Below are 45,097 nucleotides of genomic sequence, written 5' to 3' on the forward strand. Positions count from 1 at the left end.
CTATCGCTGTCCTTGGCGGGCGCGGACGCAGGCGTGCCGGCGTCGGCCGTCTCCACACCCGTCACATCGAGCACCTGCGCAAACAGGGGCAAGGCGGAAGGGGCGGCGCCATTGCTGCCATAGCCGGGCGTGCCGGGCAAGGCGGCGGCCTGTGGCTGCGCTGGCGCCGCTGCTGGTGCAGGTGCGGCCGAAGCCGCCCGTGCCGGAGCGGCCGGCGCCGTGTTGAAGTTCATGATCATGCTTGATTCCCGTCCGAGTCGTATTCGCCGAGCGCGGCGTAGGCGACCCAACCTTCCTTATTTGCCTGTAATGCACCCAGGTGTTGACCCAGGCGTTCTTTTTCCTCAGAGCAAATTTTAACCGCTTGCGCGTGAATTTTGCGCAAATGCAACAATTCTGTTTGTTCCTGCGCATTCCATGCGCCCCGTTCGGCCAGCAACGGGATGTTTTTCGCCATGCTGGCCGAGAGTTGTTCCATCGCCGCCCAGTCCGGCTGCGCGAGCGCCGCGTTCAATTGCCGGCTCAACTGCTGCAGCGCGGCGCGCCTAGGCATTGTTGGCCTGGACGCCCACCCAGCCGCGCTTGATGGTCGTCATCAAGGTCGTCACTTCGTCGATCAGGGTAGGGTCGAGCTTGATGCCGGCCGTGTACAGGCGCGCCACGCAATAGTCGTACAGGCGCGCCAGGTTGACGACCACTTCGCCGCCATTGTCGAAATCGAGCGAGCTCGACAAGCCGTTGATGATTTGCGTGCACTTGTCCAGGCTGATCGCCTTTTGCTCGTAGCGCTTGCCCACGATGTGCCCGCGCGCGCGCGCCAGTTCTTCCAGCAGGCCGTCCGTCAGCACCAGTACCAGTTCGACCGGTGTGGCGCGGGCGGTCTGGGAGTCCAGGTTGACGGCGTGGTAACTGCCGTAAGCTTCATTGTTCAACATTATTATCTTCTCGCTATGTTAACGTGGCGCGGTGCGGCAGGCACGCTCGCCTTAGGATTTGTCGTTGCCGAACATGGCATCGAACATGTCGGAATTGCGCGTCATTTGCTCCTGCAATACCTGCAGGCGGGAAAACTGGTCCAGGAAACGGTTGTACGCCGTGTTGTACTGATTGGTCAGGCGCTCGCTGCTCTGGGCCAGGCTTTTCTGCAACTTGTCCGTCGCTGCCAGGCGTTGGGTGATCTGGCCTTTGGTGACATTGCTCCACTGGCCCAGCACCTTGTCCAGGCCGCCGAGCACGCCGGCTGGCGCCGACAGGCTGTTATTGCCGAACAGCTTGTCCAGGCCGCCAGGATTGTCCGCCAGCTTGGCCGTCAGTTTTGCCGTATTCAGGCTGATCGTGCCGTCGCGCTGGGCGGTAATGCCATACGCGACCAGCGATACGCCGTCGACGTTCAGGCGCAGGGCGTCGCCCATGCTCGAGCGCAGGGCGTTCAGGCCGGAGTCGTGGGCAAAGAGGCCGGCGGCGATGTTCTTTTCCGGATTGCCGGGGCTGGCCAGGCCATCCATCACGCTTTTCAGCTTGTTGTAGGCGTCGACGAAGGCTTGCACATTGGCGATGGTGCCCGTGTTGTCGGTGCCGACGGTCACGGTGATCGGGCTCTCGCCAGCGCTCATGGCCTTGGTGAACGTCATTTTCACGTCGGGCACGTTGGTGAAGGTATTCGATGCCTGGGTAATTTTGGTGCCCGTGCCCTGGGCGCCCAGCCAGACGATGGCATCCTTGGGCGCCGCGATGGCTTTGATGTCGCTCTTCAGCGCCGTCTGCAGTCCCGGATCCGTCACGCTGTTGGTGTCGATCGAGACGGCATTGGCGACGCCCGTCAGATTCGACGTCAGCACCAGTTGCGCCTGGTTGCCGATATTGATGACGGAAGCGGTGACTCTCGCATTGTTCTTGCTGTTGCCATTGATGGCGGCGGCGATTTCCTGCGGCGTCAGGTAGGCGTCGCCATCCTTGTTGGCGGCGGCCAGGTCGATGTCGAAGGCGTTGTCGGCGGTGACAGCGGCCAGCGGATCGCCGAGGCGGATGGTCATGTTGCCGCCGTTGGCCGGTGTGGTGCTGCTCAAGCCGCCATACGACGTCTGGCTGGCCGTGGCCAGTTGTTCGACAAAGAATGCATAGCTGCCCGGCGCCGCCTTGATGCCGGCCGTGCCCGTGCCATACGCGGTATTGCTGAAGGTGGCGGACTGGCTCAGCACGGATTTGCTGGACGTCATGGACGACATCGCCAGCTGGAATGCCGAGATGGCCGATTTCAGGTTGCCCAGCGCGCTAGAGGTATTGCTGGCCAGCGCAGTCTGCGCAGCCAGGGCGGCCTGTTGCGCCGCTACCGACTTGGTCGCCAGATTTTTTGCGGTGACGATCGGATCGTATTGCGGTGCAGTAATTACATTTGCCATGCCAGACTCCTGAATAAAGGGATATACCGGTACAAGGCGACCCCCATTCCCGTTTCGTGAAGTTTTCCTGAAAGAAACTTACACAAACCTCATTTTACCTGCCCGCGGAACCAGAATTGCGTCGCCAGCTCGTCTTGCCGCTTGGCGTCGACTCGGTGTTGCTCATTTGCAACATGCTTTTGTTTTTGCGTCAGCACCTGGTCCAGCACCTCGCGCTTGGCCCAGGCCGTATTCAGGGCGCGCTGCGAAACGGCCATGTTGGCTTCGTGCAAATGCAAATCGGTACGGTGCTGGTCGGCCATCTGCATGACGGCCTGCTTGAAGTTGCCGCAGTTGACGGACAGGGCCAGGGGCAGGGCGCCGCTGGGGCCGCTATCCGTGTACAGGCCCGTCAGGCGCTCCAGGTTTTTCTGGTAGCGCTCGCGCACGGCCGTCTGCGCCGCCATTTCACCTTGCAGGCGTTCCACTTCGGTGCTGCGCAGGCCGACCAGGGTGGTCAGGTTGCGGATGGTATGCGCGTCGCTCACGTATGCTCCTAGGCCATGATCTGTTCAAGTTGTTCGATGCACGGCCCCATCGGCGCTTCTTCCTTGGTGCCCTGGCACAGGAAGGCTTCGATGGGCGCGTGCAGCTGCACGGCGCGGTCGGTGATCGGGTCGGCGCCGGGCACATAGGCGCCCAGCGGGATCAGGTCGCGCACGCGCGCATGGCGCGCCATCGACGCTTTCAGCGCGCGCGACGCCTGCATGTGCGTGGGCGTGATCACCTGCGCCATGCAGCGGCTGATCGAGGCGGCGATGTCGATGGCGGGGTAGTGGCCCCGCTCGGCCAGTTCGCGCGTGAGCACGATGTGGCCGTCGAGAATCGCGCGCGCCGTGTCGACCACCGGGTCTTGCTGGTCATCGCCTTCGGCCAGCACCGTGTAGATGGCGCTCATGCTGCCTTCCGGGTGGGCGCCGTTGCCGGCGCTTTCCACCAGCTGCGGCAAGTTCGAGAAGACCGACGGCGGATAGCCGCGCGTGGCGGGCGGCTCGCCCAGGGCCAGCGCCACTTCACGCAAGGCCATTGCATAGCGCGTCAGCGAATCGACCAGCAGCAGCACGTGCTTGCCCTGGTCGCGGTAATGCGCGGCGATCGAATGGCACAGTTCGGTAGCCATGATGCGCATCAGGGGCGACTCGTCGGCTGGCGCGATCACCAGCACGGCCTTCTTGAGACCTTCGGCGCCGAGCGACTTTTCCACGAATTCGCGCACTTCGCGGCCCCGTTCGCCGATCAGGCCGACGACGACGACATCGGCCACCGTCTGGCGCGTGATCAGACCGAGCAGCACGCTCTTGCCCACGCCGGAACCGGCCATCAGGCCCACGCGCTGGCCCTTGCCCAGGGTCAGCATGCTGTTGATGGCGCGCACGCCCACGTCGAGCGGCTCGACCACCGGTTGTTTCTTCAGGGGATTGATCTTCGGTGGCGTCACTTCCAGGACGTGCTCGCCGCCGAGGCGGCCCAGATCGTCGATCGGCTCGCCGAGGCCATTCACCATGCGGCCCAGCCACGACGGGCCGATCTGCAGGCTGGCCTTGTCGGGCAGGGGCAGGACGCGCGCGCCGGTGGTCAGTCCCGTGGCCTTCTTGAACGGCATCAGGTAAGAGAGTTTTTCGCGGAAGCCGACGACTTGCGCGTCGAGCCACTCGCCGCTCACAGTTTCAATTTGACAACGCTGGCCCGTGTGCAAACGGCAGCCGGCGCTTTCCAGCAGCAGGCCGGAAGCGCCGACCAGGCGGCCGGTCGGGGTCGCGACCGGGATGTCGCCGATCTCGAAACTGCGCAGCGTGTCGGCGATCATGCAGGCGCGCCCTGATCCGCGTGTTCGGCGGCCAGCGCCAGGTGGCTGCTGACTTGTTCCATGCAGGCCGACAGGCGCTGATGGCAGCCCGCGTCGACTTCATTGTCGCCTGCCTTGATGCGGCATTCGCCCGCGTCGAGGCGCGCGTCGGCGATCAGGTTCCAGCGCTTGGCGCGCTTTGGATCGAGTTCGCTGATGCGTTTCAATTCTTCCGGATTGAGGAAGACGTCGATTTCCTCGCGCGTGGGCGGCATCGAGGCCAGGGTCTCGTCGACCAGGGCCAGCAATTGCACCGGCTGCAGTGCCAGTTCCGCGCGGATCACCTGGCGCGCCACCTTGGCCACCAGGTCGACCACTTCCTTGCGCTGCGCTTCGCGGTAATCGGCGCGCACTTTTTTCAGGTCGCGCAAGATGGCGTCGACGGGGCGGGCCAGGCGGTCCAGCGCCACCAGGGTTTCATTGCGGCCTTCTTCGCGGCCCTGCGCCATGCCATCGTTGCGTCCGGTGTCGTAGCCATCCTGCTGGCCTTGCACCAGGCCCACTTCGTAGCCGTCGCGCTGGCCCTGCTCGAAGCCTTCCGAGACGGACGCCTGCCACTGGCCATCCGTGTCCTCGTTGGAGGCACGCTGGCCGGCGGCGATGAATTGCGACAGGGGCGGGAAACGATACGAGCGGAAGTGTTTCATTCGATCACCGCTTCAGCAAACAGTTGCACTTCGATCTCGCCCGCATCGGCGAGGCCCTTGACGGTGGCCATGATTTCCTGGCGCGTCTGTTCGATGCGCGACAGCGGCACGGGGCCGGAGCGGCGCATCATGTCTTCGAAGCTCTGCGCCTGGCGGCGCGGCATGGTTTTCAGCACGGCGTCGCGGATAGCCGGTTCCGCGCCCTTGAGGGCGATGGCCCACTGTTCCATCGGCACGTCTTCCAGGATGCGCGTGAGCGTGACATCGCTCTGCGTGGCCAGGATCAGGAAGTCGTACATGCTCAGTTCGATTTCCGAGACGACGTCCGGGTCGTGCGCGCGCAGCAGTTCGACCAGCGCGGCGCGGTTGCCCGGCATGCGGTTGAGAATTTCGGCGGCCTGGCGGATGCCTTCCACGCTGGTGCTTTGCGTGTCGAGCGTGCCCAGGCAGCGGCCCACCAGCTCGTCGAGCTCGACCAGCAGGTCGCGGTCGATCTCGTCCAGGCGCGCCAGGTTCAGCAAGACCAGGTCGCGGCCTTCGGCGGGCAGGGCGTCGAGGATCTGGCCGGCCAGCGCGGGCGGCAGGAAGGCCAGGAACACGGCTTGCATCTGCACGTGCTCGTTGACGATGTATTCGGCCAGCCATTTTGGCGAGGCCCACTGCAGGCGCGCCATTTTTGGACGGATCGCGTCGCCGTAAATATTGTTCAGCACGCTGTTCGCGATATCGCTGCCCAGCGCCATGTCCAGCGAGCGCTTCAGGTAGCTGCGCGAGGCGCCGTGCACGCCGCTTTGCTGGCGGTAGTCGTCGAAGAAGGTCTGCATGGCCGTTTTCACGGATTCGACCTTGATGCCGCTCATGCGCGACATCACTTGCGTGACTTCCAGCAATTCTTCACGCGACAGACAGCGCAGCACGTTGGCCGCCTGTTCTTCGCCGATGCTCAGCAGCACGATGGCGGCCTGTTCCACGGGATTCAGGCTGACGCTTTCGTACTCGGCGCCGTCGGAGGGATTATTGTTGTTGAGTTCGGCCATTTTTCTGCATCCATTGTTTGACGACTTCGGCGACACGCTCGGGTTCTTTTTCCGCCAGTACTTTCAGGTGGTCGACCATCACGTCGACCGCCGAGCCTGGCGGCGGCAAATCATAGTTTTCCAGCAGCGGCACGACCGGCATGTTGCCAGGCGCGGCCGCTTCGCCTTCGAGCGCCAGCGGGCTGCCGTTCACGCCCAAGGCCGGCGCGCCGGCAGCGGCTGCGCCATTGGCGCCGGCGGCGGCGTTGCTGCCGCCCAGTGCCAGGGCTGGATCGAGCTGTTTCAGTGGCGGCGGCGCCAGACGCGAGGTCAGCAGGCGCAGCATCGGACGCAGGATCAGGAAGTAGCCGAGCACGGCGCCCAGGGCGTACAGCAGCCAGCCGCTGAAGTCGACGACGGTATCGCGCTCTTCCCACCACTGCGCCACAGGCGGCTTGGCGGGGAAGGCCAGCGCCGTCAGGCTCAGGCTGTCGCCGCGCTGGGCGTTGATGCCCAGGCCGCTGCGCAGCATTTTTTCGATATTGCCCAGTTCGGCAGGGGTCCAGCCCGTTTTCGGATTCGGTGCGGCGGCGCTGTTGAGGACGACGGCCACGCTGAGTTTTTCCAGGCGGCCACGGCTGCGCTTGATCTGCGTGATGCTGCGGTCGTAGGCGTACTGGCGCGTGGTGGCGTTCTTGCGGGCCGTGCCATCGTCGGACGGCTTCGGCGCGCCATCGGCAGGGGCTGCGCTGGCGGCATCGGCCGGTGCCGGCACGGCGGCCGCTGGCGGACGGTTCGACAGGCTGCCGGGGATGCCGGCCACGGTGCGGTTGCGTTCCTGCTCTTCGCGCATCGCCTCGCTCGTCACTTTCGGGGCTTCGCCGTATTTTTCCAGCGTTTCGTCGACGCGGTCGTTGTTCACGGCGGCCGTCACGCTGAGCTTGAAGTTGTCTTCGCCGATGACGGGACCCAGCAAGCCCATGACGTTGTGGCGGATTTCATCCTGGAAGCGTTTCGCGCCTTCATTGCCGGCGGCCGAAGCGTCGAAGCCGTCCGTCAGGTCGACGTGCGCGGACAGCAGGTTGCCGCCCTGGTCGACCAGGCTCACGCGCGTGGGCGCCAGGCTGGCGACGCTGCCGGCCACCATGTTGATGACGGCGGCGATCTGTTCCGGCGCCAGGGTGCGGCCCGGTTTCAGCGCCACGACGACGGAAGCCGACGACTTGTCGCCGTCGCTGGCGACAAACGACGTCGACTTGGCAATCGACAGATGGACGCGCGCCGAAGCGATCGCGTCCATCGTCATGATGCTTTGCGCCAGTTCGCCTTCCAGGCCGCGGCGGAAGCGCACGTCCTGCACGAATTGGGAGACGCCCAGCGGGTCATTCTTGTCCATCAGTTCCAGGCCGGCCGGCAGCTGCGCCGTCACGCCTTTCGAGGCGAGCAGCATGCGCACCTTGCCCAGCACGGCGTCGGGCACCAGCACCTGGCCGCTGTCCGGATGCAAACGGTAGGGGATGTGCTCGGCGTCGAGTGTCGCCATCATGTCCGTCACGGCCACTTTTTCGCGCGCGCCAAACACCGGCTTGTAGTTGGCCTGGTCGCGCCAGGCATACATGGTCACCATGGCGGTGATGCCGATGGCCAGCACGACGATGGGAACCAGGTTTTTCAGCAGGGCGGGCGGGATGGCGGGCTGGGCGCCAGGGCGCCAGCGCGCAAATGCGGACTTCATGGTGGTAATCACTTGGGGTAACTTTCGCTGGGAGGCTGGGCGTGGATCAGGGCGTGAAGATTACAGAGGCAGTTTGATGAGTTCGTCGACGGCGCCCATGACTTTGTTGCGCACTTGCATCAACATGGAGAAGGACAGGCTCGCTTCCTGGCTGGCCAGCATGGCGCCGACCATGTCGTCGCTCTTGCCGCTGTCGACATCGCTCATTTTTTGCGCGGCCATGCGGTCATCGCCGTTGACCTTGCCGATGGCGTCTTTCATGCTTTGCGCAAAAGAGAAGCCCGATTGCTCCGGTGCGCCGAACTGGGCGGCCGGCATGATGCTGGCGCCCAGGGCGCGCGCGTCATTGCTCAGTGCTGCCAGATCGGCCTTGATCAGACCTGCGAGTTCGTTGCTCATCTTGCCCTCTACTTTCAATATGCGGTGACGTATCAATCAGAAATTACTGGTGTTGCCATTCCGGCAGAATTGCATGTCATGCGATTTGCCCGGCCCGATCCGCAGGGCCCATCAGTTTTATCAGTTGCCACACCATCCGCTCAAGCAGACTCAAACAAACTCAGCAAACCCGCGCCGGCAGGATTTACATGGCCATGACAACTAATATTTATCTGATAAAAGTTTCTGCTGGTGGCAATAAGAAGAACTGAAAACTGCCATAAAAAACCGGAATCAGGTAAGCGGAATGGCACACTGCAAATCACTATTTTGTCCCTATAAGCTTACCTCGGGGCAACTATAAAGTAAAGAGAGGATTGCCTCAAGGAATATTGATACATGGCAATATTTAGCGTTTTCATGTATTGTTCAGCACCGTAGTCATCCAGCATGCGATACGATGCGCAATCGTTTGCTTGCAAGCCTGTCGGCAAGAGCAAGATGATGCTGTATTTAATTTCGGGCGATCCGTATAATTTGTTCTGCCACCGCAATACGACATGACCCTCATGATAACCACTAAGACAGATCAAACTGTGCGCCATCAAGTCCTCGATTCCTGTCTGCTTGGACGTCCTGTCCATTTGCTGCATGTATTCGGCGCGCAGCTGCGCGACGACCTGGCCGTGGCCCTGCGCCAGCCCATGAGCCGTCGCTACTGGGGTAATTTCCAGATCGATGCCGTGACCTTGTCGCGCGTCGAGAACGAGGACAGCGCGAACCGCTGGCTGAGTTTTTCCACGCAGGCCGGCCAGCCGGGCTTTGCGCTCGAGCGGCAGATACTCTTGAGCGTGCTGAACTATCGCTATGGTAGTGCCGGCGCCAAGGGGCCGCTGCCCGATCCGGCGCAAGTGCGCGTGACGGCCACGGAAGAACGCCTCGCTGTGGTGCTCGGACAACAGTTGGTGGGCAGCTTGTTTGCCCGCATCCACAAAAACCTGCAAACCCTGGGCAAGAGCAGCGACATCGACACCAATGCCGAGGTCGCCGTGCAGTCCGGCGTGCACCCGGCACGCGGCAGCTGGATCATCACCGTGGCCCTGAGCGACGTCGAGGCGGGGCAGAGCGGCCAGTTCTGGTTCTCGCTGGACAAGCGCCTGATGGCCGACGTGCTGCGCGGCCTGCTGCCCGAGCGCGCGCAAGCGAAGAAGGCCTTGCGCGGCAGCGTGCGTCCGCTCGCTTCGCGCCTGCAGGTAACCCTGGAAGGCCGCCTTGTCAGCAAGCAGGTGCAGCTGGGCGCCCTGTTTGACTTGCGCGTGGGCGACGTGATTCCCGTCAGCCTGAGCCGTACCGACGTCATGCTCGACGATTCCCGTTTATTTACAGCGGCTGTTTCCGAACACAAGGGCAAGCTCTGTTTAACCTCATTTGAAGATGTCGAATAATATGAATATGACCGATACCAACCAGAGCGAGACCCTGCTGGAAGACCTGGGCGATGACATGATCATCGACCAGGGCGACGTCTCCGACGTGGCCAGCACCCGCGCGCGCCGCGACATTCCGCAGATGATGCGCAAGATTCCCGTCACCCTGACCCTGGAAGTGGGCTCGGCCCGCATCTCGCTGGAAGAATTGATGGCCATCGGCCCGGAAAGCGTGATCGAACTCGACATGCTGGCCGGCGAACCGCTGGTGATCAAGGTCAACGGCACGCCGATCGGCCGTGCCGAAGTGGTGGTGGCCGGCGAGAACTATGGCCTGAAAGTCATCGACCTCGACGGCCTCAATCTCGACCTGATGACAGCATGAAGCTGGCGGTACCCGGTTTGAGCCGGCGCCGCGGCGCGCTGGCTGCCGCGCTGGCTGTCCCTGTTCTGATGCTGTGCTGCAGCGCCGCCGGCGCGCAGGACCTGCTATCCGGCGTGGTGCCGGGCGCGAAGACCGACTTGTCGGTGAAGATGCAGATCCTCGTCGTCATGACCCTGCTCGGGCTGCTGCCCGTGATGGTCATGATGATGACCAGCTTTACCCGCTTCGTCATCGTGCTGTCGCTGCTGCGCCAGGCCCTCGGCCTGCAGCAGGGCTTGCCCAACCGTATCGTCACCGGCATCGCCCTGATTCTCACCTTGCTCGTCATGCGTCCCATCGGCGACCAGGTGTGGAAGGAAGCGTTCGTGCCTTACGACCGCGACCAGATCGGCATGCAGGAAGCCCTGAAGATTGCCGAAGTGCCCATTTCGCGCTTCATGCTGGCGCAGACGAGCAAGGCCGCGCTGGCGCAGATCGCGCACCTGGCCGGCGAACCGTCGAGCATGCGTCCGCAAGACCACAGTTTCACGGTCAAGCTGGCCGCGTTTGTGTTGTCTGAACTCAAGACGGCGTTCCAGATCGGCTGCATGCTGTTCATCCCCTTCCTCATCATCGACCTGGTGGTGGCGTCCGTGCTGATGGCCATGGGCATGATGATGCTGTCGCCGCTCGTCATCTCGCTGCCGTTCAAGCTGCTGCTGTTCGTGCTCGTCGATGGCTGGACCCTGACCGTCAACACCTTGGTTACCAGCATACAGGGCTATTGACCGATGTTTACCCCTGAAGTCGCCGTCGATCTGATCATTGAAGCATTGCATGTCGTCATGCTGCTGGTGGTGATCCTGGTCGTGCCGGGTTTGCTCATGGGCTTGCTGGTCGCGCTGGTGCAGGCGGCCACCTCGATCAATGAGCAGACCATGAGTTTCCTGCCGCGCCTGCTGGTCACCCTGCTGGCCCTGATCCTGGCCGGACGCTGGATGGCCGGTTACCTGATGGATTATTGCGTGTCCATTTTTCAGCGCGCCGCCACCCTGGTCGGATAGCGCCGCGCGCCATGGATCAGATTTTCAATCAGGTGCTGCCGTTTCTGCTGGCCGTGTGGTGGCCGTTCTGCCGCATCCTGGCCATGCTCAGCGCCTCGCCCGTGATCGGCGACGCCATGGTGCCCGTCCCCGTGCGGGTGCTGCTGTCGCTGGTGCTGGCGATCCTGATGCTGCCCGTGATGCAGGCGTCGGGCGTGTCGCAGGACTTGATGAAGATCGATCCGTTTTCCCTGCACGCCCTCGTCGCCACGCTGGAGCAGGCCATCGTCGGCTTCGTGCTGGGCCTGGCTTTCCACTTCGCCATGTCCGTCATGTCGGTGCTCGGCTACCTCGTGTCGAGCCAGGTGGGCTTTTCCATGGCCGTCATGAACGACCCGCTGAACGGCACTTCGTCGGACGTGATTTCCGGCCTGCTCACCATCCTGTGCATGATCGTGTTTTTCGCCATCGACGGCCACCTCGTGCTGACGGGCGTGATCGGCGCCAGTTTCACGGCCTGGCCCGTGGGGCAGGGCTACGGGCCGCTGCTGCTGCAGACGGTGGCGTATAACGTGGCGTGGATTTTCGCCGCCGCCATGCTGCTGGCCTTGCCCATCGTCTTTTCCACCATGGTGGTGCAGCTGGGCTTTGGCTTCCTGAACCGGGTGGCGCCGTCGCTGAACCTGTTTTCGCTGGGTTTTTCCATGATCACCATGTTCGGCCTGCTGATGCTGATACAGATCGTGCGCTTTATTCCGGAGCACTATGTCGCCATGACCAACCGTGTGCTCGACATGATCGCCGAACAGATGCGGGTGGCCCATGGCGGATAGCAGCACGGGCGACAAAACAGAAAAGGCGTCAGCGCAGAAGCTGAAGAAATCGCGCCAGGAAGGGCAGGTGGTGCGTTCGCGCGACCTGTCGACGGCGCTGGGCATCCTGATCAGCATGAAGGTCTTCATTTACCTGCTGCCCGGTTATCTGGTCAGCTTTCGCGAGCTGTTCGCGATGTCCTTCATGCCGCTCGACAGCAAGGGTGCGCTGGAAAATGCCATGTCGATGGCGTTTACCACGTCGGTGGGCTTGCTGATCAAGATGATCGTGCCGCTGTTTTGCGTGCCCTTGTTCGTCGTGCTCGGTTCCTTGATCCCCGGCGGCTGGGTCATCAGCACGAAGAACTGGGCGCCGAAGATGGAGCGCCTGAGTCCGGCCAAGAACCTGGGCCGTTTGATTGCGCCCAAGCATGCTTTTGAATTCGGCTTGTCGATCGCCAAGGCCGTCGTGCTGGGCATGGTGCTCGTGCACGTGAGCCGCTCCAGCCTGACGCAGTACGTGGACTTGCAACACAGGCCCCTGCAGCAAGCCATGCTCGATGGCTCGGCGCTGATGCTCGACGGCCTGATGGCGCTCATTTCCGTCTTCGTCCTGTTTGCCATCATCGACGTGCCGGCGCAGGCATTTTTCTTTGCCCGCAACCAGCGCATGAGCAAGCAGGACGTCAAGGAAGAACATAAAAGCAGCGAAGGACGGCCCGAAGTGCGCCAGCGCATCCGTCAGCTGCAGCAGCAGATCGGCCGGCGCAGCGTGCGCAAGACGGTGCCCGACGCCGACGTGGTGATCGTCAACCCCGAGCATTACGCCGTCGCATTGAAGTATGACCAGGACCGCGCCGAGGCGCCGTTCGTCGTTGCCAAGGGCGTCGACGAGATGGCGCTGTACATCCGGCAAGTGGCGAAGGAACACAATATCGAAACGCTGGAGTTGCCGCCGCTGGCGCGCGCCATCTACAACACCAGCCAGGTGCAGCAGCAGATTCCCGTGCAGCTGTACCAGGCCGTGTCGCAGGTGCTCAACTACATACTGCAGCTGAAAGCATTCCGTACTGGGCAGCGCGCCGCCCAGCCCCCATTTCCCACCGAGGTGGTCGTGCCATCTCATTTGAGCGAGGTAGTACCTTCATGAATTTCCTGAACCGGTTGGTTGCCGAAATGCGCCGCCACAAGTTCGCCACGCCGCTGTTCCTGCTGGTGATCCTGGCGATGATCATCCTGCCGCTGCCGCCCGTGCTGCTCGATATCTTGTTCACTTTCAATATCGTGCTGGCACTGATCGTCATCCTCGTCAGCGTGTCGGCCAAGCGGCCGCTCGATTTCTCCGTCTTCCCGACGGTGATCCTGGCCACCACCATGCTCAGGCTGACCCTGAACGTGGCGTCCACGCGCGTGGTGCTGCTGCACGGTCATACGGGCGCGGACGCGGCCGGTAAGGTGATCGAGGCGTTTGGTAACGTGGTCATTGGCGGTAACTTCGTCGTCGGTATCGTCGTCTTCGTGATCTTGATGATCATCAATTTCGCCGTCGTTACCAAGGGCGCCGAGCGCATCTCGGAAGTGTCCGCGCGCTTTACCCTCGATGCCTTGCCGGGCAAGCAGATGGCGATCGACGCCGACCTGAACGCCGGTCTGATCAACCAGGAAAAAGCCCAGATCCGCCGCAAGGACGTGGCCGCCGAAGCGGATTTCTACGGCGCCATGGACGGCGCGTCGAAGTTCGTGCGCGGCGACGCCGTCGCCAGTATCTTGATCTTGATCATCAACATGGTCGGCGGCGTGGCCATCGGCTCGCTGATGCACGACCTGTCGTTCGGCGACGCCTTCCGCCAGTACGCACTGCTGACCATTGGTGATGGCCTGGTGGCGCAGATCCCGGCGCTGCTGCTGTCGGCCGCGGCCGCCATCCTGGTGACCCGTATCAGCGATTCGGGCGATTTCGAACAGCAAGTGGCAGGCCAGGTGCTGACGTCGCCAACGGTGATCTACAGCGCGGCCGGCATGATGGTGGCGCTGGCATTGATCCCGGGCATGCCGTGGTTCATGTTCATGACCTTTGCCGCCGTGCTGGCCTTCGTGGCCTGGCGTCTGACCAAGCGCGTGAAAGGGCCCGACGCGGCCGGCATGGCGGCCATCGAGGCGGCCTTGCGCGATGACAAGCCGGCCGAACTGGAATGGCAGCAATTGCCCGCCGTACAGCCGCTGATGGTGATGCTCGGCTATAAATTGGTCGGCATGGTGGATAAAACCCAGGGCGAACCGTTGAACAAGCGCGTCAAGGGCGTGCGCCAGAGCCTGTCCGAATCGATGGGCTTGCTGTTGCCGAATATCGGCGTGCGCGACGATCTGGCCCTGAAGCCGTCGCAGTACGCGATCGTGCTGTCTGGCACTGTGGTGGCGCAGGCGGAAGTGCAGGCCGACCGCCTGATGGCGATCCCCTCGCCGAACGTGTATGGCCAGCTCGACGGCATTCCCGGCATCGAGCCGGCCTACGGCATGCCCGTCACGTGGATCGAACCGGGCGAAAAAGCACATGCGCTGGGCCTCGGCTACCAGGTCATCGAGGCGCCCAGCGTGATCGCCACGCACTTGTCGAAGATGGTGCGCGAGTACTTGCCGGAACTGTTCCGCCACGAAGACGTGTCGAACATGATGGAGCGTCTGACGGCCCTGTCGCCGAAACTGGCCGGCGCGCTGGACAAGGCGCTGACGCACACGCAGCTGCTGCGCGTGTTCCGCGTCCTGCTGGCGGAAAATGTGTCGCTGAAGGATATCGTGCCCATCGCCACCACCTTGCTCGACAGCTCGGAAACGACCAAGGATCCGATCCTGCTGGCGGCCGAAGTGCGCTGCGCGCTGCGGCGCCAGATCGTCAGCGGCCTGTTCGGCCAGAAAATGGAAATGCAGGCATTTAACCTGGGTGGCGAGCTGGAAAACATGCTGCTCGGCTCTCTGAATCAGGCGCGCCAGTCGGGCAAGGTGACCCTCGATAACTACCCGATCGACCCGCATCTGCTGTCTCAGCTGCAAGTAAACATGCCGGTGGCGCGCGAGCAGATGAAGCAGCAGGCCACGCCGCCGCTGCTGCTGGTACTGCCGCAGATCCGTCCGCTGCTGGCCCGCTATGCGCGCCTGTTCGCGCCGGGACTGCACGTGCTGTCGTACAACGAAATCCCGGAAAACCGTGAAGTGAGCATCATCGGCACGGTGGGGTAAAATGAAAAAACGGCGCTTCGAGCGCCGTTTTTTTATGCTGCATCAATCCTGCTCGTCGATGGGCGGCAGCAAATCCTGCGTCGGCTCCGCCGGCCCGGCCAGCATGAATACATCCTCTTCCTGTGCGTCCGCCGACGCGTCGCCATAATCGTAACCGAACGGCGCCGCCACTTCCTTCGAGACAATGATTTCTTCCTCCGGCTCGGACGCGGGCGCCTCTGCCGGCGCATCGGGATCGGCCGCCACTTCCGCTTCCGGCTGTGTCAGCAGCAGGGCCACTTCGGCCATGGCGCGGAACAGGGGCAGCGACAGCGAAGCGGCGCCCGCCTGCATCGGGTAGTTGCCGTGCACGCGCTGCGCATGCAGCTGGCGGTTCAGGCGACAGCGCACCAGGCGCAGGCCGGCGCGCCGTACGGCGTCGGCGATTTCGGGCAGGGCCAGGCGCAAATGGCGCAATGCCGCTTCCTCTTCGGCGGCCAGTTCCAGCAGCACGCCGTCGCCGGACGGTTCCATCTGGATCACGACCCGGCCGATGCCGATGATGATCAGTTCGACGCGCAGCGCCACCTTGCCGCGCCGTTTCGGTGCTGCATCTTCGTCTTCGTCGCTGGCCAGCACGCGCAGCAGCAGGCGCTGGCCGCCCCAGCCATACACGGCAAAGCGCCACGCTTCGCTGTCGACCGTCAAGGGCGGGCGGGCGCCTTCGCGCAGCAGGGCCGGCTGCTGCTCGGCCATGAACAAATTGCCCGGCACGTGCTGGCCGCGCGCCTGTTCCTGCAGTGCCGCATATTGTTCGCCATACGTGCGCACCATCACGCGCCACGAGGCGGCCAGCTGCGCCGCGTCGGGCGGCTGCCATATCAGCTGTCGCGTGAAGAAGAGCTGGTTGACCTGCATGGCGCTGCTGTCGCGCGGCAAGGCGCCGCCCGTACCCTCGGCATTCGGCTTGATGAGGGATGCCAGGCTGTCCTGTCCCTTCTGCTGCAGCTGGGCGGGCAGGGTGCCGGCGTCGGGCGCGGGCGCCATGTAGGGGCCGATAGGCACCAGCGGCTGCACCACGCCAGGCACCATCGGCGTAGCGGGGCTGACGTCGAAGCGCTGGGTAATCAGGGGCACCGGGTTGCCCGATGCAATGCGGTCTATCGCCATGCCATTGCTTCCTGCTGATACATATTCATCCGATCCGCCATCGTGTCCTGCCGGTAATTATTGTAGTAAAGAAAGAATCAGCTTGCTCATGCTCTGGCTTTGCTTGAGCATGGCCGTACTCGCTTGCATCAGCATTTGCGCCGACGTCATGTTGGCGCTTTCGGCCGCGTAATCGACGTCCATGATGCGGCCGATGGCGGCCTTGGTGTTGGTGACCATATTGGACAAGTTATTGTAGACGTGGCCGAGCCGGTTCGCGGTGGCGCCCAGCGCCGAGCGCACGCTGCCGACCTTGTCGACGGCTGCCGCCAGCATGTCGATCATGCCGTTGGCGCTGCTGTTGCTGGCAAATTCGCTGCCGGCTGTGGCGCCCGGCGCAAAATTGACGGAAATCGCCTGCAGCGCAGTGTTGAGCGCACCCATGTCGCCCGCCACGCTGAACTGCATGGTCTCGCTGCCGGTGGCGCCGATCTGGAACGTCATGGCTTGCGACAAGGTGCCCATGCCGGCGCTGCCGTTGCCCAGCAATAAAGTGCCGCCGTAGCGGGTGTTCGTCATGACGTTGTACAGCTCGGCGCCCAGCGCATCGTATTCGCCCTGCATGGCCTCGCGGTCCTTCTGGTTCGACGAGGCGTCCGCCGCCTGGGTGGCCAGGTCCTTCATGCGCACGAGCATGCTGGTCACTTCGCCAAACGCGCCTTCGGCCGTTTGCAGCAGGGAGGTACTGTTTTGCGTATTGCGCATGGCCACCGCCATGCCGCTGGTCTGGGCGCTCAGCCGGGTGGCGATCTGCAAGCCGGCCGCGTCGTCCATGGCCGAGTTGATGCGAAAGCCCGTGGAGAGGCGCGTCATCGACGTCGACAGCATTTGCTGCGCCCAGCCCATGGCCCGCTGGGCAGATAGTGCGGCAGTATTGGTATGAATGCTCAGCACGCGGCGGCTCCAGTGGACGATTGTTCGGCGTTTACCTTGTATAGGCGACTATGCCGGCAACATCGTTAAACATGATGGCAATTTAGTTCAATATGCTGGAAATTCCCGGCACTGCAGGCAAAAAAAAGCCAGACCGGAGTCTGGCTTCGAGAGACTGGCCGCGAGCGAGCGGCCGGGTCAATATTATTGCAGCAGGGACATGACCATCGAGGACATGCTGTTGCTTTGTTTCAGCATTGCGGTACCAGCTTGCAGCAGCATTTGCGACGACGTCATGTTCGAGCTTTCGGTAGCGAAGTCGGTGTCCATGATGCGGCCGGTAGCAGCTTTGGTGTTGGTGGCGATGTTCGACAAGTTGGTGTTGACGTGGTCCAGACGGTTAGCCGTCGCGCCCAGTGCCGAACGCAATGTGCTGACGCTGTCGATGGCGGTAGCCAGCAGGCCGATATTGGCGTTGGCGTTGGACGTCAGTTCCGTGGCGCCTGCCGCGGCGGCGCTCGAGAAGTTGGCGCTCAGGCCGGTCAGGGCTGCGTTCAGCGAGCTCAGGTTGCCCGAAACGTCGAACGTCATTTTTTCCGTCGAGCTTGCGCCGATCTGGAACGTCATCGACGTCGACAGCGTGCCGTCAGCTGCGGCGCTACCTTTGCCCAGCAGCTTGGTGCCGCCGAACGTGGTGTTGGTCATGACGTTGTACAGTTCCTGGCCCAATGCGTTGTACTCGGCTTGCATGGCGGTCTTGTCGGCGGCGGTCGACGAAGCATCGGAAGCTTGGGTAGCCAAGTCTTTCATGCGCACCAGCATGTTGGTTACTTCAGCGAACGCGCCTTCAGCCGTTTGCAGCATCGAGGTGCTGTTTTGCGTGTTGTTCATCGCAACGGTCATGCCGCTCGTTTGTGCTTTCAGACGGGTGGCGATTTGCAGGCCGGCAGCATCGTCCATTGCCGAGTTGATACGGAAGCCGGTGCTCAGGCGCGTCATGGAAGTCGACAGTTTGGATTGGGTATTCGAGATCGAATTTTGTGCCGACAGGGAGGCAGCGTTGGTGTGAAGGCTCAGCATGGTGTCATTCCTAATTAGGTGGTTACGGTGAGGAGCGACGATTTATCTGCTCCTATCAGTACAAGACGACCGTGCCGCCATCTTAATTAAATGCTTTAAGGAAATTTTTTAAAATAAATGCGGTTTGTCGGTTCACCGGCTCGTCCTGATGCTGTTGCGGCAGGCTGGCGCCAGGCGCGCACGAAAAAAAAGCCAGACCGGAGTCTGGCTTCGAGAGACTGGCCGCGAGCGGCCGGGTCAATATTATTGCAGCAGGGACATGACCATCGAGGACATGCTGTTGCTTTGTTTCAGCATCGCGGTGCCAGCTTGCAGCAGCATTTGCGACGATGTCATGTTCGAGCTTTCGGTAGCGAAGTCGGTGTCCATGATGCGGCCGGTAGCGGCTTTGGTGTTGGTGGCGATGTTCGACAGGTTGGTGTTGACGTGGTCCAGGCGGTTAGCCGTCGCGCCCAGTGCCGAACGCACGGTGCTGACGCTGTCGATGGCGGTGGCCAGCAGGCCGATGGTGGCGTTGGCAGTGCTGGTCAGTTCGTTGGCGCCGGTCGAAGCACCCGACGAGAAGTTTTTGCTCAGGCCGCTCAGGGCCGTGTTCAGCGATGCCAGGTTGGTCGACACGTCGAAGCTCATTTTCTCGGTCGAGCTCGCGCCGATCTGGAAGGTCATCGAAGTCGACAAGGTGCCCTTGGCTGCGCCGCTGCCGTCGCCCAGCAGTGCCGTGCCGCCGAACGTGGTGTTGGTCATGACGTTGTACAGTTCCTGGCCCAATGCATTGTATTCAGCTTGCATGGCGGTCTTGTCGGCGGCGGTCGACGAAGCATCGGAAGCTTGGGTCGCCAAGTCTTTCATGCGCACCAGCATGTTGGTTACTTCAGCGAACGCGCCTTCAGCCGTTTGCAACAGCGAGGTGCTGTTTTGCGTGTTGTTCATCGCAACGGTCATGCCGCTGGTTTGTGCTTTCAGGCGGGTGGCGATCTGCAGGCCGGCAGCGTCGTCCATGGCCGAATTGATGCGGAAGCCGGTGCTCAGGCGCGTCATCGAAGTCGACAGTTTGGATTGGGTATTCGAGATCGAATTTTGTGCCGACAGGGAGGCAGCGTTGGTGTGAAGGCTCAGCATGGTGTCATTCCTAATTGGGTGGTTACGGGTAGGAGCGACTGTTTATCTGCTCCTACCCGTACAAGGCGACCCTGCATTCCACTTTATTAAATGCCGTATGGAAATTTATTTTTCATTGCCATAATGATAGGCTGTGCAAGTTCAATCGGCCACGCCGCCGTGTTCCGACTCCCATAGCTTGCGGCTGCTTTTCAGGATGTCGATGACCAGCAAGGCCTTCGCTTCGTCGGCGCACAGGTCTTCCATGAACATGGCGTTATTGTTGCGTACCCATTCCAGTGGCATTTCCCACCAGGCCAGCTCCAGCAGCGCGGCACGGACTTTTTCCGTGAAGCGGTAGCGGATCAGGCGCGCTGGCGAACCCGCATAAATTCCATAGGGTTCCGAACGGAAATTCGGTGGCAGCAGCGAGCGGGCGCCGATGACGCAGCCGTTTTCGATCACGCTGCCGCCCAGCACCATTGCTTCGTCGCCGATCCACACATCGTTCTTGATCACCGTGTCGGCATACTGTGGCGGCGGCGTATTTTTCAAGCCATCGCCGAGGATCGACAGCATGAACGTCGAGACCGTGCGCATTTCATGCTGGCCATTGAGGATGAAACTCAGGCGCGAGCCACCGGCCACATAGCGTCCGACGCACAGGCTTTGCTGTCCGCTGTCATATTTCACCAGTGAACCGACGCCGAAACAGGAGCCGCGCCCAATATAAAAGTGGCCGCTCTGCGGTTCCTGGTCCAGCCAGTTGCGGAAAAATTGATGGGGCAGGGTGCTGATGGCGCCATCCGCGTAGCCCAGTACCGTGAATTGCGCCGACCATGGGTGGTTCTCCGCTACGCCGGAAAAATTGGTTTCGGTGGAAATTTGCATCAGGCGATCTTCCGTATCACTTCTTGTTGCAGTGCGGGTGCGGCGATCATGGCGATAATGGCGTCCACGGTCGCCATCTCCAGATCGGGATAGATGGGCAGGCAGATCACTTGCGACGACGCCAGCCGCGCCACGGGCAGGTTCGCGTGCGCCGCGGACGGCATGCCTCGGTACATGGGGAAGTCGCTGATGAGCGGGTAAAAATAGCGGCGCGCGTAGATTTCCTGGTCGCGCAGCAACTGGAACAGGGCGTCGCGCGACAGCGGGTAGCCGGGGCCGACCAGGATGGGGAAATACGCGTTGTTGGCGGCCTCGGCATCGCCTTGCTGCACGCAGGTGATGCCACCGATGCCGGCCAGCTGCTGGCGGTAATGCGCATCGATCGCCTTGCGCTTCTGGCGCGCGCCGTCAATGCCCTTGAGCTGCAGCAAGCCGAAGGCGGCATTGATCTCGCTCATCTTGCCGTTGATGCCGGCGGCCACGACCGTGACTTCATCGACGAAGCCGAAGTTTTTCAGGTGGTCGATGCGTTGCTTGGTCTTGGCGTCGGGGCAGACGATGGCGCCGCCTTCGAAGGTGTTGAAGATCTTGGTGGCGTGAAAGCTGATCACGGAAAGGTCGCCGTGATTGAGCACGCTGCCACCGCGGTGGCGTACGCCAAACGCATGCGCCGCATCGTAGATCACCTTCAGGTTGTAGTTGTCGGCAATTTTCTCGATGGCTTCGATGTCGCATGGCCGGCCGTAGCAGTGCACGGGCATGATGGCGGTGGTCTGCGGCGTGATGGCCGCCTCGATTTTGGTTGGGTCGAGGTTCAGGCTGTGCGGCTCGATGTCGGCAAAGACCGGCTTGATGTTGTTCCACAGCAGGGAATGAGCGGTGGCGACAAACGAGTACGGCGTCGTGATCACTTCACCATTGATGCGCAGCGCCTGCAAGGCCGTCATCAATGCCAGCGTGCCATTGGCGAACAGGCAGATATGCTTGACGCCCAGGTAGTCGCACAGCGCCTGCTCGAGCTGCTGGTGGAACGGGCCGCCATTGGTCAGGATCTTGTTGTCCCAGATCGTTTCCAGATACGGCAGGAAATCCTCCAGCGGCGGCAGCAGGGGCTGGGTGACATAGACGGGTTTGTTTTTTTGACTGCTCATCATAATCCGATCGGCGGGTTGGGCACGGCCACGGGCGCTTCGAACGAAACTGGCGGCAAGCCTTCGCACCAGCGTTGCCAGGCCATGCGCAGGCCATTTTCCAGCCCTTCCGTGATCAGCTTGGGCTTGCCCAGGATCGAGCGCTCCAGGCGGTGCCGCATGCTGAAACGGTAGGCGCCCAGCAACATGGGGTTGGCCGCCATGGACACGCTCTTGCGCACGAAATCCTCTTCGTCAGTGGCGATGAAGTCATCGAGTTCGACCTGGCGCATGATCATGTTGCCGGCGCGGCTAGGCATGGTGGGACCTGCCGTCGTGAGCGTGGGCACGCCCATCCACAGCGCATGCAGGGTCGTCGTGCTGCCGCAATACGGGAAGGCGTCGAGGCAGATATCGATGCGGTGATGGATGGCCATGAATTGGGCCATGCTCGTGCGTCCTTCGAAGGTCAGGCGCTCCGGCGCAATGCCTTCTTCCGCGAACCAGGTAGCCAGTTGTGGCGGCGCTTCCGATTTCGGCATGGCCGCCACGATCATTTTGGAATCGGGGACGGCGCGCAGCACCCTGGCCCAGCGCGCGATGACCTGGCGATTGATTTTGTTGGTGCGGTTGAAACTGCCAAACGTGATATAGCCATTTGCCAATACGGGCGCCGGCTCAATGCTGGGCGCAAGCTCGGATGGCAGGAATGGCACGCAGGCGGGGAGCAGCATCAGTTTTTCGGAGAACTGGCTGCCCAATTCGTCCGGCGGCGTGAAGTACTGATCGCTCAGATAGTAATCGATCGCCTGCAGTCCCGTCGTGAGCGGGTAGCCGATCCAGCTGGCCTGGACTGGGGCGGGCTTGGCGGCAAACATGAGCAGCCGGTTCTTGCCCGTGTGGCCGGACAAATCGATCAGGATGTCGATGCCATCGTCGCGGATCAGCTGGCCCAGGTCCGGATCGGACAGGTGCTCGACCTGGCGCCAGTGGGGAATGACTTCCCGCAAGCGCTCCGTGATATCGTCGTTTTGCGGATTGTTATGGTAGGCATACAGTGACAACCGGGCGCCATCGGCGATATTCTCCAGGATCGGGATGAGGAAGTGCGGTACCGGATGGTTGAGCAGATCGCCTGACACGAAGCCTACCTTCAGGGTGCGCAGCGGGTCGCGGGTATTGTCGTGCCCGCGTGGGATTTTGGCGACGCGCTTTTCGAAGGTGTCGCTAAAGCGCTGATGTTCGGCAAACAGTGTCTCGGCGTCAATGTTTGCGCTATGCGACAGCAAGAACAGGTAGTTGCTGAACAGGGTTTCCCACAGCGGGCAAACGGCCAGCCCCTTGCGGCACGTTTCAATGGCTTCGTCTATTCGGCCGATATTGCTGAAAGTGGCACTGATATTGACGTAGGCATCGCGATAGTCTGGGTTGATTGCCAGCGTCTTGTGATAGCACTCGAGGGCCAGCAGGGGTTCGTTCATGATCACATGGCAATTGCCGAGCGCAAAGTGAGCGCGATCGAATTTGGGGTCGATAGCGAGAGCGGCAAGATAACTCTGCTTGGCCAGTTCGATTTGATTCTGCGCCTGCTGTGTCGATCCCCGATTAATGAGCGCCGAGGTGTTTTTTGGATTCAATTCCAGCGCGCGCGCGTAGGCAGCGATCGCTTCGTCGTACGCCTTCAATTCCTGTAGAACGACCCCGAGGTTGTTATGCGTCTCGCTATTGTCTGGTTCGTATTTAATTGCCTGGCGATATGGCGCGACAGCTTGCTCGAAGCGCTTGATGTTGTTGTAGTAGTCGCCCAGATGCTTGTGCATCGCAGCGTTCTCAGGTGCCATATCGACGGCCTGCTGAAAGTACTTCAGCGCATTGTCCCTGTCCTCGGCGGCTCCGTAGGCGATGGCGAGCTGGGCGCTCGCTGGCCCATCGTCTGGTTGCAGGTGATACGCACGCGTGCAGTACTCGATGGCTGCCGCGTAGTTTTTCTGTTTGCATTGAAGCAAGCCCAGATTGCTTAGCGCCTGAGGGAAATCGCCATCGAGCGCGATCGCCTGTTCATACGCGGCGATGGCTTCCTCAGCCTTCCCCATCCACTGAAACGCGCGTCCCAGATTATTGTGCAGCTTGGCGTCGTCCGCATGCAAAATGATGCCAGACTGGCAAATTTTCACCGCACTCTCGTATTCTCCGGCCTCATGCAGCGCCGCCGCCAAGTTGGCATGTGCCGCTTTGGTGCGTGGCGCCAGTTGCAGTACGGCCCGATAGCTGACGATGGCCGCTTGCCATTGTTTCAGGTCTAGCTGCGCATTGCCCAGATTCAGATAAATTTCCGCGTCGCCCGGCAGCAGGGCCAGCGCGCGTTGATAGCACGCGATGGCTTCGGCGCTGCGCTGCATGAGCTGTAATGTATTGCCGAGATTGAAGTGGCCCTTGGCATAATCGGGACGCAACGCCAGCGCTTGACGGTAGGCCTGTTCGGCCTGTTCCAGCTTGCCTTGCGCCTGCAGCGCTGCCGCCAGGTTGCCATGCGCCTCGACAAAGTCCGGATTCAGTTCCAGCGCCCGGGTATAGCTGGCCACGGCTTGCGCATACATACCCCGTTCCTGCCATGCGGTACCGAGGTTGCCATGCGCTTCGGCATCGTTGGGCGCCAGCTGCACGGTTTTTTGCAGGGCCTCGAAGGCATCCTTGCCCTGTAATTGCAGGGCGGTGCCCAGCACGCTCCAGGCAAAGTCGGAGTCGGGATAGCGCTGTGTCAGGGCGTGGCTGGCCACTTCCAGTTCGGCATGGTGGCCGGCTTGATACAACTCAATGACGTGCTGCGTTTCCTGCGCTGTGGGCGTGCTGGCGATCGCCGTTTCGATGCGGCTGCGCAAGCCTTGCGACTGTTCGTTGTCGAGACCGCGCGCGATGGCCGATGTGACGATCTCCAGCGCCTGTTCGCGTTCGCCCGCCTTGAGCAAGCCATCCGCATACGACAGCCAGAACTGGCCTTCGTCGGGGTTCACCGACAGCGCCTTGTGCAGATACGGCAAGCCGGCCTCGTATTGCCCGACCTGTCCCGCCAATAAGCCCATATTGTGGTTGGCGATGGCGTGATAGGGATGCGCCTGCAAAATCGCCAGGTAAAGCTCTTCCGCCTCGGCAAAACGGCCAGCCTGGTGTTCGGTAATTGCCTGCTGCAATTCGGCGTCGAGGGGCACTGCGGGAAGGGCGTTTGCGTTCATGGGCGGGCGGAAGGTGAAATAGTTAGCAGAGGGAATTGTAACTGGTGAAAGTGCTTCTGAGAAACTTTCCAGGTGGAATTTATCCAGGAATGCTGTCGCAATGCAAACTTGGTGTTGCTGGCTGGTCAAAGCGCGGGGAAAAGTGGCTGTTTTAAAAACCTTGCAGGCGGATGGGCGGCATGCCTTGCGCCGGGCTGCTGGTATGATGCCCGTGAATTGGCGTCGTCCTTGCCGGACGGCCGCTGTCCGATATCGTTCACTTTTCAGCTGGGATATGCAAAACATTTTGATCATTGGCTCGTCGGGCCATGCGAAGGTCGTCATTGACGTGGTCGAACGGCAGGGGGTCTTTCGCATTGCCGGCTTGATCGACCCATTCCGGACGGTCGGCGAGGAAACCTCGGGCTATCGCGTCCTGGGCGCCGAGTCCGATTTGCCGGTCCTGGTGGAACAGCTCGCCGTGCAAGGAGTGCTGGTGGCCATCGGCGATAACTTCGTGCGGTCAAGCGTGACCGCCCGCGTGGCGGCATTGTGCCCGCAATTGCCCTTCGTCAGCGCCGTGCATCCGCAGGCAAGCGTCGCCAGGGCCGTGCGTATCGGCGCGGGCAGCGTGGTGATGGCGGGGGCGGTGATCAATCCCGGCTGTGACGTCGGGCACGGTTGTCTCGTCAACACGCGCGCCTCGCTCGATCACGATTCCGTGATGGAGGCCTTTTCCAGCCTGGCGCCTGCCGCTGCGACGGGCGGCGGCTGCTTCATAGGCACGTGCAGCGCCCTGGGCATGGGCGCCTTGCTGCTGCAGCGCATGCGCATCGGCAGCCATTGCGTGATTGGCGCCGGCGCCGTGGTGACGCGGCCCGTGGCCGATCTGTGCGTCAGTTATGGCACGCCGGCAAAAACGATACGCAGCCGCCTGGCCGGCGACAAGTATCTGTAAGCCCACGGCAGCCGCAGCGGGGCAGCGCTACCGGCTGCGGTAGCGCTGCTGCTGCATGCCGGGCGACCGGCTTACATGTTCGGATAGTTCGGCCCGCCGCCGCCTTCCGGTGTCACCCACACGATGTTTTGCGTCGGGTCCTTGATGTCGCAGGTTTTGCAGTGCACGCAGTTCTGCGCATTGATCTGCAGGCGTTCGGCGCCGTCGTCGTTCTTCACGAACTCGTACACGCCGGCGGGACAGTAACGCGCTTCCGGACCCGCATACGTGGCCAGGTTGACGTCGACGGGCACGCTGGCGTTCTTCAACGTCAGGTGGATCGGCTGGTCTTCCGCGTGATTCGTGTTCGAGATGAACACGGACGACATCTTGTCGAAGGTCAACTTGCCATCAGGTTTCGGATACACGATCTTTTTCGATTGGGCGGCCGGTTTCAGGCATTCGTGGTCGCCATGCGAATGGTGCAGGGTCCACGGCGCCTTGCCGCGGAAGATCAGCTGGTCGATGCCCGTCATCAGGCTGCCCAGGTACAAGCCTTTCGACAGCCATGGCTTTACGTTGCGCGCCACGTGCAGCTCTTCATGCAGCCACGATTTTTCAAAGGCGACAGGGTAGCTCGTCAGTTCATCGTGCTGGCGCTGTTCGCCCAGCGCGCCGAAGGCCGCGTCCGCCGCCAGCATGCCGCTCTTGATGGCGGCGTGGCTGCCCTTGATGCGGCTCATGTTCAGGAAACCCGCATCACAGCCGATCAGCGCACCGCCGGCAAACACCAGTTTCGGCAACGATTGCAGGCCGCCGGCCGCGATCGCGCGCGCGCCGTACGAAATGCGCTTGCCGCCTTCGAAGAACTTGCGGATTTCCGGATGCGTCTTGTAGCGCTGGAATTCCTCGTACGGCGACAGGTAGGGGTTTTCGTAGTTCAGTCCGACCACGTAGCCGACCATCACCTGGTTGTTTTCCAGGTGATACAGGAAGGAGCCGCCGTAGGTTTTCGTGTCCAGCGGCCAGCCGCTCGAGTGGATCACCAGGCCAGGCTTGTGCTGGGCAGGGTCGATTTCCCACAATTCCTTGATGCCGATGCCGTACGACTGGGGATCCTTGCCGGCGTTCAAGTCATACTTGGCCATCAATTGCTTGCCCAGGTGGCCGCGCGCGCCTTCGGCGAACAGGGTGTACTTGGCGTGCAATTCCATGCCCAGCTGGAAGTCGGGGCCTGGTTCGCCATCGCGCTTGACGCCCATGTTGCCGGTCGCCACGCCTTTCACGGAGCCGTCGTCGTTGTAGAGGATTTCCGCGGCAGGGAAGCCCGGGAAGATTTCCACACCCAGGTTTTCCGCCTGCTGGCCCATCCAGCGCACCACATTGCCCAGGGAGACGATGTAGTTGCCGTGGTTTTCAAAGCAGGCCGGCACGGCGAAGCCTGGCGTTTTATACGCTTTCGTTTCGGTCAGGAACAGGATGCGGTCTTCCGTCACTTCCGTGTTCAGGGGCGCACCCAGTTCTTTCCAGTTCGGAATCAGTTCCGTCAGCGCTTTCGGGTCCATGATGGCGCCCGACAGGATATGCGCGCCCAGTTCGCCGCCTTTTTCCAGCACGCAGACGGACACTTCCTGGCTCTTTTCAGCGGCCAGCTGCTTCAGGCGGATCGCCGCGGCCAAGCCTGCGGGGCCACCGCCGACGATCACCACGTCATACTCCATGGTTTCGCGCGGTCCGTACTGTTCAACTAAGTTATTAGGCTGTGTCATGGTCTCGATTGTCAGTTACTCAATTAGGTAGCAAGGATAGGGAATAAAGCATCATCGGGGAAATTTAAGCACGAGTGTGCTTGTTTTTGGCGAGGATTGCAACTTTGGCGCCATTTTGCGTGACATTGCCCCTCGCCGCAATCTAAATCCGGCCATTTTGTGTAATGATGGCGTTTACTTTTGCTCGAGTGCGCTGCGGGGGAATTTGCCCGATTGCCATAGGCACGGCGTAAAGTGTTGTCTAAAATAAAACAGGAGTAGCTCGTGGGCATAGAAGTCAATTTCGAGGGCAAGATTGCCCTGATTACCGGCGCATCGAGCGGCCTCGGCGCGCGCTTTGCAAAAGTGCTGGCCCAGGCGGGCGCACAGGTCGTGCTGGCGTCGCGCCGCACCGAACGCCTGAAGGAGTTGCGCGCCGAAATCGAAGCGGACGGCGGCGCCGCGCACGTGGTGTCGCTCGACGTGACCGACTTCGCCAGCATCAAGTCGGCCATCGCGCATGCGGAAACGGAAGCGGGCCCCATCGATATCCTCGTCAACAATTCCGGTGTCTCCACCACGCAACGCCTGGTCGACGTCACGCCCGAAGATTACTCGTTCGTGATGGACACCAATCTGCGCGGATCGTTCTTCGTGGCCCAGCAAACGGCCAAGCGCATGATCGCGCGCGCCAAGGGCGACCCGAAGAAACAGCACCGCATCATCAATATCGCCTCGATGGCGGGCTTGCAGGTATTGCCGCAGATCGGCGTGTATTGCATGAGCAAGGCGGGCATGGTGCACATGACGCGCGCCATGGCCGTGGAGTGGGGCAAGTACGGCATCAACACGAACGCCATCTGCCCCGGCTACATTTCCACGGAAATCAATGAAGATTACTTTGCCACCGAGCAGGGCAAGAAGCTGATCGAAATGCTGCCGAATAAACGCCCGGGCAAGCCGGAAGACCTCGACGGCCTGCTGCTGTTGCTGGCGGGCGAGGATTCGCATTTCATCAATGGCGCCATCATTTCGGCCGATGGCGGCATGAGCACCTTCTAGGGCGTCAGCTTGCGCTGCAGCCCTAGCGCTGCAGCTGCAGTCCCACCAGCTTGTGCACGAGCTCCGACGACGTCGACGCGGCGAACTTGCGCATCAGCTTGGCGCGGTGCATTTCCACCGTGCGGGGGCTGAGGTCGATTTGGCGGGCGATGACCTTGCTCGTCTTGCCTTCCACCAGCAGGGCGGCGATTTCGCGCTCGCGCGGGGTCAGTTCCGCCGTCACGGGACGTTTCTCGCTCACATCCTCAAACGTCCAGATGCCCGGCCCCAGCGGTTCCTTCGGCAGCATGGCGTGGCCCGTGACGTGGCACCAGAACAATTCACCATTACTGCGGCGCATGATGCGCTCGTCCGAATAGCGGCCCTTGGCGTTCATGATGGGGATGATGCGGTCACCGGTGCGCAGGAATTCGTCGTGCGTGGGGTAGAGTACTTCGAACGACTGGTCGTCCAGCTGGGCGCGCGCATAGCCGAACATGGCTGCCAGCGCTTCGTTGCAGCTACGCATGATACGGTTTTCCGACATGCACATGCCCACGGGCGCGTGCAGGAAGATGCTTTCATAATCGATGGCTGACGCGGCGTTCATCTGATACGTATCACTCTCACAGGGGGATTGCCGGCACGGCGCCGGTAGTTCTACGGTATTGTACTTTCCACTCGCGTATTTTATGCTGAGTCGCTGCCTGAGTCATGGACTCAAGACCAAAGCTTAACAAAAGATAGAGGGACACCCATGAATAAAGTTTATCCTGACGCCGCCTCGGCGCTGGCCGGTATCGTCCAAGATGGCCAGACCATCGCCGTCGGCGGCTTCGGCCTGTGCGGCATTCCCGAAGCCCTGATCGGCGCCTTGCGCGATTCGGGCGTGACGGGCCTGACTGCCATTTCGAATAACGCGGGCGTGGACGGCTTCGGCCTGGGCCAGCTGTTGACCACGCGCCAGATCAAGAAAATGATCGCCTCCTACGTGGGTGAAAACAAGGAATTCGCACGCCAGTACCTGGCTGGCGAACTGGAACTGGAATTCACGCCGCAAGGCACCCTGGCCGAAAAACTGCGCGCCGGCGGCGCCGGCATTCCCGCCTTCTTCACCAAGACGGGTGTGGGCACCATCGTTGCCGACGGCAAGGAAATCCGTGAATTCGACGGCGAGCAATACGTGATGGAACGCAGCCTTGTGGCCGACGTGGCGCTGGTCAAAGCCTACATGGCCGACCGTGCCGGCAATTTGGTCTACCGCAAAACGGCGCGCAATTTCAACCCGAACGTGGCCATGGCCGGCAAGATCACCATCGTGGAAGTGGAAAAACTGGTGGAAGTGGGCGAGATCGACCCGGACCAGGTCCACACGCCGAGCATCTTCGTGCACCGCATCGTGGTCAACGCGAACCCGGAAAAACGCATCGAGCAGCGCACCGTGCGCACCGAAGCATAAAACAGAATACGGAGATTACTATGGCTTGGACACGTGACGAAATGGCCGCGCGCGCGGCAAAGGAATTGCAGGATGGATTTTATGTGAACCTGGGCATCGGCTTGCCGACCCTGGTGGCGAACTATGTGCCGGAGAACATCGAGGTATTCCTGCAGTCGGAAAACGGCTTGCTGGGCATCGGCCCGTTCCCCACTGACGCGGAAGTCGATGCCGACCTGATCAACGCTGGCAAGCAGACGGTGACGGCCTTGCCAGGCGCCGCCTACTTCAGCTCGGCCGATTCCTTCGGCATGATTCGCGGCGGCAAGATCAATCTGGCCATCCTGGGCGCCATGCAAGTGTCGGAAAAGGGCGATCTGGCGAACTGGATGATTCCAGGCAAGATGGTCAAGGGCATGGGCGGTGCGATGGACCTTGTCGCCGGCGTCAAGCGCGTTGTCGTGCTGATGGAACACGTGGCCACGGCCAAGGATGGCACGACGTCGCACAAGCTGCTGAAACAGTGCGACTTGCCGCTGACGGGCGTGGGCGTGGTTGACGTCATCATCAGCGACCTGGGCGTCATCGACGTGACGGAAAACGGCTTGAAGCTGGTGGAACTGGCGCCGGGCGTGACCAAGGAGCAGGTGCAGGCGGCCACGGGTGCGGAACTGGACGTTTCCGCCGTGTAAGCTCGGCGTAGCGTCGTATGGAAGCGGGGCGGACAGCGATGTCCGCCCTTTTTTATGCGCTCGCCTTGCCGCGCAATGCGTCCAGGCTGTAGGCGCCGGCGCCCGCTGCCGCGAAGTACAGGAAGGTGAAGCAGTACATGACGGCCATTTCGCCGCCGTTCAGGATCGGCAGGAAACCGGCGGGCGCGTGCGCCATGAAATAGGCGGCCGCCATCTGGCCCGACAGGATGAAGGCGACGGGGCGCGTGAACAGGCCGACCAGCAGCAAGGTACCGCCGACCAGCTCGATGACGCCGGCCGCGCCCATCACGGAAAACAATTGCAGGCCGTCGAACATGGCCACGTGCGGCGCGCCGAACAGCTTGGCCGTGCCGTGTTGCAGGAAGAGAAAGCCGAGGATGATGCGCAGCAGGCCCAGCAGGCGTGGGCTCCAGGTGGCGTAAAAAGCGGGCGAGAGGGACATGAGTACTCCATTCAAAAGTGAAGATGGTTCGGTGTCAGGCTTGCATTAACGCAATGTCATTATGCGGGAGCCTGGTGGCGAAAAGTAAGCAGTACTGTAATGGTTTTTCATTCATTGATCATCGTGATAAATATTGATGCATGATTTACTGTGTGTTGATGATGCGATATGGCCCGCGCACAATGAAAAAAGCCCCGCAGATCGCTCTGCGAGGCTTCCAATGGAGAGTACGGCTTACTTGACGATATTTACGCTTGGTGCAACGTAGGCGTCGTCGGTCGGGTGGGTGGGATGGGCCAGTTCGCTATGCAGCTTGTCCATGTCCAGTTCCTTTTCCCATTTCGACACGACGATGGTGGCCACGCCGTTGCCGACGAAATTGGTCAGCGCGCGGCATTCGCTCATGAAGCGGTCGATGCCCAGGATCAGCGCCATGCCGGCCACAGGAATCGTCGGCACCACGGCCAGGGTGGCGGCCAGGGTAATGAAGCCGGCGCCGGTGATGCCGGACGCGCCTTTCGAGGTCAGCATCGCCACGCCCAGGATGGTCAGTTCCTGCCAAATGGTCAGTTCCGTGTTGGTCGCTTGCGCCACGAACAGGGCGGCCATGGTCATGTAGATGTTGGTGCCGTCCAGGTTGAACGAGTAGCCGGTAGGCACGACCAGGCCGACGACCGGCTTGGAGCAGCCCAGGCGCTCGAGTTTCTTCATCAGGGCCGGCAGGGCCGATTCCGACGAGCTCGTGCCCAGCACGATCAGCAGTTCTTCCTTGATGTACAGCAGAAAGCGGCCGATGGAGAAGCCCGTGTACTTGGCGATCAGGCCCAGCACGACGAAGACGAACAGGAAGCAGGTCAGGTAGAACGAACCCATCAGTTTAGCCAGCGGAATCAGCGAAGCCAGGCCGTATTTGCCGATGGTAAAGGCCATCGCGCCGAACGCGCCGACAGGAGCGACTTTCATGATGATGTTGACCATGCCGAAGATGGCATGCGACAACTCGTCGATCAGCTTGGTAACGGGACGGCCGCGCTCGCCCAGCAGGGACAGCGAGAAGCCGAACAGGATGGCGATCAACAGTACTTGCAGGATGTCGCCCTTGGCGAAGGCGTCGACGAAAGTCTTCGGGATGATGTTCATCAGGAAGTCGATGGTCGACATGCCTTCGGCGTGCGTGTATTGCGCAATCGACTTGGCGTCCAGGTGGGCCGGATCGGCGTTGAAGCCGGCGCCCGGTTTGAGGATGTTAGCAACCAGCAAGCCGATGGCCAGCGCGAAGGTGGAGACCACTTCGAAGTACAGGAGCGCCTTGCCGCCCACTCGGCCGATTTTCTTGACGTCCTGCATGCCCGCGATGCCGGAGACCACGGTACAGAAGATCACGGGAGCGATGATCATCTTGATCAGTTTGATAAAGCCGTCGCCCAGCGGTTTCATGTCGACGGCGTTGGCGGGGTAGAACACGCCCAGCAGCACGCCGGCCACGATGGCGAACAGCACCTGTACGTACAGGATTTTATAGAATGGTTTTTTCACGAGTGGTCTCCTCTTGCGGGTTGATGCTGCGATCATCCGCGCATTGCCAGGCTGGCTCAATTGTGGATAACCGCAGATATGCATTTTCGCTATATCGGGTATTGCGCCATGGCGGGCGTGCCAGCAGTGTGCTGCGGCGCAGCATTTCAGGCGCGCGCTTGGAGCATTGCCCGCGCTGCGCTACACTGCCGTAGCGTCACGCGCGAGACAGCCGGCAAATCGCCGGTTTCTTTGTTTTTTACTACCAAATACAACACCTGACAAACCGGGGCGCAGCAGGTTTTGTCAGGCGTGCTAAGGAATCGCATGATCGAAGCTAGCATCAAATCCGTGCAATGCATCTCTCCCGCAGGCTTGCATACCATGTCGTACAAGGAGTGGGGCGCGCCCGACAATCCGAACGTGCTCGTCTGCGCCCATGGCGTGACGCGCGTGGCGGACGACTTCGACAACCTGGCGCGTGCCATGGCCAGCGATTACCGCGTGATCTGCCCCGACGTGGTGGGCCGCGGGCGCTCGGGCTGGCTGGCCAATCCCCAGTTCTACCGCGTGCCGCAATATGTGAGCGACATGGTCACCCTGCTGGCGCGCGTGTTGGCCAATGGCGAGCGCCAGACGGTGGACTGGTTCGGCACCTCGATGGGCGGCTTGATCGGCCTGGGCCTGGCGTCGTTGCCTCACAGCCCGATCAGCAAGCTGGTGCTGAACGATATCGGCCCGACCCTGGCGCCCGAAGCCTTGCAGCGCATCGGCGACTACATCGGCCAGGACTTGCGTTTCGAGACGTTCGAGCAGGGCGCCAAGTTCGTGCGCGACGTGTCCGCCAGCTTCGGCCCGCACACGGACGCGGAATGGCATAAACTGGCGGTGGATGTGTTGCGGCAAGATAAGGATGGCCACTGGCGCCGCCACTATGATATGGGACTGGCCATGCCGTTCCGCTCGGCCACGCCGGAATCGGCGGCCAGCGACGAAGCCATGCTGTGGGCCGCGTATGACGCCGTGCGCTGCCCGACTCTGCTGGTGCGCGGGTCGGAATCCGATTTGCTGTCGCACGAGACGGCCACGCGCATGCTGGGTCGCGGCCCGAAAGCGGAACTGGTGGAAATCGCCGGCGTGGGCCATGCGCCCACTTTCGTCCATGACGACCAGATCGCCATTGCCCGCAAGTTTTTGCTGGGCAAGTAATAATCAGTAACGCTGTACAGATTTTGAAACAACCGAAAGAAGAAGCATGGAAATTACACGATTGCACGTAGGCAAACGCCTCTCCGAAGTAGCGATACACAACAACACCATCTACCTGGCTGGACAGATCGCGGAAGACACCACGCAAGGCATCGTCGGCCAGACGCGCGAAGTGCTCGGCCACGTCGACCGTCTGCTGATGGAAGCGGGCAGCGACAAGACTTGCATCCTGTCGTGCCAGATCTACATCGCCGACATGAAGGATTTCCCCGGCATGAATGAAGTGTGGGACGACTGGGTCGCCTCCGGCCACACGCCGCCGCGCGCCACGGTGGAAGCGAAACTGGCCAATCCGGCATGCCTGGTTGAAATCGTCATCATCGCTGCAGAACGCTAAGTTTTTCAAGCTGTTGAGTCATCAAGTTTATAAGGTAATACATGGTTTCCATCTCGGCCCCGAATAGCGCCACATCGGAACAACTGGTAGAGGGCTTGAGTGCGCCGGACAGCGCGCGCGTGCTGGATGCGCTCGCGTATGCCACCGAAGCGTATGGCGACAAGCAGACCTTTGCCGGCCGCTCCGCGCTGGAGTTCGCCATCGGCGTGGCCACCACTCTGGCTTTCCTGCGCAGCGATGCGGAAACGCGCATCGCCGGCCTGATGTTCGAGCTGACCCTGCTGGAACCCGATACGGCGGCCGACATCGAGCCCCGCTTCGGCAAGCAGGTGTGCGACCTGGCAACAGGCGTGCGCCAGCTGATCCGCTTGCGCGCGCTGACCCAGGCGCAGCACGGCAGCGCTGGCGGGCGCGGCAAGAATGCGGCGCAGCAAGCCGTGGCCCAGGTGGAAACCTTGCGCAAGATGTTGCTGGCGATGGCTTCCGACATGCGTGTCGTGCTGGTGCGCCTGGCCGCCTGCGTGACGACCTTGCGTTACTTTGCCGACTTGAAGCTGTTCAACGACATGACGTGTGAGTACGGCAAGGAAACCCTGGACCTGTACGCGCCGCTGGCCAACCGTCTCGGCATCTGGCAGCTGAAGTGGGAACTGGAAGACTTGTCGTTCCGTTTCATCGAGCCGGAAGCGTATAAACGTATCGCCAAAATGCTGGAAGAAAAGCGCATGATGCGCGAGGGCTTCGTTGCCTCGGCGATTTTGCGCCTGCAGACGGAGCTGGCGTCGGCTGGTATCCAGGCGGAAGTATTTGGCCGCCCGAAACATATTTACAGCATCTGGAACAAGATGCGCGGCAAGGAGCTGGACTTTACGGCCCTGTACGACGTGCGCGCCTTCCGCGTCATCGTTGCCGACGTGAAAACCTGCTACACGGTGCTGGGCGTGGTCCACAATATCTGGACCCCCATCCCGAAAGAATTCGACGATTACATTTCGCGGCCGAAACCGAACGGTTACCAGTCGCTGCACACGGTGGTGACGGCCGAGGATGGCCGTCCGCTGGAAGTGCAAATCCGCACGAATGAAATGCACAGCTTTGCCGAATACGGCGTGGCCGCGCACTGGCGCTACAAGGAAGAGGGCGGCTCGAATTTTGCCGGCCAGAAGTACGACGAAAAGATCGCCTGGCTGCGCCAGTTGCTGGCCTGGAAAACGGAAGTGGCCGACGCCGTCGTGGGCCAGGAAGAAATCCAGCGCGAGTGGGTGGAAAAGCTCAAATCCGCCACCCTGGACGACCGTATCTTCGTCATGACGCCGCAAGCGCGCGTGCTGGAATTGCCCGTCGGCGCGACGCCTGTCGACTTTGCCTATCACCTGCACACGGACGTGGGCCACCGCTGCCGCGGCGCCAAGGTCGACGGCATCATGGTGCCCTTGAATACCCAGCTGAAAAACGGCCAGACCTGCGAAATCATCACGGCCAAGGGCGCGCCAGGCACGGCCGGACCGTCGCGCGACTGGCTCAGCGCCGGCTACGCCGTCAGCACGCGCACGCGCTCGAAAATCCGCGCCTGGTTCCACGCGATCGACATGCAGGAAACCCTGGCCCACGGCCGCGCGCTGGTGGAAAAGTCGTTGCAGCGTGAAGGCAAGACGGCCGTCAACCTCGAAGCGCTGGCGCAAAAGCTGGGCTTTGCGAAAGTCGACGAGCTGTTCCTGTCGGTGGGCAAGGATGAATTCAGCCTGCGCCACGTGGAGCAGGCGCTGCACGACAATGGCGAAGTGGTGGTGCCGGAAGACGCCGTGCTGGTCGGCAAAAGCCGCGCTTCCAGCGTGGAGCAGGGCGCCAAATCCGGCGTGCTGGTGGTGGGGACCGAAGGCTTGATGACGGTGCTGGCCAAATGTTGCAAGCCGGCGCCGCCGGACAGCATCGTCGGTTTTGTTACGCGCGGCAAGGGCGTGTCGATCCACCGCGCCACCTGCAAGAATTTCGAGGAAATGCGCGCCAAGTCACCCGAGCGCGTGATCTTCACGGAATGGGGCAGCACGGGCGGGCACGACACCGTGTATCCGGTCGACATCTTTATTCTCGCTGGCGACCGCCAGGGTTTGCTGCGCGACATCTCCGAAATCTTCTCGCGCGAAAAGATCAACGTCATCGGCGTCAACACCCAAAGCGCCAAGGGCCAGGCCCGCATGACCTTTACGGCCGAGATCAGCTCGACGGCGCAGTTGTTGAAGGCGCTGAATGTGATCAAGGATGTGAGCGGCGTGTTAGAGGCACGCAGAAGTTAGTGTACTTTGGGGTCTGTCGCTGCGCGATCGCATTGCGCCCCATTGGGACGCAATGCCCCGGCGGGTCTGACCCCGGTCCTTGCTAGTGGGTTTTGTCTCCCGCATGCAGTCCCGCCATTGTGGCCGTCTCCGGCTGCAGAGTGATGTGGTCTATCCCATGCTTACTCAGTAACATCTTCTTGATCGCCCGCAATACTTTCGGCCAATGGTCGAGGTGTTCGATTTCCACGTGGCCGATCAGGGCCGGCTGGCCTGGCGACATGTCCCATACGTGCAGGTCATGCACGGAAATCACGCCGTCCACCTGCTCCACGTCCGCGCCCACCTGGATGTAGTCGATGTGCATGGGCACGCCTTCCATCAGGAAGTGATAGGACTCTTTCAATACCCCGAACGTGGATTTCAGGATCAGCAGCGACACCAGCACGGACAGCAGCGGGTCGATCTGCATCCAGCCCGTGAAGTAAATCACGGCGCCGGCGACGATGGCGGCGACCGAGCCCAGCAAGTCGCCCATCACGTGCACGAGGGCGGCGCGCGTGTTGACGCTTTGCTTGTCTTTCGACAAGACCCACGCCACCACCAGGTTGATGGCAAGGCCGATGAAGGCGACGATGAAGACCATGCCGCCTTGCACGGTTTGCGGGGCGGAAAAGCGCAGCACGGCTTCATAGCAGATCCAGCCTACGACGCACAGCATGGCCAGGCCATTGACGAAGGCGGCCAGCGCTTCGGCGCGGCCAAAGCCGAACGAGTGGCGCGGCGACGGCGGGCGGCGCGCGATCAGCTGCGCCAGCAGGGCCAGGCCCAGCGCGGCCGCGTCCGTGACCATGTGGCCCGCGTCGGAAATCAGGGCCAGCGAATTGGACAGGAACCCGGCCGCCACCTCGATGCCGGCAAACGACAGGGTCAGGCCCAGCGCCCACGCGAGGATGCTTTGGCTGCGCCCCTCGAACGAGTGGGTGTGCTTGGCGTCGCCTTTCAGGTGGGCATGCAAATGGGTGGCGTCGTGTTCGGTGTGCGTCGGTTGCATGGAATGCTTTGTTGAATGATCTTGCCGTCAGTGTAATTGAAAAGCAACAAAACAGTCGGCGCATAAAAAAACCTGCAGGCCTTGCGGCGCTGCAGGTTTTTCCTGGAGCAAGCAATGTTATTGAGACAGACTTACTGCGGCGTCGTCTCGCCAAACTTGCCTTCGCGGAAATCCTGTACGGCCTGGAATACTTCCGCCTGGGTATTCATGACAAACGGGCCATACTGCGCAATCGGTTCGTTCAAGGGCTGGCCGGCGACGAGGATCACGCGGCCGCCTTCGGGCGCTTCGATGCGCACGCCGTCGCTGCCCGGCGTGTTGCTGAAGATCGCCATGCGCAGGGCGGGCACGGCCTTGCCGTCGACCTGCACTTCGCCACGAAAGGTGTAGATGAAGGCGTTATGGCCTGGCGGCAATGGCTGCTCGAAACTGGCGCCGGCCGGCAAGTCGATGTCGAGGTACAACGGTTCCGTCAACTCGCGCTGCACGGCGCCCGTCACGCCATGGCTCTCGCCGGCGATCACTTGCACGGCCACGCCCGCGTCCGTCGTGTAGCGGGGGATCTCGCTGCTATCGAAATCGCGGTACCACGGCGTGCGCATCTTGTCGCGCGCGGGCAGGTTCAGCCACAGCTGAAAACCTTCCATCACGCCTTCTTCCTGCTCCGGCATTTCCGAATGGATCACGCCGCTGCCGGCCGTCATCCATTGCACGCCGCCCGACGTCAGCAAGCCTTCGTTGCCCGCGCTGTCCTTGTGGCGCATGCGTCCCGTGATCATGTACGACACCGTTTCGAAACCGCGGTGCGGATGCTCGGGGAAGCCGGCGATATAGTCGTTCGGCTTGTCGCTGGCAAAGTTGTCGAGCATCAAAAACGGGTCGAGACGGCGCTGCAGCTGCTGCGTCAGCACGCGGTTGATCTTCACGCCGGCGCCATCCATGACGGCCTGGCCGGCGATCACGCGCTCGACGGCGCGTGGCTTGTTGACGGTGGTGATATCGCTCATTGCTTTCTCCTCTAGGCCAGGACGGCGCCAGTGCGCCGCCCCTTTCACTGCTGGGAATTACACCAGGATGGCGTTGATCTCGGCGTCCGCTTGCGCTTGCGCCTTGGCCACGGCTTCCGGACCCATGCCCATGCCTTCCGAATACACGTATTGCACGTCGGTCATGCCCAGGAAGCCGAACATGGTGTTCAGGTAAGGCACCTGGCTATCGTTGGCGCTGTCGCGGTGCAAGCCGCCGCGGGACAGGCCCACGTAGACTTTCTTGCCGCTCAGCAGGCCAACTGGGCCGTTTTCCGTGTACTTGAAGGTGACGTTGGCGCGGGCAATCGCGTCGAACCAGCTTTTCAGCTGCACGGTGATACCGAAGTTGTACATCGGCGCGCCGATGACGATCACGTCAGCTGCTTGCACTTGCGCAATCAGCGCGTCGTCCAGGGCGATGCGGGCCGCCTGTTCCGGCGTGCGTTTGTCCGCTGGCGTGAACAGTGCCTGCAGGGTCGGCTCGTCGAGCACGGGGTGCGGTGCGGCAGCCAGGTCGCGACGGACGAGGGCGGCGCCAGGGTTGGCCGCTTGTACGCGGCTAACGATGGCGTCAGCCAGGCGGGTCGAGGCGGACCCGGTGCTGCGGGCGCTGGAATTGATTTGCAGGATGTTCATCTTGTTTTCTCCGTTGTGAGGTGTCTTGCGATGGATGAACTATAGCAATTCCAAAATTCATGCGGAAGACGTTAAAATGGATAACATTAACCCACCAATGGAACAATGAGCTTGTATGGATATCGATCCCGGAGATTTGCTGCTGTTTGCCAGAGTCGTCGAATGCGGCAGTTTCAGTCGCGCCGCCGTGCGCGTGGACTTGCCCAAGTCGACCCTGTCGCGCCGTATCTCGCTGCTGGAAGCGAAGTTGGGCGAACGATTGCTGCTGCGCACGACGCGCAAGCTGGCGCTGACGGAGTTTGGCGCCAGCCTGCTCGAGCATGCGCGCAAGGTGGTGGAAGAAACGGAGGCGGCCGGCGCGCTGGCGCAGCACCGCCAGGCCGGGCCCAGCGGCTTGCTGCGCATTTCCATGCCGGCCGATTTCGGCGACACCCTGATGCGCCAGGTGCTGGCCGAGTTCGTGCGCCGCTATCCGGCCATTTCGCTGGAACTGGACTTGTCGGCGCGCAGGGTGGATTTGCTGGAAGAAAACTTCGACCTGGCCATCCGCATGGGCAACCTGCCCGACGACGCCAGCCTGTCCGCGCGCCGCGTGGCCTTCAGCACCCTGGCACTGTATGCCTCGCCGCAATACACGAGCGTGCACGGCTTGCCCGAGCATCCCGACGATCTGTACGGCCACGATCTGCTGAGTTTGCCCCGCGCAGTGCATGGCCTCGTGCACTGGACTTTGATCCGCGGCAAGACGACGTGGGAACGCGATTTGCCCGTGCGCCTGCTGGCGAACTCACCGGAGTTGCTGGTGCGCATGGCGTGCACGGGCGTGGGCATCGCGGCCAGCACGGACCGCTTTGCCAAGGCCTATGTGGCGACGGGGGAATTGGTGCGCGTGCTGCCGGAGTGGAGTTTCCCGCTGGTCACGGGCTGGGCCGTGTTTCCCGGCCGGCGTTTGATGCCGGCCAAGACGCGCGCGTTCCTGGACTTGATGGAAGAAATGTACAAGACCGACGCGCCCGTGTAGCGCGCGTCCCGTTGGCTTACTTGGGCAGGTTGCCCATGACTTCGCCCAGCTGCACGGGGCCGGCCGGCTGCCAGTTGGCGTTGAATTGCACGGTGTCTTTCGGGAACAGCATGACGACGGTGGAGCCGAGCAGGAAGCGGCCCAGTTCTTCGCCCTGTTTCAGCACGACATTGTCGTTCGCATAGCTCCAGTCGCGCACCTGGCCCGTGCGGGGCGGGTTGACGACGCCGTGCCAGACGGTGGCCATGCTGCCGACGATGGTGGCGCCGACCAGGGTCATGACGAAGGGGCCGTTGGCCGTGTCGAATACGCAGACGACGCGCTCGTTGCGGGCGAACAGGCCGGGAATGCCGCGCGCCGTCGTCGGGTTGACGGAAAACAATTCACCGGGCACATAGATCATGCGCGTCAATCGGCCGTCGCACGGCATGTGGATGCGGTGGTAGTCGCGCGGACTCAGGTACAGATTGGCGAAGCTGCCGTGTTCGAACTGGGCCGCCAGGGACGCGTCACCGCCGACCAGGGCCGTGGTACTGAAATTATGACCCTTGGCCTGGAAGATCTGGTCATTGTCGATCGTGCCGAACTGGCTGATGCGGCCATCGACGGGGCAGATGTAATCGGCCTGGGCCAGCGGGCGGGCATCGGGGCGCAGCGCGCGCGTGAAAAAGTCGTTGAAGCTCGTGTAGTGCGTGATGTCCGGGTCCAGCGCCTCATCCATGTTGACGTTGTAGCGGCCGACGAACCAGCGGATCAAACGCGTCGTCATGGCGCCGCCCTTGGCGCCGGCGATCCGGCCGGCAAAGTTGGTCAATGCTCCTTTTGGTAGCAGATATTGAGGCAGGACGGCAAGACGGTCAGACACGATGGGAAGCCTTTGACGGGGTGATGGGAACAATGGTGAAAACGCATTATAGCGGCGATGTGGCGCGCAATGATATGCGCCGTATGCAATGGTGCGTATCGCAGTCCTCCGCCGAATTTAATTTGCTATAAGAAATATTTTCGGGAAACTGCGCCACTCGGAAAAAATTGCAGCACAATACGGCGGCCTGTTTTTTAGCTTTTAGCCATTTTTATTCAGCCAACTTTTTTCAGCCAGGTCATGATGCCACGCCGTTGCCTCCGCCTTACCGTCCTTTGTTCCGCCGTTTTACTTGCCTGGAATGCCCAGGCCCAGCAATCCGAAACGCCAGCCGACGCTGCCCCTGCTGCCACCGCTGCGCCGCTGAAGGCTGAAAAGCCTGCCGCCCCGGCCATGCAAACCGTCGAAGTCAAGGGCAGCGGCTATGATCCGCGCCGCGACGATACGGCCAGCAAGATGGTGGTCGGCAGCGAGGAAATCCTCAAGTATGGCGACACGAATGTCACCGACGTGCTCAAGCGCTTGCCCGGCATTACCGTCTCCGGCGCGGCCGGACGCTCGGGCGGCGAAATCCGCATGCGCGGCCTGGGCAGCGGCTACACGCAGATATTGCTCAATGGCGAGCGGGCGCCGGCCGGTTTCTCGCTCGACACCCTGTCGCCGGACGTGATCGAACGCATCGAAATTTTGCACGCGGCCAGCGCCGAGTACAGCACGCAGTCGATTGCCGGCACCATCAACGTGGTGCTGAAAAAGGCAGTGAAGACGGCGCAGCGCGAACTCAAACTGGGCGTGCAGCGCAGCGACGTGAGCTTTTCGCCCAGCGTCAACGTGCAGCTGTCCGACCGCGACGGCAATTTCTCGTATTCGCTGGCCGGTTCGCTGTTCCGCTACGACTACCATTACGACAATCCGGGACTGGAACTGGGCTATACGCCCGACGGCCGGCAAAACCTGTTGCGCCGCACGAACGGCACGGGCGATGGCCGCCCGGAAGGCATCAACCTGTCGCCGCGCCTGAACTGGGTGCTGGCCAACGGCGACAATGTGACGGCGCAATTCTTCTTCAATGGCGGGCGCTCGAATCACCGCAATTTCAGCCGGGCCGAAACGCAGCAGGGCGTGCGCCCAGACTACGACACCAATACGGGCAGCTCAAGCAACCACAACGCCTTCGGCCGCAGCGACCTGACGTGGATGCATAAGCTGGCCGGCGGCGCCAGACTGGAACTGAAAATCGGCGCCTCGGCCGCACGCAATACGTCCGACAGCCTGCAGCAAGGCTTTGTCGATGGCAGCGGCCTGGCGCTCGAACGCAAGGTGGGCGTGAAGGCGACGGAAAACGGCGTCAGTTCGACGGGCAAGTATTCCTCGCCCTTGCTGCCCGGCCATGCCCTGTCGATGGGCTGGGACGGCGCCTACACGGAGCGCGATGAAACGCGCCGCCAGCGTGAAGCGGCGCTGGCTGCCTTGGGCGCGCGTCCGCCCGTCAACAGCGACGAAGGTTTCGACGCCACCATCAAGCGCCTGGCCCTGTACGTGCAGGATGAATGGGAAATCACGCCGCGCTGGTCGATGTATGCGGGTGTGCGCTGGGAAGGCATCGACACGCGCAGCGCGGGCGATACCTACGACGAAGTGAACCAGCGCACCAGCGTGTGGAGCCCGCTGCTGCAAACCCTGTGGAAGTTGCCTGACACCAAGGGCGATCAGGTACGCCTGGCCCTGACGCGCACCTACAAGGCGCAGCCCACGGCGAGTCTGATTCCGCGTCGCAATACTTCGACCAACAATAGCCAGACGGACCCTGACCGCGAAGGCAATCCCTACCTGAAACCGGAGCTGGCGCTGGGCATCGACGCTTCGTACGAGCACTACTGGGCCGAAGGCGCCTTGCTCAGCGCGCGCGCCTCGGCCCGCCGTATCGATGGCTATACGCGCCAAGGCTTGTTGTTCATCAATGACCGCTGGGTATCGACGCCCGTCAATGATGGCCGTGCCAATACTCAGACATTGGAACTGGAAGCGAAGTTCCCGCTGCGTGCCGTGATGGCCGCGCCCGTGCCAGCCATCGACTTGCGCGCCAGTATCAGCCGCAACTGGTCGCAGGTGGACCAGGTGCCGGGACCGAACAACCGGCTCGACCAGCAAACCCCCGTCAGCGGCAACTTCGGTCTCGACTACAAGACGCCCGACGGCGTGCTGACGACGGGCGGCAGCTTCAACTTCCGCAATGGCGGCCCCGTGCGCATCACCGAGCGCCAGAGCGCCTATACGTCGCCGCGGCGCGACGTCGACATTTATGCGCTGTGGAAATTCGATGCAAAGAACCAGCTGCGTCTGGCCGTGTCGAACCTGCTGGCGCAAGACTTCGAAAGCACCACCACGTATGCGGACGCCAGCGGCACGATAGCCCGCAACAGCATTTCGCCGAGTTCGCCGCAGGCGCGCGCGACCCTGGAAATGAAGTTCTGAGCGCGCTGTTTCTATACTGAAAACCCCGGCCGGCATCCCCGCTGGCCTATAATCTCGGCAATCGCGCGCACGGCCCGTCCGTGCGCGCCACCTTTTACTTTGCCAAGATTGCTTTCCCCATGACGTTTTCCTCCCTCGGCCTGATCGATCCCCTGGTCCGCAAACTTGACGAGCTCGGCTATGCCAAGCCCACGCCCGTGCAGGCGCAAGCGATTCCTGCCGTGCTGGCCGGGCGCGACCTGATGGCCGCCGCCCAGACGGGCACGGGCAAGACGGCCGGTTTCGCCGTGCCGCTGCTGCAGCGCCTGACCCTGGAAGGCGTGGTGGCGCCCCAGTGCGTGCGCGTGCTGGTCCTCGTGCCCACGCGCGAACTGGCCGAGCAAGTCTATGCCAGCTTTCGCAGCTATGGCGGCAACTTGCCACTGCGCAGTTTTGTCGCGTATGGCGGCGTGCCCATCGAGCCGCAGATCAGCAAATTGCGCAAGGGCCTCGACGTGCTGGTGGCCACGCCAGGCCGCTTGCTGGACTTGCAGACGCAGGGCGCCGTCAAGTTCGAACAGGTGCAAACCCTGGTGCTGGACGAGGCCGACCGCATGCTGGATCTGGGCTTCGAGCGCGAGCTCGATATATTGCTGATGACCATGCCCAAGCAGCGCCAGACCCTGCTGTTCTCGGCGACGTTCTCGGACGCCATCCGCGCCATGGCGAAAACCATGCTGAAGGATCCCGTCTCGGTGGAGGTGAGTGCGCGCAACAGCACGGTCAAGGCCGTCAAGCAATCGGTCATCGTGTGCGACAAGAAACGCAAGCCGGAACTGTTCTTGCACTTGCTGAAGAAAAAGCGCTGGGGCCAGGTATTGGTCTTCGTCAAGACGCGCAAAGGCGTCGAGTTGCTGGTGAACACCTTGCTGGAGCAGGGCGTGCGTGCCGATTCCATTCACGGCGACAAGACGCAGCCGAACCGCTTGCGCGCGCTGGCCCGTTTCAAATCCGCCGAAGTGCAGGTACTGGTGGCCACCGACGTGGCCGCCCGTGGCCTCGACATCGACCAATTGCCCGTCGTCGTCAATTTCGACTTGCCGACCGTGGCGGAAGACTATATCCACCGCATTGGCCGCACGGGTCGCGCGGGAGCTTCAGGCGAAGCGATCTCGCTCGTCTGCGCCGACGAGGTGGAATTGCTGTCGGCCGTGGAAGCGCTGACGCGGCAAACCCTGAGACGCAACGAGGAATCCGGCTTCGAGGCGGAACACCGCGTGCCGGGCACGTCCGCAGGCGGCACCATCCAGAAAAAGGCCGTGAAAGTGCTGGCGCCGAAGGCTGCGGAACGAGCGAAAAAGCGCCGCTTCTACAAATAATCGGAAGGTGCAAGGCGCGCTGCACGGATATGCCATTCGTGCCATCATGCGCCTATGACCTCGATACCTTTGTTCCCGCTCAATACGGTGCTGTATCCCGATGGCTATCTGCCCCTGCAGATCTTCGAGGTACGCTATCTGGACATGATACGTAAATGCATCATGGGCGAGCAGCCGTTTGGCGTGGTGCAGCTGCTGGACGGCGCGGAAGTGCGCAAGCCGGGCCAGCAGGAAGCCCTGGCGCCCGTGGGCACCCTGGCGCGCATCGTCGACTGGGCCGCGCCCCTGTCTGGCTTGCTGCAAATCAAATGCATGGGCATGCAGCGCTTTCACATCGTTTCCAGCGAGCAGCTGAAGCATGGCTTGTGGATGGCACACGTTGAAACCTTGCCGGCAGATAAAACCATTCCCATCCCGCAAGAGCAGCAGAACGTGGCCGACGCGCTCGGCGCCCTGATCCGCACCTTGCAGGAGCAAAAGATCCCGCCTGACCAAATGCCCCTGCAGCCGCCATACCGGCTCGACGAGTGCGGCTGGG

Annotated in this window: 43 protein-coding genes; 18 read left to right on the forward strand and 25 right to left on the reverse strand. The window is 61.8% G+C overall.

Features of this window, described 5'->3' with window-relative positions; translation table 11 throughout:
- The 10 genes from VM94_RS28570 to VM94_RS19145 form a co-directional block, all read right to left on the reverse strand.
- On the reverse strand, positions 1 to 239 hold a 239-nt coding region (locus VM94_RS28570; RefSeq protein WP_046684905.1), incomplete at its 3' end, for a hypothetical protein.
- Complete coding sequence (locus tag VM94_RS19105) at positions 236 to 553, reverse strand: hypothetical protein (protein ID WP_046684906.1); 318 nt, start codon at positions 551 to 553, stop codon at positions 236 to 238. The genes VM94_RS19105 and VM94_RS28570, both read right to left, overlap by 4 nt.
- Positions 546 to 935, reverse strand: coding sequence for a flagellar export chaperone FliS (fliS, locus tag VM94_RS19110; RefSeq protein WP_034757830.1), 390 nt, complete (start codon positions 933 to 935; stop codon positions 546 to 548). The genes VM94_RS19105 and fliS overlap by 8 nt, the downstream gene beginning before the upstream one ends.
- 51 nt (positions 936 to 986) lie before the next feature.
- On the reverse strand, positions 987 to 2,399 hold the full coding sequence (gene fliD / locus VM94_RS19115; protein WP_046684907.1) for a flagellar filament capping protein FliD: 1,413 nt from the start codon (positions 2,397 to 2,399) through the stop codon (positions 987 to 989).
- 89 nt (positions 2,400 to 2,488) lie between these two features.
- The gene (locus tag VM94_RS19120) at positions 2,489 to 2,926 is read right to left on the reverse strand and encodes a flagellar export protein FliJ (protein ID WP_046684908.1); all 438 of its coding nucleotides are present in this window, start codon (positions 2,924 to 2,926) and stop codon (positions 2,489 to 2,491) included.
- Positions 2,927 to 2,934: 8 nt separating this feature from the next.
- Positions 2,935 to 4,245 (reverse strand): flagellar protein export ATPase FliI, encoded by a 1,311-nt coding sequence (gene fliI / locus VM94_RS19125; RefSeq protein WP_046684909.1) that lies wholly within the window; start codon positions 4,243 to 4,245, stop codon positions 2,935 to 2,937.
- Complete coding sequence (gene fliH / locus VM94_RS19130; RefSeq protein ID WP_034787861.1) at positions 4,242 to 4,931, reverse strand: flagellar assembly protein FliH; 690 nt, start codon at positions 4,929 to 4,931, stop codon at positions 4,242 to 4,244. Before fliH ends, fliI begins: the two co-directional genes overlap by 4 nt.
- Positions 4,928 to 5,968, reverse strand: a complete 1,041-nt coding sequence (locus tag VM94_RS19135) for a flagellar motor switch protein FliG (RefSeq protein WP_046684910.1) — start codon at positions 5,966 to 5,968, stop codon at positions 4,928 to 4,930. Before VM94_RS19135 ends, fliH begins: the two co-directional genes overlap by 4 nt.
- On the reverse strand, positions 5,946 to 7,682 hold the full coding sequence (gene fliF, locus VM94_RS19140) for a flagellar basal-body MS-ring/collar protein FliF (RefSeq protein WP_138828842.1): 1,737 nt from the start codon (positions 7,680 to 7,682) through the stop codon (positions 5,946 to 5,948). Before fliF ends, VM94_RS19135 begins: the two co-directional genes overlap by 23 nt.
- Positions 7,683 to 7,742: 60 nt before the next feature.
- Entirely contained in the window at positions 7,743 to 8,081 is a 339-nt protein-coding gene (locus VM94_RS19145; protein WP_046684912.1) for a flagellar hook-basal body complex protein FliE, read from the reverse strand.
- A gap of 575 nt (positions 8,082 to 8,656) precedes the next feature.
- On the opposite strand from VM94_RS19145, the gene VM94_RS19150 reads away from it, so the two are divergent.
- From VM94_RS19150 to VM94_RS19180, 7 genes are read left to right on the forward strand one after another with little or no spacing between them, the layout of a single operon-like run.
- On the forward strand, positions 8,657 to 9,505 hold the full coding sequence (locus VM94_RS19150) for a FliM/FliN family flagellar motor switch protein (protein ID WP_235432957.1): 849 nt from the start codon (positions 8,657 to 8,659) through the stop codon (positions 9,503 to 9,505).
- Position 9,506: 1 nt separating this feature from the next.
- Positions 9,507 to 9,872 carry a FliM/FliN family flagellar motor switch protein gene (locus VM94_RS19155; protein ID WP_046684914.1) on the forward strand — a complete coding sequence of 122 codons (366 nt, stop codon included), beginning with the start codon at positions 9,507 to 9,509 and terminating at the stop codon, positions 9,870 to 9,872.
- Positions 9,869 to 10,639: a flagellar type III secretion system pore protein FliP gene (fliP, locus tag VM94_RS19160; RefSeq protein ID WP_046684915.1), complete on the forward strand. Its 771-nt coding sequence runs from the start codon at positions 9,869 to 9,871 to the stop codon at positions 10,637 to 10,639. Before VM94_RS19155 ends, fliP begins: the two co-directional genes overlap by 4 nt.
- A gap of 3 nt (positions 10,640 to 10,642) precedes the next feature.
- Positions 10,643 to 10,915, forward strand: coding sequence for a flagellar biosynthetic protein FliQ (locus VM94_RS19165; protein ID WP_034757874.1), 273 nt, complete (start codon positions 10,643 to 10,645; stop codon positions 10,913 to 10,915).
- Between the two features lie 11 nt (positions 10,916 to 10,926).
- Positions 10,927 to 11,727: a flagellar biosynthetic protein FliR gene (locus tag VM94_RS19170; protein ID WP_046684916.1), complete on the forward strand. Its 801-nt coding sequence runs from the start codon at positions 10,927 to 10,929 to the stop codon at positions 11,725 to 11,727.
- Positions 11,717 to 12,856 carry an EscU/YscU/HrcU family type III secretion system export apparatus switch protein gene (locus VM94_RS19175; RefSeq protein WP_046684917.1) on the forward strand — a complete coding sequence of 380 codons (1,140 nt, stop codon included), beginning with the start codon at positions 11,717 to 11,719 and terminating at the stop codon, positions 12,854 to 12,856. The genes VM94_RS19170 and VM94_RS19175 overlap by 11 nt, the downstream gene beginning before the upstream one ends.
- A complete protein-coding gene (locus tag VM94_RS19180) occupies positions 12,853 to 14,940 on the forward strand; it encodes a flagellar biosynthesis protein FlhA (RefSeq protein WP_046684918.1) in 2,088 nt (695 codons plus the stop codon). Before VM94_RS19175 ends, VM94_RS19180 begins: the two co-directional genes overlap by 4 nt.
- 42 nt (positions 14,941 to 14,982) lie before the next feature.
- Here VM94_RS19180 and VM94_RS19185 read toward each other — a convergent pair whose 3' ends face one another.
- From VM94_RS19185 to VM94_RS27370, 7 genes are all read right to left on the reverse strand, one after another.
- On the reverse strand, positions 14,983 to 16,089 hold the full coding sequence (locus VM94_RS19185) for a hypothetical protein (protein ID WP_185982116.1): 1,107 nt from the start codon (positions 16,087 to 16,089) through the stop codon (positions 14,983 to 14,985).
- Positions 16,090 to 16,146: 57 nt separating this feature from the next.
- Positions 16,147 to 17,022 (reverse strand): flagellin N-terminal helical domain-containing protein, encoded by an 876-nt coding sequence (locus VM94_RS19190; protein ID WP_046684919.1) that lies wholly within the window; start codon positions 17,020 to 17,022, stop codon positions 16,147 to 16,149.
- Positions 17,023 to 17,205: 183 nt separating this feature from the next.
- Positions 17,206 to 18,081, reverse strand: a complete 876-nt coding sequence (locus VM94_RS19195; protein WP_046684920.1) for a flagellin N-terminal helical domain-containing protein — start codon at positions 18,079 to 18,081, stop codon at positions 17,206 to 17,208.
- 243 nt (positions 18,082 to 18,324) lie between these two features.
- Positions 18,325 to 19,200 carry a flagellin N-terminal helical domain-containing protein gene (locus tag VM94_RS19200; RefSeq protein ID WP_046684921.1) on the reverse strand — a complete coding sequence of 292 codons (876 nt, stop codon included), beginning with the start codon at positions 19,198 to 19,200 and terminating at the stop codon, positions 18,325 to 18,327.
- Positions 19,201 to 19,341: 141 nt separating this feature from the next.
- The gene (locus VM94_RS19205) at positions 19,342 to 20,070 is read right to left on the reverse strand and encodes an acetyltransferase (RefSeq protein WP_046684922.1); all 729 of its coding nucleotides are present in this window, start codon (positions 20,068 to 20,070) and stop codon (positions 19,342 to 19,344) included.
- Positions 20,070 to 21,224 (reverse strand): DegT/DnrJ/EryC1/StrS family aminotransferase, encoded by a 1,155-nt coding sequence (locus VM94_RS19210; RefSeq protein ID WP_046684923.1) that lies wholly within the window; start codon positions 21,222 to 21,224, stop codon positions 20,070 to 20,072. The genes VM94_RS19205 and VM94_RS19210 overlap by 1 nt, the downstream gene beginning before the upstream one ends.
- A complete protein-coding gene (locus VM94_RS27370; protein ID WP_160309305.1) occupies positions 21,221 to 24,430 on the reverse strand; it encodes a tetratricopeptide repeat protein in 3,210 nt (1,069 codons plus the stop codon). The genes VM94_RS19210 and VM94_RS27370 overlap by 4 nt, the downstream gene beginning before the upstream one ends.
- A gap of 274 nt (positions 24,431 to 24,704) precedes the next feature.
- Here VM94_RS27370 and VM94_RS19220 point away from each other — a divergent pair, with 274 nt between their 5' ends.
- The gene (locus tag VM94_RS19220) at positions 24,705 to 25,367 is read left to right on the forward strand and encodes an acetyltransferase (protein WP_046684924.1); all 663 of its coding nucleotides are present in this window, start codon (positions 24,705 to 24,707) and stop codon (positions 25,365 to 25,367) included.
- A gap of 71 nt (positions 25,368 to 25,438) precedes the next feature.
- Here VM94_RS19220 and VM94_RS19225 read toward each other — a convergent pair whose 3' ends face one another.
- On the reverse strand, positions 25,439 to 27,115 hold the full coding sequence (locus VM94_RS19225; protein WP_175444538.1) for an electron transfer flavoprotein-ubiquinone oxidoreductase: 1,677 nt from the start codon (positions 27,113 to 27,115) through the stop codon (positions 25,439 to 25,441).
- Positions 27,116 to 27,379: 264 nt separating this feature from the next.
- Between VM94_RS19225 and VM94_RS19230 the strand changes: the two genes are divergently transcribed.
- The gene (locus tag VM94_RS19230) at positions 27,380 to 28,156 is read left to right on the forward strand and encodes an SDR family oxidoreductase (protein WP_034752351.1); all 777 of its coding nucleotides are present in this window, start codon (positions 27,380 to 27,382) and stop codon (positions 28,154 to 28,156) included.
- 22 nt (positions 28,157 to 28,178) lie between these two features.
- Here the strand turns inward: VM94_RS19230 and VM94_RS19235 are convergent, their stop codons facing one another.
- Entirely contained in the window at positions 28,179 to 28,745 is a 567-nt protein-coding gene (locus VM94_RS19235; RefSeq protein WP_046684925.1) for a LuxR C-terminal-related transcriptional regulator, read from the reverse strand.
- A gap of 147 nt (positions 28,746 to 28,892) precedes the next feature.
- Between VM94_RS19235 and VM94_RS19240 the strand changes: the two genes are divergently transcribed.
- Together VM94_RS19240 and VM94_RS19245 are read left to right on the forward strand one after the other, a co-directional pair.
- Positions 28,893 to 29,594: a CoA transferase subunit A gene (locus tag VM94_RS19240; RefSeq protein ID WP_046684926.1), complete on the forward strand. Its 702-nt coding sequence runs from the start codon at positions 28,893 to 28,895 to the stop codon at positions 29,592 to 29,594.
- A gap of 20 nt (positions 29,595 to 29,614) precedes the next feature.
- Positions 29,615 to 30,265, forward strand: a complete 651-nt coding sequence (locus VM94_RS19245; protein WP_035818065.1) for a CoA transferase subunit B — start codon at positions 29,615 to 29,617, stop codon at positions 30,263 to 30,265.
- A gap of 52 nt (positions 30,266 to 30,317) precedes the next feature.
- On the opposite strand, the gene VM94_RS19250 is transcribed toward VM94_RS19245, so the two are convergent.
- Positions 30,318 to 30,728, reverse strand: a complete 411-nt coding sequence (locus VM94_RS19250) for a DoxX family protein (RefSeq protein ID WP_046684927.1) — start codon at positions 30,726 to 30,728, stop codon at positions 30,318 to 30,320.
- 234 nt (positions 30,729 to 30,962) lie between these two features.
- Positions 30,963 to 32,300, reverse strand: a complete 1,338-nt coding sequence (locus VM94_RS19255; RefSeq protein ID WP_235432958.1) for a dicarboxylate/amino acid:cation symporter — start codon at positions 32,298 to 32,300, stop codon at positions 30,963 to 30,965.
- 270 nt (positions 32,301 to 32,570) lie between these two features.
- Between VM94_RS19255 and VM94_RS19260 the strand changes: the two genes are divergently transcribed.
- The 3 genes from VM94_RS19260 to VM94_RS19270 are packed head-to-tail and all read left to right on the forward strand — an operon-like array spanning position 32,571 to position 36,143.
- On the forward strand, positions 32,571 to 33,452 hold the full coding sequence (locus VM94_RS19260) for an alpha/beta fold hydrolase (RefSeq protein ID WP_046684929.1): 882 nt from the start codon (positions 32,571 to 32,573) through the stop codon (positions 33,450 to 33,452).
- 46 nt (positions 33,453 to 33,498) lie between these two features.
- Complete coding sequence (locus VM94_RS19265) at positions 33,499 to 33,849, forward strand: RidA family protein (RefSeq protein WP_034784210.1); 351 nt, start codon at positions 33,499 to 33,501, stop codon at positions 33,847 to 33,849.
- A 41-nt stretch (positions 33,850 to 33,890) separates the two neighbouring features.
- Positions 33,891 to 36,143, forward strand: coding sequence for a RelA/SpoT family protein (locus tag VM94_RS19270; protein ID WP_046684930.1), 2,253 nt, complete (start codon positions 33,891 to 33,893; stop codon positions 36,141 to 36,143).
- Between the two features lie 82 nt (positions 36,144 to 36,225).
- Here VM94_RS19270 and VM94_RS19275 read toward each other — a convergent pair whose 3' ends face one another.
- From VM94_RS19275 to VM94_RS19285, 3 genes are all read right to left on the reverse strand, one after another.
- A complete protein-coding gene (locus VM94_RS19275) occupies positions 36,226 to 37,176 on the reverse strand; it encodes a cation diffusion facilitator family transporter (RefSeq protein ID WP_046684931.1) in 951 nt (316 codons plus the stop codon).
- Between the two features lie 131 nt (positions 37,177 to 37,307).
- Positions 37,308 to 38,183: a pirin family protein gene (locus VM94_RS19280; protein ID WP_046684932.1), complete on the reverse strand. Its 876-nt coding sequence runs from the start codon at positions 38,181 to 38,183 to the stop codon at positions 37,308 to 37,310.
- A 57-nt stretch (positions 38,184 to 38,240) separates the two neighbouring features.
- Positions 38,241 to 38,840, reverse strand: a complete 600-nt coding sequence (locus VM94_RS19285) for an FMN-dependent NADH-azoreductase (RefSeq protein ID WP_046684933.1) — start codon at positions 38,838 to 38,840, stop codon at positions 38,241 to 38,243.
- Between the two features lie 115 nt (positions 38,841 to 38,955).
- Between VM94_RS19285 and VM94_RS19290 the strand changes: the two genes are divergently transcribed.
- Complete coding sequence (locus VM94_RS19290; protein ID WP_046684934.1) at positions 38,956 to 39,861, forward strand: LysR family transcriptional regulator; 906 nt, start codon at positions 38,956 to 38,958, stop codon at positions 39,859 to 39,861.
- A 16-nt stretch (positions 39,862 to 39,877) separates the two neighbouring features.
- On the opposite strand, the gene asd is transcribed toward VM94_RS19290, so the two are convergent.
- A complete protein-coding gene (gene asd, locus VM94_RS19295) occupies positions 39,878 to 40,726 on the reverse strand; it encodes an archaetidylserine decarboxylase (RefSeq protein WP_046684935.1) in 849 nt (282 codons plus the stop codon).
- 393 nt (positions 40,727 to 41,119) lie between these two features.
- On the opposite strand from asd, the gene VM94_RS19300 reads away from it, so the two are divergent.
- The 3 genes from VM94_RS19300 to VM94_RS19310 all read left to right on the forward strand — a co-directional run.
- Positions 41,120 to 43,201 carry a TonB-dependent receptor plug domain-containing protein gene (locus tag VM94_RS19300; protein ID WP_235432959.1) on the forward strand — a complete coding sequence of 694 codons (2,082 nt, stop codon included), beginning with the start codon at positions 41,120 to 41,122 and terminating at the stop codon, positions 43,199 to 43,201.
- Positions 43,202 to 43,320: 119 nt separating this feature from the next.
- The gene (locus VM94_RS19305; protein WP_046685521.1) at positions 43,321 to 44,559 is read left to right on the forward strand and encodes a DEAD/DEAH box helicase; all 1,239 of its coding nucleotides are present in this window, start codon (positions 43,321 to 43,323) and stop codon (positions 44,557 to 44,559) included.
- A 54-nt stretch (positions 44,560 to 44,613) separates the two neighbouring features.
- Positions 44,614 to 45,097 (forward strand): LON peptidase substrate-binding domain-containing protein (locus VM94_RS19310; protein ID WP_046684936.1); only part of this gene is annotated, 484 nt, incomplete at its 3' end.

Origin of the sequence: Janthinobacterium sp. KBS0711, assembly GCF_000988085.1 — a bacterium.
GTDB classification, from domain to species: domain Bacteria; phylum Pseudomonadota; class Gammaproteobacteria; order Burkholderiales; family Burkholderiaceae_D; genus Janthinobacterium; species Janthinobacterium lividum_E.

Excerpts from the sequence above, each read along its gene's own strand:
- VM94_RS19300 (WP_235432959.1), top strand. The coding sequence starts at position 41,120 with ATGCAAACCGTCGAAGTCAAGGGCAGCGGCTATGATCCGCGCCGCGAC.
- VM94_RS19200 (WP_046684921.1), bottom strand. The coding sequence starts at position 19,200 with ATGCTGAGCCTTCACACCAACGCTGCCTCCCTGTCGGCACAAAATTCG.
- VM94_RS19185 (WP_185982116.1), bottom strand. The coding sequence starts at position 16,089 with ATGGCGATAGACCGCATTGCATCGGGCAACCCGGTGCCCCTGATTACC.
- VM94_RS19165 (WP_034757874.1), top strand. The coding sequence starts at position 10,643 with ATGTTTACCCCTGAAGTCGCCGTCGATCTGATCATTGAAGCATTGCAT.
- VM94_RS19260 (WP_046684929.1), top strand. The coding sequence starts at position 32,571 with ATGATCGAAGCTAGCATCAAATCCGTGCAATGCATCTCTCCCGCAGGC.
- fliD (WP_046684907.1), bottom strand. The coding sequence starts at position 2,399 with ATGGCAAATGTAATTACTGCACCGCAATACGATCCGATCGTCACCGCA.
- fliF (WP_138828842.1), bottom strand. The coding sequence starts at position 7,682 with ATGAAGTCCGCATTTGCGCGCTGGCGCCCTGGCGCCCAGCCCGCCATC.
- VM94_RS19245 (WP_035818065.1), top strand. The coding sequence starts at position 29,615 with ATGGCTTGGACACGTGACGAAATGGCCGCGCGCGCGGCAAAGGAATTG.
- VM94_RS19225 (WP_175444538.1), bottom strand. The coding sequence starts at position 27,115 with ATGACACAGCCTAATAACTTAGTTGAACAGTACGGACCGCGCGAAACC.
- VM94_RS19180 (WP_046684918.1), top strand. The coding sequence starts at position 12,853 with ATGAATTTCCTGAACCGGTTGGTTGCCGAAATGCGCCGCCACAAGTTC.
- VM94_RS19220 (WP_046684924.1), top strand. The coding sequence starts at position 24,705 with ATGCAAAACATTTTGATCATTGGCTCGTCGGGCCATGCGAAGGTCGTC.
- VM94_RS19255 (WP_235432958.1), bottom strand. The coding sequence starts at position 32,300 with ATGATCGCAGCATCAACCCGCAAGAGGAGACCACTCGTGAAAAAACCA.
- fliI (WP_046684909.1), bottom strand. The coding sequence starts at position 4,245 with ATGATCGCCGACACGCTGCGCAGTTTCGAGATCGGCGACATCCCGGTC.
- VM94_RS19275 (WP_046684931.1), bottom strand. The coding sequence starts at position 37,176 with ATGCAACCGACGCACACCGAACACGACGCCACCCATTTGCATGCCCAC.
- VM94_RS19270 (WP_046684930.1), top strand. The coding sequence starts at position 33,891 with ATGGTTTCCATCTCGGCCCCGAATAGCGCCACATCGGAACAACTGGTA.
- VM94_RS19175 (WP_046684917.1), top strand. The coding sequence starts at position 11,717 with ATGGCGGATAGCAGCACGGGCGACAAAACAGAAAAGGCGTCAGCGCAG.
- VM94_RS19145 (WP_046684912.1), bottom strand. The coding sequence starts at position 8,081 with ATGAGCAACGAACTCGCAGGTCTGATCAAGGCCGATCTGGCAGCACTG.
- VM94_RS19285 (WP_046684933.1), bottom strand. The coding sequence starts at position 38,840 with ATGAACATCCTGCAAATCAATTCCAGCGCCCGCAGCACCGGGTCCGCC.
- VM94_RS19155 (WP_046684914.1), top strand. The coding sequence starts at position 9,507 with ATGAATATGACCGATACCAACCAGAGCGAGACCCTGCTGGAAGACCTG.
- VM94_RS19305 (WP_046685521.1), top strand. The coding sequence starts at position 43,321 with ATGACGTTTTCCTCCCTCGGCCTGATCGATCCCCTGGTCCGCAAACTT.
- VM94_RS19135 (WP_046684910.1), bottom strand. The coding sequence starts at position 5,968 with ATGGCCGAACTCAACAACAATAATCCCTCCGACGGCGCCGAGTACGAA.
- VM94_RS19205 (WP_046684922.1), bottom strand. The coding sequence starts at position 20,070 with ATGCAAATTTCCACCGAAACCAATTTTTCCGGCGTAGCGGAGAACCAC.
- VM94_RS27370 (WP_160309305.1), bottom strand. The coding sequence starts at position 24,430 with ATGAACGCAAACGCCCTTCCCGCAGTGCCCCTCGACGCCGAATTGCAG.
- VM94_RS19195 (WP_046684920.1), bottom strand. The coding sequence starts at position 18,081 with ATGCTGAGCCTTCACACCAACGCTGCCTCCCTGTCGGCACAAAATTCG.
- VM94_RS19170 (WP_046684916.1), top strand. The coding sequence starts at position 10,927 with ATGGATCAGATTTTCAATCAGGTGCTGCCGTTTCTGCTGGCCGTGTGG.
- VM94_RS19210 (WP_046684923.1), bottom strand. The coding sequence starts at position 21,224 with ATGATGAGCAGTCAAAAAAACAAACCCGTCTATGTCACCCAGCCCCTG.
- VM94_RS19240 (WP_046684926.1), top strand. The coding sequence starts at position 28,893 with ATGAATAAAGTTTATCCTGACGCCGCCTCGGCGCTGGCCGGTATCGTC.
- VM94_RS19280 (WP_046684932.1), bottom strand. The coding sequence starts at position 38,183 with ATGAGCGATATCACCACCGTCAACAAGCCACGCGCCGTCGAGCGCGTG.
- VM94_RS19265 (WP_034784210.1), top strand. The coding sequence starts at position 33,499 with ATGGAAATTACACGATTGCACGTAGGCAAACGCCTCTCCGAAGTAGCG.
- VM94_RS19290 (WP_046684934.1), top strand. The coding sequence starts at position 38,956 with ATGGATATCGATCCCGGAGATTTGCTGCTGTTTGCCAGAGTCGTCGAA.
- fliH (WP_034787861.1), bottom strand. The coding sequence starts at position 4,931 with ATGAAACACTTCCGCTCGTATCGTTTCCCGCCCCTGTCGCAATTCATC.
- fliS (WP_034757830.1), bottom strand. The coding sequence starts at position 935 with ATGTTGAACAATGAAGCTTACGGCAGTTACCACGCCGTCAACCTGGAC.
- VM94_RS19105 (WP_046684906.1), bottom strand. The coding sequence starts at position 553 with ATGCCTAGGCGCGCCGCGCTGCAGCAGTTGAGCCGGCAATTGAACGCG.
- VM94_RS19235 (WP_046684925.1), bottom strand. The coding sequence starts at position 28,745 with ATGAACGCCGCGTCAGCCATCGATTATGAAAGCATCTTCCTGCACGCG.
- VM94_RS19250 (WP_046684927.1), bottom strand. The coding sequence starts at position 30,728 with ATGTCCCTCTCGCCCGCTTTTTACGCCACCTGGAGCCCACGCCTGCTG.
- fliP (WP_046684915.1), top strand. The coding sequence starts at position 9,869 with ATGAAGCTGGCGGTACCCGGTTTGAGCCGGCGCCGCGGCGCGCTGGCT.